The sequence below is a fragment of the Micromonospora sp. KC723 genome (genome assembly GCF_004348595.1).
GTDB lineage: Bacteria > Actinomycetota > Actinomycetes > Mycobacteriales > Micromonosporaceae > Micromonospora.
The window spans coordinates 1-45,992 of record NZ_SMKD01000032.1 but is presented as its reverse complement, the minus strand read 5'-3'; the positions used below and the strand labels follow the sequence as shown (position 1 = coordinate 45,992).

Genomic DNA, 45,992 nt, shown 5'->3' with positions numbered 1-45,992 from the left:
CGGCCGGGGTGGTGACGCTGACGGTGGGCGAGGCGGCCGACCGGTTGCCGGCGCCGTCGCGGGCGACCACGCTGAACTGGTACGTCCGCTCCGGCGTCAGCCCGGTCACGGTGAGCGAGTTGGTGGCGGCGGCCACCACGACCGGGTCGCTGCCGGCAGCCGTCCGGGTGACGTCGTACCCGGCCAGCCCGCTGCCGCCGGCGTCGGTGGAGGCGGGCCAGGCGAGGGTCAGCCCGGTGGCGGTGACCGCCGAGGCGACCGGCTGGCCGGGGGCGGTCGGCGCGGTGGTGTCGGGCGTGACCGGTCCGGGTTCCTCGCCCCACACCCGCACCCCGCCGGAGTAGAGCGAGACTTTCCGGTTCGGTCCGGCGCTGGTCTGGTACGACGGGTCGTTGGTCGGGTCCCAGGTGCCGCCCTCCGGTACACCGATCTTGAACTGGACCTCCATCCGGTGCGGCGACTGTCCGGTGGGGGCGATGCTGTGCCCGGTGCAGTCGACCTCGACGTACCAGATGTCGCCGCTGTGCTGCCTGGCGGTCGACGGCGACGGGCAGCCCTGGGTGTAGCCGGGGGTGACCTGCACCGGCCCGGTGCCGTCGGGGCGGAAGTAGTAGCGGAACCGGCCGGTGGTCAGCGCGCGGGCCGGGAACGCGGACTTGTTGTAGACGATGGCCTTGAGTCCGGTGGCCCGGGGCTCGGCCTGCGTCACCGTGGTCTCCACGGTCAGCTCGTCGATGTCCGGCGTCTCCGGCGTGGGGAAGCCGGCGAGCGGGCTGCCGCCGTACTGGCTGGTGAGCCGGGCGAGGGCGGAGGTGAAGCCGGCGTTGTAGTCGGTGGCGACCTCGTTCATCACGTAGTCGTCGCGGTTGTCGGTGTACGCGTCGTCCGGCGACGACGGGCCGCCGACGAGCGCGCCGTAAAGCACGTGCCGGGTCTCCGCCGGCACCTTGCTGCTGTCCCACCAGGAGCCGTGCGCGGTGCGGTGGTGCGGGTTCTTCGGCGGGTTGGCCCCGAACCCGACGACGTAGCTGGATCTGCGCGGGTTGTCGCCGAGGGCGTAGTCGATCTGCCGGACGGCGAAGTCGTGGTAGCGCGCCTTTCTGGTGGCGTCCGTGGTCCGGTCGCTGTAGACCAGCGCGGCGAAGGCGGTGTTCGCGGCGTACCGCAGCGCGCCCCAGGTGTCGAGCACGGCCATGCCGCCGGGCGAGTACCGGATCTTCTCCCCGTTGACGCCGACCGTCCAGTAGTCCAGCCACCGGTTGGCGTCGTCGACGTACTTCTGCCTGCCGGTCAGGTTGGCCAGCAGCACGTACGCGCCGAACTGCTTGTTGTCCCAGGCGATCGTCCACTTGTAGGAGCGGGTCGTGCTCTGGTTCTCGGTGTTGAGCCGGTCGTACTCGCTCTCCGCCTTAACCAGGTAGGCCGCCTCGCCGGTGGCCCGGTGCAGCCAGATCGCGCCCCAGACCAGTTCGTCCTGCCAGCCGCTCCACGACCGGTAGAAGTTGGTCGCGTCGGTGATGCAATCGTGGTAGCTCTTGCGCACCGTGTCGGCGAAGGTGTAGAGCTGCCGCGCGTGGGTCAGCAGCTTGTCGGCGTAGGCGGCGTCGGTGGGCCGGAAGACCATCGACGAGGCGGCCATCGCGGCGGCCGTCTCCCCCGCCAGGTCCGCGCCGCCGCAGCTCGCGTCGATCTTGTAGGCGGGCCGCGCCATCGGCATCACCTCGGCCGGGCCCCACCACTTGTGGTCGTCGTCGCCCTTGCCGACCTGCCCGTAGAGGACGTTCGGCGCGGGGTGCGCCTTGATGAAGTAGTCGTTGACGAAGCGCAGGTTGTTGAGCAGGTGCGGCAGTTGGCCGGCGGCCACGTAACCGTCGCGGTACTCGACCGCGCCCCAGGCGAGCATGGTGGCGCTGAACGCCATCGGGAAGCCGAACTTGACGTGGTCGCCGGCGTCGTACCACCCGCCGGTGAGGTCGAGGCCGACGTCGGCGCCGTCGGTGAGCGCGGAGTCACCACGCCAGGAGACCCGGTTCCACGCCGGTTTCTTGCCGGACTGCTGCGCCTCGTAGAAGAACAACGACTTCTGTAGCGCCTCGGCGTAGTTGAAGGCGGGCGCGGCGGCGACGCTGCCGGTGGCGGGGCGGCTGGCGGCCGGGACGGCAGCCGCCGGGCCGGCGGCGCCGACGGCGAGGGCCAGGGCAGCGGTGAGCGCGGCTCCGGCGGCGAGGACACGGTGCGGCCAGGGTCTGCCGCGCAGCGGCGGCCGGATGGGGTGGCGCATGGCGAACTCCTGTCGCGGGCGACTCCGGCGGCGGCCGACGGAACGGGTGTCGGATGGTGCCGCCGCCGGAGGCTGTGGTGGCGGATGGGGCCAGGGGGCCGGGAGCGCTCCCATGGATGTTCGACAATGTAATCTGGCGGTAGCCGTTTTGTGAAGCGCCACTGACGACGCAGCGTCAGACCTGGTGGCCACGTCACACCAACACGCCGCCCAAGGGCGACAATCAACCGGTTTCCCGACTCTTCGCCGACATGTCCGGCCAACCGGGGACGGACGTCCGATGGCGGACGGTGAGGGCGCGAAGGGAACATGAGCCGCCCTCTCCCCCCATTCCCGGAGGATTCTCATGCCCCAGCGTCGGCGCGTGGTGCGCACGGCCGTCACCGCGACCGCTGCCACGGCCCTCCTCGCCTTCGCCACCCCGGCGTGGGCGTCGAGCACCATCCCGCTGCACCCGGCCCACAAGGGGTCGACCGCGGCGAACTCATGCGGTGACGAGAAGTTCGAGAAGCTGCCCGCCGACCACGACGGCTGGCACTTCGTCCTGCCCGGCAACAAGCAGGCCGCCGGCAACTTCGAGAGCCTGACCCTGACCTTCGCCAACGGCGCCCAGACCGTCACGGTGAAGGTGCCGGACGACTCGGACGCCTACCCGGACTTCCTCTCCGCCACCGGCAACGGCCAGGTCAAGCACGCCTACGTCTTCACGCCGGCCGGCTGGAAGCTGGTGGACGGCACCGCGACGATCAGCGGCATGGACACCAAGTTCAACCTGAGCCACAGCTGCGCCGGCACCATCCCCTCGAACTCCCCGAGCCCGTCGCCGTCGGCCACCGGGTCCCCGTCGCCGTCGACCTCACCGTCGGCGTCGACCTCACCGTCGGCGTCGACCTCACCGTCGACCTCGGTGTCCCCGTCGACGTCGGCGTCCCCGTCCGAGTCGACCTCGGAGTCGGCCTCCCCGAGCGGGTCGCCCTCGCCCTCACAGAGCACCGGCGGTGGCGGCGGACAGGACGACGGCGGCCTGCCGCTGACCGGTGTGGCGGCGACGAGCGTCGCGCTGTTCGGCCTCGCGCTGATCGGCGGCGGCGTCGCCCTGACCGTACTGCGGCGTCGTCGGGACCGGATCACCTTCACCAGCTGACAGCAGCGGAACACAACCGGCCGTCGGGCGACCCGCCCGGCGGCCGGTCACGTCCGCGCCGGACGCCTGCGCGATGTCACGACGCCAGGGGATCTCGACCGCGAGCGGGCCGGCGGCGCGTCCACACCGCGTACTTGGTCGTGAGTGGCTACGGGCAGGGCGGCATCCGGAAGGGCACGCCGTCGGGGAGGCTGCCGATCGCGGGTTGCCACCCGCAGCCGACACGGAGTGAAAGGGCGTTACAGACCTCGGCGCATGCAGAGGCGGGGCCACCGGTCCAGGCCGTGCGCGGCCTCGCGTTGGCGGACAGCCCGTAGTCCTGGGGTGAGGTCGCTGTCGTCGAGGGCGACAAACCCACACCGGGTGTAGTAGGGGCCGTTCCAGGGCACGTCAGCGAACGTGGTGAGGGTCAGTGCCGGCACGCCGGTGGCCCTCGCGTGGCCCGCGAGATGGTCGATCAGTCGTCGTCCCACCCCGCGGCGGGCGCAGCGGGGATGGACCGACACCTGTTCGATGTGCAGGTTGCCGTCGACGATGTCAGCGATCAGGTAGCCGACGGGCACATCGGTGGAGTCGGCGGCGACCCAGGCGTGGCCTGTCCGCTGGTAGCCGGCGAGTACGGCGAGGGGTAGCGGTTCGTCGTCGGCTATCCGCGACATGCCGACATCGCGGAAGCATTCCCCGGCGGCACGCTCGATGTCCTGCAGGACAGGTAGCTCAGCCCGACGAACGGCTCGGATACGCACCGCGACATTGTGCCCGACACAGCGAGAACACCGCGATGTTCATGCCGGGGGCAGTAACGGGCAGGGCCCCCGAACCGGGGGCCCTGCCGTCGTACCGTCCTCCGCACCGGAGGTCGGCCGGTGGCACCGGGTGACCCGTCACCCGACGCCGGTGTGGTCGCGTACCGTCGTCGCCCCCGTCCCGTCGCACCGACAGGACGCGTCCGGTCGTGACCGTCGTCCTCAGACCGTCCGTTCCGCCCGGGCGGGCGCCGTGACGGACCGCGCGACCGCCCGGTCCGCCGGCGCGACGCGGGAGGCCAGCGGCACGGTCACCGTCAACAGGGCACCGTCGCGCTCCACCGGGGCCGGCCGGCCCAGCCGGCGTACGGCCCGCAGCATCGCGACGTTCTCCGCCTGGACGTGCAGCAGCACGGCGGCGTACCCGGCCCGCTCGGCGTGACCGAACAGGCGGCGCAACAGGGCCGTACCGAGGCCGCGCCGCTGCCAGTCGTCCCGCACCAGCAGGGCCACCTCGGCCTCGTCGCCCTCGCCGAGCAGGTTGGCCATGGCGACGATCGACTCCGCCGCCCCGCCGGAGCCGGTCGTCGCCAACAGGGTGGTCCCCCGGGCCGGATCCAGCAGCCGGCGCAACCGGCCCGGCGACGGCATCGTCGCGCCGGTGAGGTAGCGCCGCTGCCGGGTCCGCACCGAGCACGCCTCGTGCAACTCGACCACGCCCGCCAGGTCGTCCGGACCCGCCGGCCGGACGACCACCTCGGCGGAGTCGGGCAGCACCAGGGTCACCCGGTCGGCGTCCCGCCGGGCGATTGCGGCTGCCAGCTCGACCAACGCCTGCGCCCGCGCGTACTCGGCGGGGGTGAAGCTCGGCTCCCGCCGGCGCAGCTCGTACGAACCGCCGGTCGGGTCAGCGAGCAGCATGGTTGACGCGCCGGCTCCGCCGTGCGGGTTGGCCCGTGCGGGTCGCCAGGTCACCTCGTCCGCGCCGAGCAGCATCCGCAGCGCCTCGCCGGTGCTCTCCGGATCCCGCGCCAGCCGGGTCGCCAGGCCCAGCACCCGGGTCGGCTGGTCCACCAGGCCACGCGCCTCGCTGCGCGCCACCCAGCAGTCCCGCCCCCGGCCCCGCTCCACGGCGGCGAGCAGATCCGCCTCGGCGAGCATGTCGGGCGCGTCGACGAGAAAGTCGTCGACCGCCCCGGCCTCCGTGGTGTGCACCTGCACGCTGAGGATGTTGACGCCCCGCAACGCGAGGCTCGCCGTGAGCACCGACAGGTAGCCCGGCCGGTCGTCCACCGTCGCTCGGATCCGCCACAACGCCATGTCCACTCCCTTCCCCACCACGACACTGCCGGGCCGCTGTTGCCGGGTCGTTGCCCGACGGTGACGCCACGGGAACTGTCTGCCCAGCTCAGGTGTGGCTGGTCACCGGCGGCGGACCGACCAGGTCCAGCCGGTCGCCGAGGATCACCGCGCTGGCCCGGACCAGTTGGGCCAGCCGGTCCACCTCGGTGGCGTGGAACCCGGCGGCGGTCAGCGGCTCGGTGTGGTCCCGCGCGACGACCAGCACCAGCCCGGCCCGGCCGAACGGGGCGACCGCGAAGTGGTTGCCGTCGGCACCGGTAAGCGCCCGGGCGCGCAGCGGGGTGATCTCGGGCAGGCGCGGTGGCTGAGGGGCCCGCCAGCTGGCCTGGCCCACGGTGGCCGCCGTGCCCCCGGCACGCGACGCCCAGTCCACCGGCACCACCGCGGCCACCGCCCAGTCGGCGGCGAGCAGCCCGGGCACCGCGTCGACCAGGGTGGCCACCCCGTCGGCCGGGTTCGCGGCGATCTGGGCGAGCAGTTCGGCGTCCTGACCGGTGGTGGTGGGGGCGCCGATGGCCTGCCACACGCCGTCGACGCGTACCCCGGGGATGGCGGCCAGGCCGGCCAGCAGCCGTTCCACCCGGGCGGCGCCCGGCCACACCACGGTGAAGTCGTCCACGGCCCGTCCGCCGAGCCGTTCCAGGACCACGACCTGGACGATGTCGGCGCCGGACACGCCGAGCGTCCGGGCCACCTGGCCGAGCGTGCCGGGTCGGTCCGGCAGGGTCACCCGAACTCTCAGCAGCATGTCAGTCCCTCCGCTCGGCGGGCCGGCCGTGACGGCCGGCGGGCTGGGCACCAGCCTGCCGGTTGACCATTTCGCCCCTGTTTCCCGGCCGTGTCCCGGGCGGAAATCCCGCCTTGACCCGACGAGGTGCACCGGGGCTCCCTGGCCGGACGGGAACCGCGCCCCTGGTCCGCCCCCGCCTGGTCGGCCCGGCGCCGCCGAGGTCGCCGCGACGGCGTCGGCGGCGGGGCGGCGAGGTGCCGGGGTCAGGCCGAGGCGCGGTGGATGAGCTGGGTGTCCAGAAGGAGGTGCGGGGTGGGGACCTCGTCGCCCCGGATCCGGGCCACTAGCAGCCGCGCCATCTGCCGGCCCATCTCCTCCACCGGCTGGAAGACCGTGGTCAGCGGCGGGTCGGCCTGCCGGGCGACCGGCGCGTCGTCGAACCCGATCACCGCCACGTCGTCGGGAACCCGGCGGCCGGCCTCCCGTAGGGTCCGCAACGCGCCGAACGCCATCAGGTCGGAGGCGACGAAGACCGCGTCCAGGTCGGGGCAGACCTCCAACAGCCGGCGCATGCCGGCCGCGCCGCTGCCCTCGCTGAAGTCCCCGTACACCACCATCCGGGGGTCGACCTCCGACCCGGTGGCCCGCACGGCGTCCCGGTAGCCGGCGAGGCGGGCCAGCCCGGCGCCCATGTCCTGCGGGCCGGCGATGGTCGCGATCCGCTGCCGGCCCCGCCGGGCCAGGTGCTCCACCGCCTGCCGCGCGCCGCCGACGTTGTCCACGTCGACGAACCAGGGAGGTCGCGCGCCCGGCTGGAGCATGCGGGCCGGCCGACCGCCGAGCACGGTCGGCAGGTCGCGCTCCTCCAGCAGGGTCGGCAGCGGGTCGGCGTCGTGCAGCGACAGCAGCAGGACGCCGTCGACGTGCTGGTTGGTCAGGTGGTGCTCGACGCGTTCCCGCTCGATCGGGGACTGCACCATGGCGAGCCAGAGCTGTAACGGCGTGTCCAGCAGCCCGGAGCTGACGCCCCGGACGATGCCGGCGAAGAACGGCTCGGTGAAGACCCGCTCCCCCGACTCGGAGACCACCAGGGCGACCGAGTCGGTGCGTTGGGTGACCAGGGCGCGAGCCGCGCGGTTCGGCACGTACCCCAGCTCGGCGATGGCCTGTTGGACGGCGGCCCGGGCCTCCGGGCTGACCTGGGGTGAGCCGTTGACCACCCGGGAGACTGTGCCGCGGCCGACACCCGCGCGGGCGGCGACCGCGTCGAGTGTCGGGCGCCCGAGTGACCGGGTGCGCTGCGTTGTCATTGTTTGCTCCTCCGACGTCGGGCGGCCCGCCACACCCCGGGGAGGGGGTACGGGGCGGGGCCGCCCGGAAAGCTGCTGGCCTTCGCTATTGTCCGGCCAGACCGTTGCGTCGGATCACCTCGGCGTACCACCTGGCACTGGACTTTGGGATACGAAGCTGGGTGTCGTAGTCGATCCAGACCATGCCGAACCGCTTCGTGTAACCCCATGCCCACTCGAAATTATCCATCAGAGACCAGGCGAAGTACCCGTGCAGGGGCACTCCCGCCGCGATGGCCTCGTGCGCGGCCCGCAGGTGGGCGTCGAAGTAGGCGAGCCGGTCGATGTCGTCGACCTTCCCGTCGACCACCTCGTCGACGAAGGCGGAACCGTTCTCGGTGACGTACAGCGGAAGGTTGGTGTACTCCTCGTGGACCCGGCGCAACGTCTCCACCAAGCCCGGAGCGTCGATCTCCCAGTCCATGTCGGTCACCGGCACGCCACGAGTGACGAACCGTACGTCCTCGCTGCCCGGCCAGCACGACGGCGCCCGCCAGTACGGCTCCCGCTCCACCCCCTCGGCCGGGGCGGCGACCACGTGCCGGCTGTAGTAGTTGACGCCGACCAGGTCCAGCGGGGTGGCGATGGTGGCGAGGTCGCCGTCCCGGACGTGCCCGAAGTCGGTCACCTCCGTCAGGTCGGCGACCAGGTCGGCCGGGTACGACCCGCGCAGCAGCGGGTCGAGGAAGAACCGGTTGGCCAGCCCGTCGATCCGGCGGGCGGCGTCGGCGTCGGCCGGGTCGTCGCTGGCCGGGGTGACCGGGTAGAGGTTCACCGTGACGCCGAGCTGCGCCCGCGGCCGGGAGGCGCGTAGGGCCTGTACGGCCAGACCGTGCCCGAGCATCAGATGGTGCCCGGCGCGGACGGCGTCCGCTCCGTCGGAACGGCCGGGCGCGTGTGCCCCGGACCCGTAGCCGAGGAACGCCGAGCACCACGGCTCGTTGAGGGTGGTCCAGTAGGTCACCCGGTCGCCGAGGGCGTCGGCGACGAGCTGGGCGTAGTCGGCGAACCGGCTGGCCGTGTCCCGGGCCGGCCAGCCGCCGGCGTCCTCCAGTTGCTGGGGCAGATCCCAGTGGTAGAGGGTCAGCCACGGCTCGATGCCGTGGGTGAGCAGCTCGTCCACGAGCCGCCGGTAGAAGTCGAGGCCCTCGGCGTTGGCCGGGCCCGAACCGCCCGGTTGCACCCGGGGCCAGGCCACCGAGAACCGGTACGACTTCAGGCCGAGGTCGGCCATCAGCCGGACGTCGTCGGGCATCCGGTGGTAGTGGTCGCAGGCCACGTCGCCGGTGTGCCCGTTGACCACCCGCCCTTCGGTGTGGCTGAACGTGTCCCAGATCGACGGGGTACGCCCACCCTCGGTGGCCGCTCCCTCGATCTGGTAGGCGGCGGTCGCCGCGCCCCACAGGAAGCCGGGCGGGAAGATCAGTTCCGGCCCCTGGTCGAGTACGCCGACGGCGGGCGGATGGCTGGGGTTGCTCACGATTTGACGGCACCTTCCATGATCCCGCCGATGATCTGGCGGCCGAACAGGACGAACACGACAAACAGCGGAAGGGTCGCGATCAGCGTACCCGCGAAGATCTGAGAGTTGTCCGCGAAGTAGGCCGTGTTGAGGCTGCGCAACGAGATCTGGACGGTCGGGTTGGCCGGGTCGGCCAGCACCACGAAGGGCCAGAAGAACTGGTTCCACTGCTCCATGAAGGTGAGCAGTCCGAGCACCGCGGCGGCGGGGCGCAGCGCCGGCACCACCACGTGCCAGTAGATCCGCCAGGTGGAGCAGCCGTCCACCCGGGCCGCCTCGATCAGTTCGTTCGGCACCGCCTGCTCGGCGTACTGGCGCATCATGAAGATCCCGAAGCCGCCGATGAGGAACGGCACGGTGACCGACGGCATGGTGTTCAGCCACTCGAGCTTGGCCATCAGGATGTACAGCGGCAGCACGCCGAGTTGGATGGGGATCATCATCGAGGCGAGGATGATCAGCAACAGCGCGTTCTTGCCCCGGAACCGCAGCTTGGCGAACGCGAACCCGGCGAGGGAGCCGAAGAAGACCGTGGCCACGGTGATCGTCCCGGACACCAGGAAGGAGTTCGCCAGGCCGGTGATGATGTTCGCGTCGCCGTTGTCGAGGACCCGCTGGATGTTCTCGCCCAGCTTCCCACCGGGCAGGAAGGGCGGCGGCCAGGAGTTGGCCGCGTCGTTGGTCCGCGAGGCGATGACGATCATCCAGTAGAACGGGAACAGGGACAGAAACACCCCGATGACGAGCCCGATCCAGGTCAGCGGACTGGCCGTCCAGAGTCGCTCCGCCCGGTGACGGAGGCCGGGGCGACCGGCCGCCGGGGGCCGGACCGCGGGTGGTCGCAGCATCGTACTGGTCATGGCGCAACCCTCACTTGTCCGAGCTGATCCGGCGGGCCAGCAGGTAGTTGACGAAGGAGACGGAGGCGATCAGCAGGAAGAGCACCAGCGCGACGGCACCCGCGTAGCCCCAGCGGAACCGGGTGTTCATCACCTCGAGCAGGTACATGGTGATGGTCTGGAACTGCCCCTCCGAACCGCCGGAGAGCGCGCCGGAGCCACTGGTGAACATCAGCGGCTCCGTGAAGAGCTGCAGGCCACCGATGGTCGAGATGATCAGCGTGAAGATGATGGTCGGCCGCAGCTGGGGGATGGTGATCGACCAGAACTGCCGGCGGCGGGAGGCGCCGTCGAGGGCCGCCGCCTCGTACATGTCCTTGCTGATCGACTGCATCGCCGCCAGGTAGATCAGGGCGTTGTAGCCCACCCAGCGCCAGTCGACCATGGTGGAGATGGCGAACCACGAGGCGAAGCGGTTGGCCCGCCAGTCGATGGGATCGACGCCGACGAGGTCGAGCAGCCAGTTCGCCAGGCCGAAGTCCCGGGCGTAGATCATCGAGAAGATGAGCGCCACCACGGCGGTGGAGGTGATGATCGGCATCGCGATCGCCAGCCGGAAGAACATCTGCCCGCGGATGCGGCGGTTCAGCGCGTTGGCCAGCATCAGGGCGAGGAGCAGTTGCGGCACGGTGGACAGGACGAACATCCCGAAGGTGTTCCACACCGCGTTCCAGAACTGCGGGTCGTTGGTCAGCAACTCGACGAAGTTGTCCAGGCCGACGAAGCTGATCGTGGCGTTGAGCGGCGACCGGTCGGTCAGCGCGATCCAGACCGTGTAGAAAATCGGGTACACGCCGAAGATCGCGAAGATCACGAAGAACGGCAGGACGAACAGGTACGGCGAGAGGCGGAGGTCCAGACGGGTCAGCCAGGGGAAACCCGAGGGCGTACGGCGCGCGGTACGGCGTGACCGTGACGGGTCCAGACCCGGCGGGGCGGTGGTTTCCAGAGAACTCATGGGCGGTCCTTAGGGTCGGCGGCGCCGTCAGGGGGCACCGCGGACGGCGTCCGACGCGGGTTCACGGGTGGCGCCGGGGACCGGCACCACCCGTGAGCGCAGCCACTGCCGGTTACTTGCCGGCGGCCTCGCCGTTCTTCACCGCGTCCTGCCATGCCGCGTCAGCGGCCTTGCCCTGCTCGACGCTGCGCAGCGCGTTCTCGACCGCGTCCCGGACCGCCTGGTTCTTCGGGCCGAGGTAGACCGGCTTCAGCTCGCTCGCCCCGGCGGCGAAGATCTTGCCGACCGGCGCGTTGCTGAAGTAGTCGTTGGTCGCCTCCGCCACCGCCGGGTCGCTGAGCGCCTGCGGCGAGGACGGCAGGTTGCCGACCTTCTTGAACGCCTCGGCCTGCGACTTGGCGCTGGTCAGGAACTTGACCAGCTCGGCGGCCTCCTTCGGGTGCTTGCTGGACTTGGGCACGCCGAGGAAGGCGCCGCCCCAGTTGCCGCCGGTGCCGGGGGCCTTGGCCACGTCCCACTTGCCGGCGAACGCGTCACCGGCCTGGCCCTTGATCACACCGGTCATCCAGGCCGGGCAGCCGATGGCGGCGAAGGTGCCGTTCTTGAAACCGGCGTTCCACTCGTTGGAGAAGCTCTTGAGGTGGTTCGACAAGCCGGCGCTGATCATCTTGGTGGTCAGGTCGAACGCCGACTTGACGTCCGGGTTGCTGCCGACGACCAACTGGTTGTTCTTGTCGAAGTAGGTGTGTCCGCTGCCGGCGCCGGCGGTCTGCATGAGCACCACGTTGTAGAAGTTCGTCGCGGAGTCGACGAACTTGTGCTTCTTGTCGGCGGCGACGAACTTCTGTCCCGTGGCGATGAAGTCGTCCCAGGTCGGCCAGAGCGCACCGACCTGCTCGCGGTCGGCCGGCAGGTTGGCGGCCTTGAACAGGTCGCTGCGGTAGCAGATCGCCATCGAGCCGATGTCGGTGCCGAGGCCCAGGACCTTGCCGTCGGGCGTCAGCCCCTGCTCCCACTTCCAGGGCAGGAAGTTGCTCTTGAGGTCGTTGGCGCCGTGGTCGGCCAGGTTCACGAACTTGTCGGCCTGGGCGTAGAACTGGACGATCGTGCCCTCTTCGAGGGCGACGACGTCACCGGCGCCCGCGCCTGCGGTGATCTGCTGCGTCAACCGGGTGTTGTAGTCACCCAGGCCCAGGCCCTTGCCCCGCTCCTGGATCTTGACGTTCGGGTGCTCCGACTCGTACTGCTTGTAGAGCTCCTCGTACCCGAAGCCCTGGTCGCCGAAGACGTCGACGACCAGGGTGATCGGCCCGTCGCCCGATTCCGAGTCGTTGCCGCAGGCCGTGCCGGTCGCGAGCACGGCGACCGACGCAAGCGCGATCGCCGCGAAGCGGCGGCGTGAGGTGACGCTCATCCTGACCCCTCTTTCAGTGGTGAGGCGGGTTTTAGGTGTGGTGGGGAGTGCCGTTCGCGCTCCCGTCGCACCGCGGATAACCGTTGGCGCGACGCCCGTGGAGTGATCCGCGACACGTCCGTGGGAACGCTCCCATGAGACTGCCGGGGCATGACATGGGTGTCAATAGACCGATGGGAGCGTTCCCAGATCGTTACCGCCGATCCCCCGGGCGGCGTCCGTGTGCGTCGGGAAGAGTCAGCAGAAGCGGCGCAGCAGCGTGCTCACCCGGCCTGGGTCGAAGGCGTCGGGATCGAACCCGGGGCCGACCCAGGCGGTCAGCACGGCGTGCTCCGGATGGGTGGGATCGGCGAGCGCGGCGCGCAGCGCCGCGTACCCCGGCGGCCCGCCGACGCCCTCCGGCGGCCCGGCCCGCTCCCCGTCCGGGCAGACCGGGTACCGCCGGGCGGGATCGGCGGGGAGCACGTCCTCCACCAGCAGCTCGTGCTCCCACCAGTCCTCGAAGTCGTAGACGTACCGCACCCCCGTGCCCCGGCCCGCCACCACGTTCGTACATCTACCACGCGCGGGCCCCGTGCCCCACCGTCCGGCGGGCGGACCCGGTACGGCCCCACCGGCAGTCCGACCGTCTCCGGGCCGCGTCCGGCCGGCGGGCACTAGGCTGCCGACATGATCTGCCGAGCGTGCCGGGAGCGGCGGCACGACGACTGCCCCGGCCGGACGTGGTGCGACTGCCAGCACCGCACCCCCGAGCCGACCCCGCCGGTCACCGGCCCGGCTGGCGAATGAGCGCCGGCACGACGATCCGCCGGATCTGGCCGCCACCCCCGTCCGGCCCACTCGACGACGCGGAGCTGACCCGCCTCTACGGTCGGGCGGACCACCCCCACCTGAGGGTGAACTTCGTGACCAGCCCCGACGGCGCGGTGAGCCTCGACGGCTACTCCGCCGGCCTCTCCGGCGTACCGGACAAGCGGGTCTTCGGACTGCTGAGGATGCTCTGCGACGGGCTGGTGGTGGCCGCCGGCACCCTGCGGCACGAGGGCTACCGGGCGGTGCGGCTGGGCGGGCCGCGCCGGGACTGGCGGCGGGCGCACGGCCTGGCCGAGTACCCGACCCTGGTCGTGGTCTCCCGCTCGCTGGCGCTCGACCCCGCGCAGGCCGCGCTCGCCGACGCCCCGGTACGACCCGTCGTGCTGACCACCGAGGCCGCCACGCCCCCGGCCGGGCTCACCGACGTGGTCGACCTCGTCCGTTCCGGCGGTGACGCGGTCGACCTCGCCGCCGGCCTGGCCGAGCTGCGCCACCGGGGGCTGGGCGAGCTGCTCTGCGAGGGCGGGCCGCAGCTGTTCGGCGCGCTCACCGCCGCCGACCTGGTCGACGAGCTCTGCCTGACCGTCTCGCCGCTACTCGCCGGGGCCGGCCCGGGACGGATCACCACCGGCGACCCCAGCGCACCCCGGCCGCTCGAACTGCGCCACGTGCTGGCCGCCGACGACGGGGTGCTGATGCTGCGCTACGTCCGCGCGGGAGGGTCAGCCCCCGACCCGGCCGGGTAGGCCGGCAGACCGGTGGCGTCACCCGTCGCGCATCGACGCGCCCAGCCGTACCCCGGCCCGGATCGTGGATCCCGCCGTCTGTGGTGCCCAACCCCGGCCACCGCCGGCCCGATCGGCTCTACGCTGGGCAGATGGGCTCCACTCAGGCCATCGACGACACCGGCACGGCGCCGGCACGGCCGCCCCTGCTCGCCGGCGGCCTCCTCGTCGTCGGCGGCGGCGTGGACGTGCTGTCGGCCTGGGCGCACACGATCAGCGATCCGTTCGTCACGATGAGCGAGGAGGGTATGCGCCACGTCGACATCACCGGCTGGGCGTGGCTGAACGTCGGGGTCGGCGCGGCGGTCACCCTGGCCGGGCTGCTGGTGCTCACCGGACGCCGGGGTACGGTGCCGGCCGCCGTCGGCTGCGCCGCGCTGGCGATCCTCGTCGGCCTGCTGCTGTTTCCGTACGCCCCGATCCGGACCCTGCTCGTGGTGGGGCTCGACGGCGCGGCCGTCCGGCTGCTGCTGCGCCACCGGTGGGGACTCAGCGTGACTCGCAGATCCGCCCGGTCCGCGCCGGATCCCCCTCCCGCGTCGCCGCCCAGATCGGGTTGAGCGACGCCGCCAGCGAGGGCGCCTGCCAGGCCGCGCCCAGCCTCTGGAGCAGCTCGTACTCCTGCCGGGGGTGGCGCACCGGCACGCCGGCCAGGAAGTCGGTCACCTGGTCGCCGACAACCCGTCCGCCCACCAGCCCGCCGTGGAACGCCGGTTGCTGGTACACCGGGATGCGGCTGTACTCCCCGGGCGGGGCCTCGGCGGCGCTGACGGTGGGCAGGAAGGCGATCATCCGCACGCCGCCGACCGGACAGAGGGTGCGGTTGCGGTAGAAGGGGGCCTCGGCCAGCAGCGAGCGCACGAACGGCGAGTCGGGGGTGTCCCTGTGCTCCTGGGCCAGGTTCGTCAGCCAGAACATCGCGCGCAACTGCCAGCCCGTCGCCACGCCCCAGCCCTCGTGACCCGGCGGTGGATAGTAGGTCCGGCCGGGCTGCACCAGCGGGTCGAACAACACCACGGCCGTCACCGGCCCGGAGGGCAGCCGCTCCAGGTAGGTGCGGGCCACCATGGCGCCCTCACTCTCCCCGACCAACGCGATCGGCCGGCGGGTGCGCTCGTGCAGCTCCTCGACCTGGGCCGCGAGCAGGGCGCTGCTGGAGTCCAGCGACTGGTGGGTGGCGTCCGGCTCGTACGGCAGGGGCCGCCCCTGGGCGTCCAGCCCTCGGTAGGAGAAACGCTCCACCCTGGGGTCGGCGGCCGGGCTGCCGTCCCAACTGGAGTGGTGCCCGCCCAGCACGATCACCGCGTGCGGCACCTGCGCGGGTAGCCGCTGGGACAGGATGGGTGGCCGCCACTGCGTCTGCTCACCGCCGGTGGCGGCGGCGACCAGCGGCGGAACCCACACCGCGCCGGCCATGGCGAGCACGATCGCGACGGGCGCGACCGGCACCCGGGCCCACCGGACCCGGGCGGGCAGCACCGCCGCGGCCACCGTCCGCCGCCAGAGCAGGCCGTTCACCACCCCGGCCAGGGCCGCCATGGGCAGCGTCCAGCCGTCCGGCGCCCAGGACATCAACGCGCCGGCCAGGGTCAGCACCGCGAAGTTGAGCCAGGCCCAGCCGACCAGCTCGATCGTGGGCAGCCCGCGCCACCAGTCCCGCACCACGCCGGCCCGGACCAGGAACGGGGCGAGCAGCAGCAGCGGCCCCAGCGACGCGAACAGGTACCAGCTCAGCGACACCACGGAGAAGGCCACCGAGAGCGCGGCCCATGGCGAGATCACCACCGCGGCCAGCAGCGCGACCTCCAGGTTGCGCCGGATCAGCCAGCCCCGAGCCGGCCGGGGCACCCCGGCCGGCCAGGCCAGCACCGTCAGCGCCACCGAGATCAGCCCTCGGACCAGGGTCACGCCCAGCAGTCCGAGCAGGAAACTGACCCACGAGTCGTGGTAGACCAGCAGCCAGCGCAGGTCGTGGTACGAGTCGTACGGCCAGATGGCGGTGACCTGCGGCGACAGGCCGCGGGCGGCGCGCAGGCCGCTGGCGAGCAGCACCGCCTCCTCCAGCAGCGGGGGCAGCGCAGCGAGCAGCAGCAGCGCGACCAGCCGACCCCTGGACCCCATGGCTCCACCCCGCTCCCCGATCCTCGTCAGGATCTCGCGGAAGGCCGCCGCCCGGGGCGGAAACGGCAACCCTGCGTCACCTTCCGGCGACAACCCGCGAGACGGCCGGGCGAGGTGGGTGGCGTCCGACGCGTCGCGTGGCAACCTGTCGTACACCTCGGGCAGGATGCAGGGCGTGCGCCCTGACCGAGACGAGCAGTTGACCGGAGCCCGCCGATGACCGACGACCCGCTCGACGGCCCGGGCGACGCGGTCGGCCGGGTGCTCGGCACCGCCGACGCCACCCCGTTGACGTTCTGGACCGCCGTCTCGCCCGACAGCTACCTCCAGCTCGACGACGTGGTGGTCACCCGCCGCGAGGTGCCCAACCGCGAGCCGGTGACCATCGCCGGGGTGGTCACCCAGGTCCGGGCCCGGCACGAGGGAGCCCAGTTCGACTCGGACGTCTTCGCGATCGCCGACGGCACCCTTCCCGCCCAGGTGCAGGAGGCGGCCGAGATCACCACCACCCGGGTCGATCCGGAGGTCTACGTGCCGCCCGCGCCGGGCGCGGCGGTGTACCGGGCCGAGGGCGACGCCCGCGCGCGGGCGCTGCACTTCGACCGGATGGAGCGGCGGATCCCGATGGGTATGGGCCGCGACGGCGTCCCGGTCTACCTCAACGCCGACTTCCTCGACGGCACCCGGGGCGCGCACGTCTCGATCTCCGGTATCTCCGGCGTCGCCACCAAGACCAGCTTCGCCACCTTCCTGCTCTACTCGGTCTTCCGGTCCGGGGTGCTCGGCGGCGACGCGGTCAACGCCAAGGCGCTGATCTTCAACGTCAAGGGCGAGGATCTGCTCTTCCTCGACCATCCCAACGCCCGGCTCGACGACGCCACCCGGGCCGGGTACGCCAAGCTCGGGCTGGACGCCGGGGCCTTCCCCGACGTGCGGGTGTACGCCCCGCCGCGGGTCGGCGACCCGGCCGGCACACCCGACGTCAGCAGCCGGCTGACCGGGGTGGACAGCTTCTACTGGACGCTGAGCGAGTTCTGCGCCGACCGGCTCCTGCCGTACGTCTTCGCCGACGCCGACGACGAACGCCAGCAGTACACGATGGTGGTGCACTCGGTCGCCGCCCACCTGGCCCGGTACGCCCAGCCCGCCGACGGCGGGGTGAGCGTCGACGGCACCCGGCTGGGGTCGTACGCCGATCTGGTCGACCACATCGTCGAGCAGCTCAACGACGACGAGACCCGCAGCGACTGGGCGGGCAGCGCGGTCGGCCTGGGCACGGTCAACGCCTTCGCCCGCCGGTTGATCGGCAGCAAGAAGGACCTGGGCCGGCTGATCCGGGGCGACCTGGCCACCCGTCGCCCGCACTCGATCAACACCGCGGAGAGCGCCCAGGTCACCGTGGTCGACCTGCACAACCTGCCGGACCGCGCGCAGCGCTTCGTGGTCGGCGTGACGCTCAAGAGCGAGTTCGAGCGCAAGGAGAAGGCCGGCACCGCCAAGCCGCTGCTCTTCGTCGTCCTCGACGAGCTCAACAAGTACGCCCCCCGCGAGGGCTCCTCCCCGATCAAGGAGGTGCTGCTCGACATCGCCGAGCGGGGCCGCTCGCTGGGGGTGATCCTGGTCGGCGCGCAGCAGACGGCGAGCGAGGTGGAACGCCGGATCGTCACCAACTCGGCGATCCGGGTGGTCGGCCGGCTCGACCCGGCCGAGGCGTCCCGGCCCGAGTACGGTTTCCTCCCGCCGGCCCAGCGCCAGCGGGCGCTGCTGGCCAAGCCGGGCACGATGTTCGTCAACCAGCCCGACATCCCGGTCCCGCTCTGCCTGGAGTTTCCCTTCCCGGCCTGGGCGACCCGGGTCTCCGAGGCGGGCCGGCCGCCGTCACAGACGCTGCGCTCGATCACCCAGTCGGCCGACCCGTTCGCGGTGGTCGGTTCCGGCGGCTCCGACGACGACATCCCGTTCTAGGGGCTGGTCACCATGAGGATCCTGCACACCTCGGACTGGCACGTCGGCAAGGTGCTCAAGGGCCAGTCCCGCGCCGAGGAGCACAAGCAGGTGCTCGCCAACGTCATCGAGATCGCGGTCGCCGAGCGGCCCGACCTGGTCATCGTCGCCGGTGACCTGTACGACACCGCCGCCCCGACGCCGGAGGCGACCCGGCTGGTCACCCGGGCGTTGACGGCGCTGCGGCGCACCGGCGCCGACGTGGTGGCGATCGGCGGCAACCACGACAACGGCGCGGCGTTGGACGCGCTGCGCCCGTGGGCCGAGGCGGCCGGCATCACCCTGCGCGGCAGCGTGCGGGAAAACCCGGCCGAGCACGTGATCGACGGCGTGACCCGCGACGGCGAGCGCTGGCAGCTCGCCGCGCTGCCCTTCCTGTCCCAGCGGTACGCGGTGCGCGCGGTCGAGATGTACGAGCTGACCGCCGCCGAGGCCACCCAGACGTACGCCGACCACCTGGGCCGGGTGCTGACCCGGCTGACCGAGGGATTCACCGAGCCAGACCGGGTGCACCTGGTCACCGCCCACCTGACCGTGGTCGGGGCGTCGACCGGCGGCGGTGAACGGGACGCGCACACCGTGCTCGGCTACGCCGTGCCGGCCTCGGTCTTCCCCGGCACCGCCCACTACGTGGCGTTGGGTCACCTGCACCGCGCCCAGCGGGTGATCGGGCCCTGCCCGGTGCGCTACAGCGGCAGCCCGATCGCGGTGGACTTCGGCGAGCAGGAGAACGTCCCCTCGGTGACGCTGGTCGAGGTCACCGCCCGCACCGCCGCGCAGGTCCGGGAGGTGCCGGTGCCGGCGGCGGTGCCGCTGCGCACGCTCCGGGGCACCCTCGCGCAGCTCGCCGAGGCGACCCCGCCGCCGGGCTGGCTGCGGGTGTACGTACGCGAGCAGCCCCGGGCCGGGTTGCGCGAGGAGGTGCAGGAGCTGCTTCCCGGCGCCCTGGAGATCCGGATCGATCCGGAGCTGCTCCCCGCGCCCGGGTCGGGCGTCCGGAGCGCCCAGCGGGCCGGCCGGTCCCCCCGCGAACTCTTCGCCGACTACCTCGACAGCCGGGGCCACGACGACGAGGGGGTGCGGGAGCTCTTCGACGAGCTCTTCGAGGAGGTGGACCGCTGATGCGACCGATGCGACTGGACATGGCGGGCTTCACCGTCTTCCGCGACGAGACCACCGTCGACTTCACCGACGCGGACTTCTTCGCCTTGGTCGGCCCGACCGGCTCGGGCAAGTCCACCGTGCTGGACGCGATCTGTTTCGCCCTCTACGGCACGGTGCCGCGCTGGGGCGGCGCCCGGGGGCTGGCCAACGCGCTCGCGCCGTCGGCCACCGAGGCGCGGGTCCGGTTGGTCTTCGAGTCCGCCGGGGACCGCTACGTGGCCACCCGGGTGGTCCGTCGGGACGGCCGGGGCAACGTCAAGACCGCCAACGCCGGGTTGCAGCTCATGCCGTCCGGTTTCGACGTCACCAAGCTCGACACCGGGCTGAGCCCGGAGGACCTGGGCGAGGTGGTGGCCGGCACCCCCGCCGAGATGGAGGACGCGGTGCTGGCGGCGGTCGGGCTGCCGTACGAGCAGTTCACCTCCTGTGTGGTGCTGCCGCAGGGGCAGTTCGCCGACTTCCTGCACGCCAAGCCGGCGACCCGGCAGCAGATCCTGGTCAACCTGCTCGGCCTCGGCGTCTACGAGGAGGTGCAGAAGCGCGCCACGGAGCGGGCCGGGCAGGCGGAGGCGAAGTTGGAGGCGGTCGACCGGATGCTCGCCGGGCTGACCGACGTGGACGACGCGACGCTGGCCGCGGCGACCGCCGAGGTGGGACGGATGCGGGAGCTGGCCGGGGCGGTCGCCGCGGCCGTGCCGCAGCGGGAACGGGCGCGGGCGGCGGCGCGGGCGGCGACGACGGCGCTGGCCGACCTGGACGCCGACCTGGCCGGGCTGGCCGGGGTACGGGCGCCGGACGGGGTGACCGAGGTGGCCCGGGCGGTGACCGAGGCGCGGGCGGCGGCCGCAGATGCCGCCGGCGCGGTCGCGCTGGCCGAGGAGCGCGAGGAGAAGCTGCGCGGCGAACTGGCCGCCCTCGGCGACGAGAGCAGCCTCCGGCTGCTGCTACGGGCGTACGCGGACCGGGAGCGGCTGACCGCCGAGGTCGAGACGGTCCGCGCCGCGGTCGGGGCGGCGCGGGCCGAGCACGACGCGGCGGTGGCCGCGCTGACCTCGGCCCGGGAGGCGGCGGCGCGGGCCGACGCCGACCTGGAGGCAGCGTTCCGCGCCCACGAGGAGGCGAAGGCGACCGACCAGGCGGTCGCGCTGCGGGCGCACCTCACCGACGGGGCGAGGTGCCCGGTCTGCGAGCAGACCGTGGCCCGGGTGCCGCCGGTGCCGGCGGGCTCGGCGGTGGCCGCGGCGACCGCCGCCGGCAAGGCCGCCCGGGCCGCCACGAAGGCCGCCCAGGCGCAGGTCGCGGAGCGGGACGCGGCGGCCCGGGAACTCGAACGGGTGCTGGTGCACGCCCGGGCCCGGCAGGACCAGCTCACGACCCGGCTGTCCGAGCTGGACGGCCAGCTCGCCGGGGCCGCCACGCCGGCCGCGTTGCGCGCGGCACTGGACGAGCACGCCCGGCTGCGCCGGGCCCTGGACGAGGCCGCGACGGCGGTCCGCGCCGGGCGCGACGCCGCCCGCCGGGCCCGGGGCGCGCTGGACGCGGCCGACGAGCGGCTGCGCGCCGCCTGGCGGGGCTTCGACGCCACCCGGGACGGGCTGGCCCGGTTCGGTCCGCCGGCCACCGACCGGGACGACGTGGCCGGGGCCTGGACCACCCTGGTCGGGTGGGCCGCCGAGCAGGCACGGCGGCGGGAGGCCGAGCGGCCCGGGCTGGCCGACGCGGTGGCCCACGCGGAGGCGGACGCGGCGGCGGCCGAGGGCCGGATCGTGGCCCTGCTCGCCGACGCCGGGCTGCCCGGCGACGACGACCCGGTCCGGGCCGTCGCGGTGGCGGCGGAACGCGCCGAGGCGGAGCGGCGGCGGCTGGAGGAACGCCGCGAGCAGGCCGCCGAGCTACGCGGGCAGCGGGCCGAACACGAGCGGCGGGCGCGTACCGCCCGGGCCCTCTCCGGGCACCTGCGAGCCAACAACTTCGAGCGGTGGCTGCTCGCCGAGGCCCTCGACCTGCTGGTGGACGGGGCCTCGCGGATCCTGCGTGACCTGTCCCAGGGCCAGTACGACCTGGTCCACGACAAGGGCGAGTTCTTCGTGGTCGACCACCACGACGCGGGGCTGCGTCGGGGGGTGCGCACCCTCTCCGGAGGTGAGACGTTCCAGGCGTCGCTGGCCCTGGCGCTGGCCCTGTCGGAGCAGCTCGCCGGCATGTCGACCACCGCGGCGAGCCTGGAGTCGATCGTGCTGGACGAGGGCTTCGGCACGCTGGACGCGGCCACCCTGGACACCGTCGCGGCGACCCTGGAGGGCTTGGCCGCGCGGGGTGACCGGATGGTCGGCGTGGTCACCCACGTGCCGGCGCTGGCCGAGCGGATCCCGGTGCGCTTCGAGGTCCGCAAGGACGCGCGCACCGCCCGGGTCGAACGGACCGGCCTGTGAGCACGGGCGACGCGGCGGGCCGGAGCCGTACGTCGGGGCGGGCAGTGGCGTGACCGGGCCCCGGCTGTTCGTCGACGCGTGGGATCCGTCGTACGGCGCCTCCTTCGAGGCGGCGCCGGGCGGGCCGGCCACGCCGAGCAGCGCCCAGGTCGACCCGGACGTCGAGCTGCCGGCGGTGGACTGGCGGGCGATCGGCACCCGTCCGGGGCTGCGCGCGCCGGACGTGGTGCTGCTGGTCGACGGGGTGCGCCGGATCGACGCCAGCGTCTGGACGGCCGAGGAGGACGGCGCGTCGTACCCGGGTGTCGCGGCCTCGTACGCCGCCGGGGTGGTTCGTTGCGACCTGGAACGCGGGGCGGCGGAACTGGCCGGGGCGAGGGTCGGCCGGGGCCTGTTCACCGCCAGCCCGTCGGCCGGGGAGGTGGTCTGCGGGCGGGTGCGCTACCCGGTGCACCGGGTGGGCGGCGCGGGCGAGCTGAGCAAGCTGCCCGCCGCCGTGCAGGCGCCGCTGACCGCGCTGGAGGTGGAGGTCTCCGACGCCGCCCGCGTCGACGGCGACCTGTTGGTGGTGGACGGTCCGCTGCGGGCCCGCCGCCAGTTGCCGCGCACCCTCGGGTACATCAAGACCCAGCACAGCCAGTACCTCGACGCCCGGCTGACCTCGGTGGTGACCGGGCTGCGCCCGGGCGAGCGGTCGCCGGTGTTCCGGCTGGGCACCGCCTGGGGCGGCTGGTCCTGGTACCTCCGTCTCCCGGTGTCGCTGGGGGCGCCGTGGGCCGGCATCGTCCGGATGGAGTGCTCGGCCGAGCTGCCGCCCGAGGAGGCGGTCGCGCTGGCCGACCTGTCGCTGGTCACCCTGCCCCGGTTCGCCTCCTCGCCGTACAAGGACCCCCGGGCCCCGCAGAACCTGGTGCCGATCGCGGGCCTGGAGCGGCGGCTCCGCGCGCTGCTCGGTGACGCCCGGCTGCTGCACCGGGCGTTGACCATGGCCACCCGCGCCCCCGGGCCGCGCCGCTGATGGGCCGCCGTCGAGGCGACGACCGGGTCGTCGCGCCGGTCGACACCGGCCGGGCCGAGCTGGTGCCGGACGGCGACCGCCCCCGCTCCTGGACGCTGCTGCTGGACGGCGCCCCGCAGTCGCACGTGGACCTCGCCGACCCGACCCACCTGGAGTTCGAGTACGTGCGCCGGCTCGGCGCGGCGCTGGACCTGCTCGCCCCGCCCGGCACGCCGCTGCGGGTGCTGCACCTGGGCGGCGGCGCGTTGACGCTGCCCCGGTACGTGCAGGCCACCCGCCCCGGTTCGACGCAGCGGGTGTCCGAGGTGGACGGCGCGCTGGTCGAGCTGGTCCGCCGGATGCTGCCCTGGCCTGCCGACCCCCGGCTGAAGGTGCGGGTCGCCGACGCCCGCGCCACCCTCACCGCCACCCGGGACGGCGCGTACGACGTGGTGGTCGCCGACGTGTTCGCCGGTGCCCGCACCCCCGCCCACCTGACCAGCGTCGAGTACGCCGCCGAGGTGGCCCGGGTGCTGACCCCGTCGGGCTGGTACCTGGCGAACATCGCCGACGGGCCACCGCTGCGGCACGCCCGCGCCCAGGTCGCCACGGTCCGCGCGGTGCTGCCGCAGGCCTGTGTGGTGGGTGACGCGGCGGTGCTGCGCGGGCGGCGCTACGGCAACCTGGTGCTGGTGGCCGGCCGGATGCCGCCGCCGGTGCCGGAGCTGACCCGGCGGGCCGCCGGGGACTGGTTCCCCGGACGGGTGCTGTCCGGCACGGAGCTGGACCGGTTCGCCGGTGGGGCCGCGGTCGTCCGTGACGCCACCGCCACCGACTCCACGCCGCCCCCACCCGGAATTTTTTCGGTGCCCCGTTGATCCGCCGGCTCCTGCGGCCCGTATCTTGGGTCGGCCCTCCCCGTGGGCCCGCTGATGTCATAGGACAGCAGGAGGTCTGCATGAGTGCGGTCGCGGTCGGTCTGCACGGCGAGATGGCCAGGCCTGGGTGGATGTTCGCCCAGGCCCAACCCCAGTCCCGTGCCTCGCGGTCGACCCGGGGGGTGGACGCGGGCCCCACCGGTCGCCAGCACGGGCCGGTGACGCCGCGACCGGCACCCGGACGCCACCAGGCGATGTCCCCCGAAGCCAGTCACTCGGACCAGCTCATCCGGCTGCTGTACGCCGAACACGCCGGGCCGCTGCTGATGTTCGTCATGCGGCTGACCGGCGGTGACCGGCAACGCGCCGAGGACATCGTGCAGGAGACCCTGTTGCGTGCCTGGCGCAACGCGCACCGGCTGGGCGCCCAGGGCCAGGGTTCGCTGCGCCCGTGGCTGGTGACGGTGGCCCGGCGGATCGCGATCGACGAGCACCGCAGTGAGCAGGCCCGGCCGGCCGAGACGTACGACCGGGACCTCACCGCGTTCGCCGAGGCGGACAGCACCGACCGGGTGCTGCGGACGATGACGGTGGCCGACGCGCTGCGTACGCTGAGCCAGTCGCACCGGGAGATCCTGGTGGCGACGTACTTCCGGGGCCGGACGGTGCCGGAGGCCGCGGAGGAGTTGGGCCTGCCCCTCGGCACCGCCAAGTCACGGGTCTACTACGCGCTGCGCGCGCTGCGCACGGCCCTGCAGGAGAGGGGGGTGACGGAATGAGCCGGGCTGACCACATGGACGTCGCCGCGTACGCGCTCGGCGTGCTGGACCCGCAGGACACCGAACGGTTCGAGGAACACCTGGCGACCTGCTGGGCCTGCGCCGCCGAACTGGAGACCATGGTGCCCGTGGTGGGCCTGCTCTCCGACATCGACGGCGAGACGATGATGGCGATGGAGCACACCGCGACGGATCCGGCGCTGCTGGACCGTACGCTGGTCGCGGTGCGCACCCACCGGCGGCGCGCACGGTTGCGTCAGGTGCTGTCGATGGCCGCCGCGGTGGTGGCGGTGGGCGCGCTCAGCGGCGTCGGCGTGAGTGTTCTCGACGGCGACAAGGGCAAAGAGGTGGTCGCCGGCCCGTCGCAGTCCGCGCCCTCGGTGCCCGGGCCGCAGAGCCCGCAGCCGACCCGCTCCGCCCCCGGTCCGGGGGTGGGTGGGCCCAACGACATTCCGGGTGAGCAGTACGACGCGGTCGACAGCGGCACCGGTGTGCGGGCCACGATGTGGCTGGCCAACAAGGAGTACGGCACCTGGATCGGGTTCAACCTGACCAAGCTGCCCGGTCCGCGTACCTGCCGGCTGGTGGTGATCCGCAAGAACGACACCACCGAGGTGGTCTCCACCTGGGCGGTGCCGGGCACCGGGTACGGCACGAACACCAACCCGCAGGACCTCCAGTTGGAGGCGTCCACCGCGGCGTCGAAGAACGACATCGCGAAGTTGCAGGTGCAGTCGGTGGACGCGAACGGGGTGGCGAGCCCGCTGGTGACCGTCGTTCCCTGACGTTCCCGCTCGCCGAAACGGCGTCGGCCCGCCCGGGTCGACGCCGTTTCGGCGTTTCCGCCGCTCAGGGCGGTGGTTGTGGCGGTACACGCACGGACGCCCGGATTGGTTCAACGAGTTTTTGTGAAATGGACCACGGTCATTCGTTCAACCTTGACACCAGACCCTCCGTACTACTCGGTGAACTGCCAAGAATGAGGAGGGCACGTGGCACAGATGAAGCGATCCGTCATCGTCGCGAGCGCGATGGTCGCACTTACGGCCTGCGCTCCGGCGGGCTACGACGGGGCGAACACCAGCGCCGCCGAGCCGGTCGCCGTCGCCGCGGCCGAGCCCACCGCGGCGGTCGAGCCGGCGGCCTCCGCCGTGCCTGAGGCGTCCGGCGCCCCGGGGGTGTCCGCCTCGCCCGGCGCGCCCGGTGAACAACCTCCGCTCCCCGCCGACGTGCAGTTGACCGACGCGCTGGTCGGCAAGAGCGTGGCCCGGATGGGCAAGGTCGTCACCGACCAGGAGGGCTTCATCCTCTACCGGTTCGACAAGGACTCCGACAACCCGCCGTCGTCGAACTGCGTCGACAAGTGCGCCGCGGTGTGGCCGCCCGCGCTGACCGACGGCAACCCGCAGCTGGAGGGCGTCTCCGACGACAAGGTCGGCACCGTAACCCGCCAGGACGGCACCCGCCAGATCACCATCGGCGGCTGGCCGGTCTACAAGTACATCGGTGACAAGAAGCCCGGCCAGTGGAAGGGCCAGGGCGTCGGTGGCACCTGGTTCGTGATCCAGCCGAACGGCAAGAAGAACCTCGAGTGCATGCCGAAGGGCACCCCGAAGGCGGTCGAGCCGCCGGCCGGCAGCTACTGACCGACCGCCGACCGAGACGCGGTGGCCGGCCGCAGCCGGGGAGGGCGCGGCCGGCCACCGTCACGGATCCGGACGCCGGCGTACCGGCAGCGTCGAGCGTCCCGGCCGTGGCGCCGGCCCACTTCGGGCCGGCGCCACGGATCCTCTCCGCCGGACCCCTCCCCCACGGTTCCCCGGGCGGCGAACGAGGGCGACGCGCGCGTCGATGCCAGCAGGCGCGCCGTCAGGTCCCCCCAACCCCGCGCCCACGGCCGCCACGCGGCCGGTCCGCCCCCGGGATGGAGACACCGCCGACGCGCAGGGCGTCGGCGGTGTCGTCCGTCACGGCACCCCGCCGTGGCAGAGTGTGCGGGTGACCTGGACCGAGCCCACCGCGCGCCGGTCGCTGCGCCCACCGGCGGATCACCGGCTCGCGGCCACCGTCCGGGCGCTCACCTTCAGCCCGTACGACCCCTGCGCGCGGCTCGTCGGGGGCGTCTTCTGGTACGCCACCCGGACTCCTGCCGGCCCGGCCACCCTGGCGCTGCGCGCGGACGGGGACCAGTTGCTCGCCGAGGCGTACGGCCCGGGTGCCGACTGGATCGTCGACCGGGCCGACGCGATCGCCGGGCTCCGCGACGACCTCACCGGGTTCGCCGAGCTGGCCGCCGCCCATCCCCTGGTGGCCCGGCTCGCCGACCGGCACCGGGGGCTGCGGATGCCGGCCACCGGGCAGCTCTTCCCCCGGGTGCTGCGGGCGGTCCTGGAGCAGAAGGTGACCGGCAAGGAGGCGTACCGGGCGTACGCGGCGACGGTTCGGCACTTCGGCGAACCGGCGCCCGGGCCGATGCGGCTGCTGCTGCCACCCACGCCGGAGGCGGTCGCCGCCGCGCCGTACTGGGTCTTCCACCCGTTCGGGGTGGAGCAGCGCCGCGCCGACACGCTGCGCCGCGCGGCCGCCCTCGCCGATCGACTGGAACGCTGCGCGGACAGCGCCGAGGCGACCCGCCGGTTGACCGCGGTCCCGGGCATCGGTCCGTGGACCGCCGCCGAGGTGGTCCGGGTGACGTACGGCGACCCGGACGCGGTCAGCGTCGGCGACTACCACGTGCCGAACACGGTCGCCTGGGCGCTGGCCGGCGAGGCGCGGGGCGACGACGCCCGGATGCTGGCCCTGCTGGAGCCGTTCCGGGGGCACCGGGGCCGGGTCTGCCTGCTGCTGGCCGCGGCCGGGATCCAGGCGCCGAGGTTCGGGCCGAGGATGCCGATCCGCTCCTTCGCCCGCTTCTGACCCGGCTCGCGGCGGTCAGCGGCGGGCGCAGAGCCGGCGCAGGGTGCGGGCGAGCCAGTGGGCGTACCCGTGTTGGACGGCCCGGCCGAGGGGTCCGGCGGCGCGCATGAACCAGACCGCCGGCCGGCTGAACGCGGCCACCTCGAACCAGACCGCGCCGTTGTCGTCCCGGGTGACCAGGAAGGCCTCTTCGCCGTGTTCGGGATGGCCGGGCAGGGTGCCGTAGCCGAAGCCGGCCCGGCGCTCGCCGGACTCGACCCAGACCACCTCGCACGGCCCCCAGATCCGCAGCGGCCCCACCCCGAGCCCGGGGGTGACCCGGACCCCTGGCGCGGCGCGGGGCGCGTCGGTGCGCATCCGCACCCCGGCGGTCCGGTGCAGCCGCCAGGTCAGCACCGCCTCGGCGGCGGTGGTGAAGCAGCCGTCGGGCAGCCGGTACCGGTGCCGCAGGTGGTGCCACCCCGCCGGCAGCGTGGCTGCCCGGGTCGCGCCCACCTGCGGGTACGTCAGCTCGGACACCCGTCCAGCCTAGGCCCTGGCTCACTGGTGCGCTTGAGCGCACACGTGACTCAGAACCGGTGCCGGGCAGGGACGCGTACGCGGCGGGTCGCGCCGGTCCGCGGACACCAGGCGCGCGCCTTCCGCCACGGGCCACCGTCGCCACGAGCCAGGCACGTCACGCGGTAACCACGGTCGAGGGCCTGCCGGGAGACGTCACGCCCCAGCCAGGCCGTACCGCCGAGGACCAGGATCTCCATACGCTCCGCACGGCCCGAGCACGCCGAGAGGCGCGTGGGGGCGGGGGTTCAGCCGGCCTCGCGTAGGTCGGCCAGGTCGATCGTGGTGAACCGGCGCAGCAGGTCCGCCAGCTCGGCGACGGTGCCCACCTCGCCGAGGACGTTCTTGCCGCCGCCGAAGCGGGCCGGGTAGCGGTGCACCAGACGGTAGCGGTGCCGGCCACGGACCAGCTCGACGGTCACCTCGAACCGCCCGCAGCAGCCGCACCTCCACACCACCCGGCGACGGTAGCTCTGAGCTGCGGAAACGTGATCCGCGCGGCGGTGACGGGCGGGCACGGACGAGGACACGCCGGGCGAGCGCCGGAGGTGATCCGCCTCACCACTGTCGGTGCGGTCTGGTTGACTGGTCGCCGTGGACCTGCCGATCAATCCGCCGGTCGAGCCGATGTTGGCCAAGAGCGTGGCCCGGCTGCCCACCGACCCGGGGCTGACGTACGAGCCGAAGTGGGACGGCTTCCGGTGCATCGTGTTCCGCGACGGCGACGAGGTCGAGCTGGCCAGCCGGGGCGGCAAGTCGATGACCCGTTACTTCCCGGAGGTGGTCGAGCAGGCCCGCCGGCAGCTGCCCGCGCGGTGCGCCGTCGACGGCGAGCTGATCGTGATCCGCCGGGACGGGCCGGGCGGCCAGCCCCGGCTCGACTTCGAGCTGCTCGCCCAGCGCGTCCACCCGGCCGCCTCCCGGGTCAAGTTGCTCGCCGAGACGACCCCGGCCGACTTCGTCGCCTTCGACCTGCTGGCGATCGACGACGAGCTGCTCACCGGCGAGCCCTATCCGGTACGCCGGGCCCGGTTGGAGCAGGCCCTCGCGCGGGTCCACCCGCCGGTGCACGTCACCCAGGTGACCACCGACGCGGAGACGGCCCGCCGGTGGTTCGAGGTGTTCGAGGGCGCCGGGCTGGACGGGTTGATCGTCAAGCCGGCCGACCTGCCGTACGAGCCCGGCAAGCGGTTGATGAGCAAGGTCAAGCACGCCCGCACCGCCGACGTGGTGGTGGCCGGTTTCCGCTGGCACAAGTCGGGGCCGGTGGTCGGCTCGCTGCTGCTCGGCCTCTACGACGACGCCGGGGTGCTGCACCACGTCGGGGTGAGCGCCTCGTTCACCATGGCCCGCCGGAAGGAGCTGCTGACGGAGCTGGCCCCCTACCGGGACGCGGGGGACGACCACCCGTGGGTGCACGGTGACCACGAGCGTGGCCAGCGGATCCCGGGCGGGGTGAGCCGGTGGACCGGCACGAAGAACCTGGAGTGGGAGCCGCTGCGCCCGGAGCTGGTGGTCGAGGTGGCCTACGACGCGATGGAGGGCGACCGGTTCCGGCACACCGCCCGGTTCGTCCGCTGGCGCCCCGACCGTGACCCGCGCTCGTGCCGGTACGACCAGCTCGACCGGCCGGTCCGCTTCGACGTCGACCAGGTGCTGCGGGGTGACCCGGCGGCCACCGTCGCACCGGCGGTAACCGGGCCGGCGTAGCCTGGCCGGAAAACGATCATGGAGGCTCGCTGGTGACCCGCACTTCCCACCGGCTCCGTCGGGTCCGGCCCACCCTGGCCGGGCTCGTCGCGGGCGCGCTGCTCGCCGCCGGCTGCACGCTGCCGGCGTTCGTCCCCGGCGCGAAGGACCGGGCGGCGGCACCGGGCGCCGCGCCGACCTGGCGGGACTGCCCGGAGGTGGCGCGGGAGCTGGTCGGTCGCGGCGCGCGCGACATGCGGTACGAGTGCGCGCGGATCACCGTCCCCCGCAACTGGGGGGCCGGCTCCGGCGCGACCGCCGGGCCGGGCAGCGGGGAGACCTTCGAGATCGCGTTGCTGCGGGCCCGTTCGACCCGCCAGCGGGACCGGATCGGTTCCCTGGTGGTCAACCCGGGCGGGCCGGGCGGCTCCGGGGTGGACACCGCGGTCTACCTCTCCTTCGGGCCGGCCTTCGGCGGGCTGCCCGCCTCGATCACCGAGCGGTTCGACATCGTCGGTTTCGACCCGCGCGGGGTGGCCCGCTCCAGCCCGGTCAAGTGCATCTCCGACACCGATCTGGACACCAGCTTCGGTTTCGACCCGGATCCGGCGAGCCAGGAGTCCTTCGACGCCTACCGGTCCTTGCAGCAGCGGATCGGGCGCGGCTGCGGCGACAGGTACGGCGACCAGCTCCCGCTCTACGGCACGGCGCAGGCCGCCCGGGACATGGACGCCGTCCGGGCGGCGGTCGGCGACGACCGGCTCACCTATCTCGGCTACTCCTACGGCACCCTGCTCGGCGCCACCTACGCCCATCTCTACCCCCGCAACGTGCGGGCGATGGTGCTCGACGGCGCGGTGGACCCGAGACAGCAGCTGGTCGCCGGTTCGGAGAGCCAGGCCAGGGGCTTCGAGCGGGCCTTCGGCAACTTCGTCCGGTGGTGCGCGGCCAACGCCGGCCGCTGCCCGCTCGCCCCGGACGCCCGGGCGGCGGTGACCACGGCGATCGACAAGGCGAAGGTCTCCCCGGTGCGGGGCGCGGACGGCCGGGAGGCGACCTCGGGCTGGGTCTTCTACGCGGTCATCTCGTCGCTCTACACCGAGTCGGGCTGGGAGAAGCTGGCCACGGCCGTCGACGGGTTGGAGGCCGGCGACCCGACCGAGGTGTTCGCGCTCGCCGACGCGTACACGGGCCGGCGCGAGGACGGCCACTACTCCAACCTCTTCGACGCCAACCTGACCATCAACTGCGCGGACGAGGCGGAGAAGCCCAGCATCGACCAGATCCGCGCGTTGCAGTCGCGGTGGCGCCAGCAGTACCCGTTGTTCGGTCCGGCCCTGGCGGTGGGGATGCTCGGTTGCGTCGAGTGGCCGGGCCGGCCGGACCCGTACCCGACGGGCGGAGCCGACGGGGCCCCGCCGATCGTGGTGGTGGGCACCACGGGGGACCCGGCCACCCCGTACGAGCAGACCGCGCGGCTGGCCGCGATGCTCGGGGTGGGGCGGGTCCTGACCTGGGAGGGCGAGGGGCACACCGCGTACCCGCAGACCACCTGCGTCACCGACGCGGTGGACGCCTACCTGATCTCGCTGACGGCGCCCCGGGAGGGGCTGCGCTGCCCGGCCCGGTGACCCGCCGGCCCGCCGGCGGCGCCGGCGGGCCGGGTCCGCTCACCGGGTCGGCGGCGCGGTCCAGTCGGCCGGGATGCGACCGACGCGGACCCGCTGCGGGTGGTCGCCGACGGGCACGCTGGCCACCTTCTGGCCGGTGGCGAAGTTGATCGCGGTGACCCGGTCGGCGCCGGCCTCGGAGATCACGCAGTCCCGGCCGTCGGAGCTGACGGTGGCCCAGTACGGCTTGCTCGCGGTCACCAGCGGCCCCTCGCGCAGGGTGGCGCGGTCCACGATGGTGGCGTAGTCGTCCATGGTGCCGGCCACGCAGAGCTTGGCCCCGTCGGGGCTGATCGACATGCCGTGGTGCCGGGAGTCGTTCACCCAGGTGGTCCGGTCCTCGCTGGTGGCCGGGTTCTTCGGCAGTTCCCTGACCCGGGTGATCCGGTCGCCGGCCACGTCGTACTCGACGACGCCGTGGAAGAAGGAGACCTGGAAGTAGAGGGTTCGCTCGTCGGGGGTGAGGACGGCGGGGCGGACGGCGTCGGAGAGGTCGTTGCGACCCGCCGCGTCGAGGCGCTGCCGCATGTCGATCACCTTCACCACCTGGAAGGTGCGGGTGTCGGCGATGGTGATGCGCCGGTCACCCTTGGTCCAGTCGAGCCAGGGCGCGTCCAGTGCGGTGTTCACCTCGCCGATGGACATGTTCCACAGGTAGCGCCCGCCGCCGGCGAAGATGTTCTCGTGCGGCTTGTCGCCGGTGGCGAAGGAGCCGACTTGCCGGCCGGTGACGATGTCCAGCACGTGCACGGTGTTCCCGGTGGAGGCGGAGACGGCGACCCGGGTGCCGTCCGGTGACACCGCCATGTGGTCGGAGCGGAAGCCGGAGACCGGGAACCGCCAGTTGATCGTCCCGGTGGCCAGGTCGACCGAGACCACGTCGGCGAAGCTGGGTCGGGACACCACCAGGGCTTCGCCGTCGGGGGTGGTGTACATGTCGTCGACCAACTGGTCGTTGCCCTCGCCGGGGCCCTGCCGGATGCCGAGGAAGAACGCCAGCCTGATCGGGTTGAGGTAGATCTCCCGGAGCCGTTCCGCCCGGTCGGGGACCACGTTGATCCGCCCCAGCCGGGCGTAGTCGCCACGGGAGCGGATGACGTCGGCGGTGCCCTCCCAGTTGTTGCCGACGAACATCACCTCCTGCAACACGGCGCCCGGCGCGGCCAGCACCGGGGCGGAGGCGGCGGCGGTGGGCGCACCCACCACGGCGGAGGGGACGGCGGTGACGGCGAGCGCGGTGAGCGCGCCGAGGACCGCGCGGCGGCGACGCGGGGACGGCGGTGCGGGGACGGGCGGTACGGGTGCCATGGGCCCCTCCTGGAAGACCGGGTGCGACATCGACGCGGATCGGTGTTACCTTGCGGTAACAAAAAGGAGACCAACCCGCCCGACACCGCGGATAGGCGCCGGACGCCAAAACCACGGGCGGTCCCTTGTGGCCCGACGACAACCGGAGGCGGCGATGACGACGCCGGACACGGAGCACGTCACCACCTTCGGCGCCCTGCTGCGCGGCCTGGTCGCGGACCCGACGGCCATCGAGGAGGTGGTGGGCGCGGCCCGGGCGTACTCCCCCGAGGTGGCCCGGCTCCCGCCGGCGGAGGTCCGCCGCCAGGTCACCATCCTGCTCATTTGCGGACTCACCGCCCTGGAGGACCGGGTCGACCCGGGCGAGCGGGACTTCGCCGAGGCCCGCCGCCTGGGTGCCGACCGGGCCGCCCAGGGGATCTCCGTCGCCGGCTTGCTGCGCGGCGTGCAGGCCGGCCGGGACCGGGCGGTGGAACTGGTGATCCGGCACGGCCGGACCGCCGGCATCCCCGACGAGGTGCTGTTGGACGGGCTGGTCACCATCGGCCGGTACGCCGCCGCGCTGGAACGCGCCCTGGTCGACGGCCACCGCCATGCCGAACGGGACCTGGCCCGAGCCGGGCAGGAACCACGGACCCGGCTGGTGCGGCGGTTGCTGCTCGGCGGACCGGTGCCGCCGACGACGGAGGAGCTGACCCGGTTCGGGCTGCGCGCCGAGGGGTCGTACCACTGCCTGGTGGCCGACGGCGGCGACCCGGTCCGGACCCACGCGTTGGCCCGCCGGCTCGCCCGACACGGCGCTGTCGTCGGCACGGTCGAGGACCGGCTGGCCGGACTGGCCCCCCGGCTGCCGCCCGCCGATCGGCTCGATCCGGCGGTCCTGCTGGTCACCGCGCCCGCCGGCCCGCTGGATCGGATGCCGCAGATGTACGGCCTCTGCCTGGCCGCCCTGCGGGTGGCGGCCCGCCACGGGCGACGCGGGCTGCGCGACGTGACGGACCTGGCCACAGAGACCGCCCTGGCCGCCCAGCCGGCGCTGGCGGCACTGCTCGGCACCACCCTGCTGGCGGCTCTGGACCCGGCGGACGGGTTTCACCGGGAGCTGGCCTCGACCGCGCTGACCTGGCTGGACCACGGGCAGCGGCTGGACCAGGCCGCCACCGTGCTGCACGTGCACCCGAACACCGTCCGTTACCGGCTGCGCCGGCTGCGGGAACTCACCGGGTTCCCGGCGTCCTCGACCGGGGAGGGCGCCGGCGGCTGGCCGGCGCTGGAGGTCCTGCGCTGGTGGTGGGCGCTGCGTAGCTGGCGGGACCGGCGGTGACGGCGGGCCCGCCGCCGGTGGGCGCCGTCGGCTCCTCCTGCGCCATGTGGCAGGCTCCGGCAATGACCGAATTGATCTTCCGGGAGGCGGTCCGGGCGGACCTGCCGGCGATCCTCGCCCTGCTCGCCGACGACGTGCTCGGCGTCACCCGCGACACCCCCGACGTGGACGAGGCGTACGAGCGGGCGTTCGCGGACATCACCGCCGACCCACGCAACCAGCAGATCGTCGCCGAACGGGCCGGCGAACTCATCGGCTGCCTACAGCTCACCTACATTCCCGGGCTGGGCCGGCACGGCGCCGAGCGGGCCCTGATCGAGTCGGTCCGGGTCCGCTCCGACCTGCGCGGGCAGGGGCTGGGCCGGCGGCTCATGGAGTGGGCGGTCGACCAGGCCCGCCAGCGGGGCTGCGGCCTGGTGCAGCTCACCAGCGACAAGTCCCGCGCCGACGCCCACCGCTTCTACCGCGCCCTCGGCTTCGCTCCCACCCACGACGGCTTCAAACTCTCCCTGTAGCCCCTTCCCGACAGCCCCGTCGTTCAGCATCGGGTGGGCACGCTCCGGACGGACGAACCGGCCGACGTCGTGACCGACGCCGGAGGGGCGGGGTCAGTCGGGGAGGAGGTGGCCGTCGCGGAGGGTGAGGGTACGGTCGGCCAGCTCGATCAGGGCCGGATCGTGCGTGGCGACGAGCGCGGTCATGCCCCGTGCGTGCACCACCGCGCGCAGCAGGTCCATGATGGAACGCCCGGTCTCCGAGTCGAGCTGACCGGTCGGCTCGTCGGCGATCAGCAGGTCCGGCTCGTTCGCCAGCGCCCGGGCCACCGCCACGCGCTGCTGCTGCCCGCCGGAGAGCTCGTACGGCCGCTGCGCCGCGTGCCCGCCCAGCCCGACCAGTTCCAGCAACATCGCGACCCGCTCCTCCCGCCGCGCCGCCGGCACCCGGGCCAGGCGCAGCGGCACCCCGACGTTCTCCGCCGCCGACAGGATCGGCACCAGCCCGAACGTCTGGAACACGAACCCCACCGTGCCCCGTCGCAACCGCAGTAGCTCGGCCTCGCTGGCGGCGGTCACGTCGTGCCCCGCCACCCGCACCCGGCCGCTGTCCGGCCGGTCCAGCCCGCCGACGAGGTTCAGCAGGGTGGTCTTGCCGGCGCCGGAGCGGCCCCGCACCGCCACCAACTCTCCCCGAACAGCCCGGAACGACACGTCCCGCACCGCCCGCACCGCCCGCGCGCCCCGGCCGAAGGTCCGGCTCACCCCCTGCACGCAGACCACCTCGTCAACGGCCGGACCGGCCGTGATCCGCTCGCTCATGAGTCACTCCGTTCGCCGGGGCGGACCCGCACGTGGTCCGGTTCCAGGGTGAGGCGGACCCGGTCGCGCAGCGACAGGGCGTCCACGAAGGCCGCCGGCAGCTGCATGCGACCGGCCCGGTCGAGTACCGCGTACTCCTCGCTGACCAGCTCGGCGCTGCCGTCCGCGCCGATCCGCGCGGTCCGGCGTACCTCTGAGCTGGTTCGGCCGTCGCGGATCGCGACGGTCCGGCGGACCTGCGTGGCCACGGCCTGGTCGTGGGTGACCACCACGACGGTCACGCCCAGCTCGGCGTTGATGGCGCGCAGCGCCGCGAACACCTCCGCCCCGGTGGCCTCGTCCAGCTCGCCGGTTGGCTCGTCGGCGAAGAGCACCTCCGGATCGTTCGCCACCGCCACGGCGATCGCGCACCGCTGCTGCTCACCACCGCTGAGCTGGCCGGGCCGGCGGTCCGCGCAGTGCCCCACCCCGACCGTCTCCAGCAGTTCCCCGGCCCGCGTCCGCCGGGCCCGACGCCCACCGGCGCGGCCGGCCAACCGCATCGGCAGCTCGACGTTCTCCCGCGCCGTCAGGTACGGCAGCAGGTTCCGGCCGGTCTGCTGCCAGACGAAGCCGACCACCTTCCGCCGGTAGCTCAACCGCCGCCGGTGCGACAGGGTGAGCAGGTCGTAGTCGGCCACCCGGGCGATCCCGGCGGTCGGGGTGTCCAGCCCGGAGAGGATGTTCAGCAGCGTCGACTTCCCCGAGCCGGACGCCCCGACGATCGCCACCAACTCTCCCCGGTCGATGACCAGGTCCAACCCCTGGAGGGCGACCACCTCGACGCCCTCGCTCTTGAAGATGCGGACCAGGCCGTCACAGACGATGTGGCCGCGCAGGCGGTCCCGCCCACCGGCCCGCTCGGCGGCGCGCCGCGCGGCCCGCCGTTGCAGCTCGGCCAGGTCCGGCACGCCCTCGCTCTCGGCGGTCGCGGTCATCTCAGCTCTCCTCTCCGAGCCGGAGCACCTCACCGAGGCGCATCCGGCGGTTGTTCACGGCCTCGACCGCGAGGGCGAAGGCGAGGGCCAGCACCGCCAGCCCGAGCGCCCCGGCCACCAGGCCGGGCGCGAAGTGGACGGTCACCGGCACGCCGCCGGTGAACGCGGACAACCCCAGCACCGGGTTGAGCAGCACCGGCAGCAGGGCGCCGACCACCGCCCCGGTCAGCACCGACACCAGCACCAGCGGGACCAGTTCCACCAGCAGCAGGCCCCGCCACTGCCGGCGGGACAGCCCCATGGTGCGCAGCCGGGACAGCACCTGGGCGCGTCCCCGCGCCCCGGCCAGCACGGCGAAGGCCAGCGCCAGCAGGCCCAGCACGCCGCCACCCGACGCGCCGGTCACGAACCCGAAGACCAGCAGGCCGTTGACGCCGCTGCCACCGAGCCGGTCCCGCTCCGCCGTCCAGGTGGTCACCGTCGGCGGCACCGGACGCCGCCCCGCGCTCACCACACCGCTGCGCTGGTACCGGTCCTGCCCCTCCTCGGCGACCCGGGCCACCGCTGCCGGGTCGACCTGCCCGCCGGAGGCGAGCAGGAAGCCGGTCGGTGCCAGCGGATGCGGGCCGTCGGCCGGCAACGCCGGCCAGGGCAGCACCAGGAACCGGCCGGTGTCGGCCGGCACCAACGGGAAGTGCGGCACCGTAGCGGCGATCCGGAACGGCAACCGGTTGCCCTGCACGTCCACCCAGCCGGGCCGGCGACCCGCGCGGTCGGCCAGCGCCGCCTCGCCGAGGGCGGCCGCGACCTCCGGCGACGCCAGCGCCGGCAGGGAGGCCGCCGGGTCGCCGCGCAGCGCCTCCGGCACGGCCACGTCGAGCCCCGAGCGTCGCGCCACCTCCGCGAACCCCGCCGGCTCCACCAGCAGCACGTACGCCTCGCCGGCCCCGCCGGGACGACCGTCGGCGTCGGCGTACGGCCGCTGGCCCGGCTCGGCCAGCACCGAACTGACCGCCCGGACCCCGGGCAGGGCCGCCAGCGCCGCCGCCGTGTCCGGAGCGAACCGCTCCCCGGCGACCACCGCCTCGGCCGGCACCGCGCGGGTCACGGCCCGGTCCCGGCCGTGCTCGATGCCGCCGGCCACCACCGCGCAGAACGCCGCGGTGGCGATCGCCAGCACGACCACCACCAGCGGCGCGACCGCCCCGGCCCGAGCCGCCCGGGCCGTGCCGAGGAACGCCACCGCACCCCGCGCCCGTGAGGCCCACCGGCTGGCCAACCGCAACGGCCACGGGTACGCGCGCAGCGCCAGCACCGCGGCGGCGACCGCCACCAGCACCGGCACCGACACCAGCAGCGGATCCACCGCTCCGCCGAGGACCAGCCCTCGCCGGCGCAACAGGAACGCGCCGAGCCCGGCCAGCCCGACCAGGGTGACGTCGACGGTCAGCCGGCCGGCGCCACCGGCGAGCCGGGACAGGTCCCCCCGACCGCTGCCGCCGTGCCGGTCGGCCAGCACCATCGCCGGCAACGCCACCGTGGCCAGCACCGCGGCGACCACGGCCGGCCCGACGGCCGCCGCGGGCGTGCCACCCGCGGACCGCTCGGCGGGGAAGAGGCCGCCGAGCAGCCAGCCCGCCCCGGCGGCAGCCGGCACCACCAGGACCGACTCGGCCAGCCCGCGCCGCAGCAGGGTGGTGACCGAGCCGCCACGGGCGCGCAGCAGCAGGTACTCGTCGCGGCGGCGACGTACCGCCAGTCGGGCGGCCAGCACGGTCAGCCCGGCGAGCGTGGCGAGCACCCCGGCCGTGATGACGGCGAGCAGGGTACGGGCGGCGGCGAGCGCGGCGGCGTACTGCCGCAACGGAACGTCGACGCCCTGGGTGAACTCCAGCCCGGCCGGTGTCCGGCGCTCCACCTCGGCGAGACCGGCCACCAGTTCGTCGAGCCGCCCGGGGGCGAGCCGTCCCGGGTCCAGCCGGTACCGGTACGCGGCCACGACCGGCCAGCCGGCCGCCGCCCGGTCGTCGAGGCTCGCCGGGTCGGTCAGTCCGACCAGCTGGAACGGCTCACCCTCACCCACGGGTGGGGTGAGCCGCAGCGCCGAGGGAAGCGCGTCCCAGATCCCGCCCGCCGGGTCGGTCGGGCGGAACACGCCGACCACCGCCACTCCGGCGGCGGCGAACTCGTCGCCGCCGGGTGTGCGCAGGGCTGCGCGCAGCCGGCTGCCGGCACGTACGCCGAGCGCGCGGGCCACCGGCTCGGCCAGCACGACCTCCACGGTCGCCGCCCGCTCGGCCGCCTGCCCGGGCCACCGGCCCTCGACCAGGGTGGCCGCCTCGGTCAGCCCGGTGGTGGTCCGCAGGCTCAGGTCGAACAGCCCCTTGTCGCCGGTGAGTTCGGGACCGGTGAGCCGGCTGAAGGCGGTGTCGGCGGTGTACCACCGTTCGTCGAGCGCCTTCCGCACCGCGTCGGGCATCGCCGCCGCCAGCGCGTCCAGCTCACGCCGGTGCGGGTCGGTGAAACTCCCCGGCCCGTAGGACCGACCGTCGGCCGTACTCGTGTAGCGCAGGTCCCGCTGGACGCCGGGCAGGTCGGCCAGTTGCGCCCGCAGGCCCTGCCCGGCCAGCCGTTCCGCCACCCGGGGCACCCCGGTGACCAGCACCGCGGTCACCAGCGCCAGCACCGCCAGGAGCAGGAAGTGGCCGCCGTGGGCGCGGACCCGCCGCGCCACCGCCAGCACGCTCATCGTTCTCCCCCGATCCGGAGCTGAACCGCCGCGACCCGTTGCCGCAGGCCGGTGGTGAGCACCGCGCTGCACGCGAGGGCGGCCATCAGCAGCCCCACCGCGGTGAGCCCGATCGGCGTCCACGGCACGGTGAAGGCGGCCTCCGGCACGGGCCGCCCGGCGGCCGGCGTGAGGATCACCAGCGGTGCCATGGTGGCGCCGACGCCGGCCCCGACGAGCAGGCCGACCGCGACGCCGATCCCGGCCAGGAAGGTCTGTTCGGCGAGCAACGCACGGGCCAGCAGCGGCGGCCCGGCCCCCAGGGTGTGCAGCACGGCCAGTTCACCGATGCGGCGGCGGCCGGTGGCCCAGACGTCCACCGCGAGGCCGACCAGGGCGAGCAGCACCGACCCGAGGGCGGCGGCGAGCAGTCCGGTTCGCGCCCCCCGCCAGTACGGGTCCCGGGCCGCCGCCTCGGCGGTGGCCCGCCGGTCCAGCACGGTCACGTCGGGCAGGGCGCCCACCGCGGTCGCGGCGGCCGGGTGCCGGTCCGGGTCGGTCCGCAGCCACCACTCCGCCACGGGCCGGACGGTGCCCCGTTGCCGCACCAGCCACTCCACGGCGGTGGGCAGGTCGATCAGCATCGCTCCCCCGGTGTCGCTGGCGCCCGGCACCCCGCGCAGTTCCCCGACCACCCGCACGGGCAGGGACGCGCCGGACAGGGAGAGCGGCACCACGTCCCCGACGCGGGCGTCGAGCGCGGCCAGCACCGCCGGGGTGACCAGTGCCGGCACCGCGTCGATCCGGCCGGCCGGGACGACCGCGAAGCGGACGGTGGGCTGACTGGCGAACCGCCCGCCCTCGACGATCGCCACCGGTTCGTCGATGTCGACACCGCCGGCCGTGACGCCCCGCGTCGCGGCCGGTTCGTCCCGCCGGGTGTCCACCAGGGACCACCCACCGGTCAACGCCACCGGGTGGGCGGCACCGGCCGCGTCCTCGACACGCAGGTCGTCCACCTGGAGCCGGTATCCGCGGGCCGCCGCGTCTCCGGCGTCGAGTTCGAAGCCGGCCAGCCGCAACGGCGACCCGGCGGGCAGCGCCACGGCGAACCGGACCGCCCGGGGTTCGACGGAGTCGGTGGTGGCCAGCGGCAGCCGCAGGGCCAGCCCGTCGGAACGGGTCAGCAGGGCTGCGACCTGGATGGCCTGGGCGGAGACCGGGTTCCGGACCGGCGTGCGGACGGTGCCGGTGAGCCGCCGGGCGCCGGCCGGGAGGGCGACCCCGCCGGGGGTGGGTCGGTCCCGCACCATCCGGTCGAGCAGCTCCCGCGGTGGTTCGTCACCCAGCCGGTCGGCGATCCGGGCCACGTCGGCGGTGGCCGCCGCGTCCAGCGCCAGCACGGTGGTGGGCAGGGTGGTGCGGCCCAGCCGCACCTCGTCCCGCCACGCCGGCAGCACCTGCGCCACCCCCGGTACGCCGGTCAGTTGGCCGGCGCGGTCGGCCGGCGCGTCGCCGCTGCGTTCGATCACCCGCAGGTCCGCGCCGACCCAGTGGTCGGCCTGGTCGGTGTGTGACCGTTCCCAGGTGCTCACCAGCGACCAGGCCAGGGTGCTGGCGCCCACCGCGAGCGCCAGCAGCAACACCGGTCCGGCGTGCGGGCGCCGCCCGGCCTGCCACATGCCGAACATGGTGGCCGTCCAGGGCCGGCGGTCGACGAGCCGCTCGGCGACCCGGGTGGCGGGCGGCAGCAGCCGCAGCGCGAGCACCGCCCCGGCCAGCACGCCGAGGGTGGGGGCGACGGCGAGCAGCGGGTCGATGCCCAGCCGCCCGCCCGCCCCGGCCAGCGGCGACGCGTGCTGGCGCAACTGGGTCCAGGCGAGCAGGGCGAGCAGCACCAGGGCCAGGTCTACGCCGGCCCGCTGTACGGTGGCGGCCCGGGTCGGGCGGGACCGGGCCGCCATGTCCGCGACGTAACTGCCCGCCCGGCGCAGGGCCGGCATCACCATGGCGACCAGGCAACCGACGGTGGCGGCGAGCGCGACCGTCCAGACCGCACCGGCACCGCCGCCGGCCAGCCGCAGGTCGGCCAGCCCGTCTGTGCCGCCGACGCGACGTAACGCCAGGTCGGCCAGGGGCGGCGCGAGCAGCGCGGCCGGCAGCACCACCAGGCCCGCCTCCCGTACGGCGAGACCGGCGAGCTGCCCTCGGGCGGCGCCCCGGGCGCGCAGCAGGGCGGTCTGCCCGCGACGGTCCTCGTTGAGCAGCGCGGCCACCAGCAGCAGCGCGTAGCCGCCGAGGACCACGATCAGCAGCAGCGGGGTGAGCAGCGCGGAGCGTCCCACCAGGTCGGCCCGGCCCAGCCGGTCGATCAGCCGGTCCAGCCCGGTCACGCTCTGCGCGGACGAGCCGAGGCCCGCCTCCTCGGGCACCCGCGTCACGGCGGCGGCCACCGCCTGCTCGACGGCCGGGAGCCGGCTCGGCGCGACGCCGGCGAGGTCCGGCTCGACCAACCAGGATACCGAGGTGGAGCCGGGGAAGGCGCGGGTGAAGTCGGCCGGGTCGAGGGCGAACGGCCCGTAGGAGCTGCCGTCGCCCTCCTCGGTGCCGACCGCGCCGGGGGCGAGCTGCCAGTACGCCGCGCCCGGGTCGCGGGGCCGGAACACCCCGGCGACCACCACCTCGGCGGGCTGACCGGAGCGGCGGTCGGTCATCGGCACCCGGGTGCCGGTGGTGAGCCGCAGCGTTCCGGCCACCCGTTCGGGGACGGCGACCTGGACGGGGTCGGCGCCGGCGGTCGGCCAGCCGCCGGCGACGAGGTCGGCGTGGGTGGACAGGCCGTCGAGGGTGGCCAGGTCGGCGAAGACCGGATCGTCGTCGGTCCGGGCCGCGCCGAGGTCGCCGGTCAGTTCCCGGCCGGTGCCGTGGCGGGCGGTCGACACGGTGACCGCCGCCCCGCCCAGCCCGTCGGCGAACCACCGGCGCACCGTCGCGTCCCGGGCCGCGGACTCGGCCGAGTCCCGGCCGCCGGAGCCGCTGATCAGCAGGCTCCGCTCGGCGGCCGGCGCGGCGGCCAACATGGCCCGCTGGCCGGCTTCGATCGCCTGCCGGCTGTAGTCGGAGAGCCCGGTGACCAGCACGACGGCTACCAGCGCGGCGGTCGCCGCGGCCAGCAGCAACCCCCGCGCCGCGCGGGCCCGCCTCCACACCAGCTTCATCCGACGCCTCCCCCGTGGCCCCCGTCGGGCCGACGACGAGACAGAGGGGGTGCGCGCGGGAAAAGGTTCGCAGCGTTTATGTGATCGTTATCAGCCGCCCGTGTGGCAGCCGCTTCCCACCCAACCCATGATCGTTGGCAGCCCCCAGCGGTAGTAGCTCGCCGTTCAGCGCGGGCGGTCGCGGTCCTTGGAGGGCTGGACCCGCTTCGGTTCGCCGGGCATCTTCGGGTGGTCCGGCGGGTACGGCAGGTCACCCTGGCCGTCGGCGGCGTCCCGGTCGGCCCACTCCAGCAGCGGGGTGACGTCGTACGGGGTGTCGTCGATGCCGGCGTGCGGGTCGCCCCGCTCGGCCAGCCGCGCCGGCACGGTACGCAGGTCGAAGTCGTCCGGGTCGACGTCCGGCAGCTCGTCCCAGGTGACCGGGGCGGAGACGGTGGCCCGGGCGTTGGCCCGCAGCGAGTACGCGCAGGCGATGGTGCGGTCGCGGGCCATCTGGTTGTAGTCGACGAAGACCCGCTGCCCGCGTTCCTCCTTCCACCACGCGGTGGTGACCAGCTCGGGGCGGCGGCGTTCCAACTCGCGGGCCAGCGCGATGGTGGCCCGGCGCGCCTCGGTGAACGTCCATTGGGGCGCGATGCGCAGGTAGACGTGCACGCCCCGGCCACCCGAGGTCTTCGGCCAGCCGACCGCGCCCAGCTCGGCCAGGAGGGCCCGCAGTTCGCCGGCGGCGGCCACCGCGTCGGCGAAGTCGGTGCCGGGCTGCGGGTCGAGGTCGATTCGCAGCTCGTCGGGGCGGTCGACGTCGGCGGCGCGCACCGGCCACGGATGGAACACGATGGTGCCCATCTGGGCGGCCCAGGCGACGTGGGCCAGATCCGCCGGGCAGAGCTCGTCGGCGCTGCGCCCGCTGGGGAAGCTGATCTTCGCGGTACGCAACCAGGGCGGCACGCCCCGGGTGGGCACCCGCTTCTGGAAGAACATCTCCCCCTCGACGCCCTCCGGGAAGCGCTGGAGCGTGGTGGGGCGGTCGCGCAGGGCACGCAGGATGCCGTCGCCCACGGCCAGGTAGTAGCCGAGGACGTCGGCCTTGGTGAAGCCGCGCTGCGGGAAGATGACCCGGTCGGGGCTCGTCAGCCGGACGGTGCGCCCGGCCACCTCGAACTCCGTCACCGATGCCTTCGTGCTGCCCATTCCGCGACCATATGCGACACCTGCGACATGCGGCGTACCGTTGACGGGTGAGTCCTGACGACAACGAGTTGCCCCACACCGAGGACGAGTGGCGGGTCCGGTTGAGCCCCGAGGAGTTCCGGGTGCTGCGCGAGGCCGGCACCGAGCCCCCGTGGACGGGCGAGTACGTGGACACCAAGACCCCCGGCGTCTACCACTGCCGGGCCTGCGGGGCGGCGCTGTTCCGCAGCGACGACAAGTTCGACTCGCACTGCGGGTGGCCGAGCTTCGACGACGCCATCCCGGGTGCGGTGAAGGAGATTCCCGACCGCACCCTGGGCATGACCCGCACCGAGATCCGCTGCGCCCGCTGCGACAGTCACCTCGGGCACGTCTTCGAGGGCGAGGGCTTCACCCCGAAGGACACCCGGCACTGCGTCAACTCGGTGTCGATCCGGCTGGCGCCCGCGCAGGGCTGATCCGGCCCCGCCACGGCACAGTCAGAGCAGCAGCAGGCTGCCGTCGGCGTCCACCTGGTCGGCGGACTCGTCGTCGAGCCAGACCCCTCCGCTGGCCAGGTAACGGAATCGGTGCCGGCCCGGGCCGAGCTTCACCGTCACCGTACGGGTGCCGTCGCGGCGGGCGACCAGCTCGTGCCGCCCGGGTTCCCAGCCGTTGAACGAGCCCACCACGCTGACGGCGCCGGGCGGCACGTCCCGGGGCAGGCAGAAGGTGACCCGGGTCTGGTTGCCGAAGAGTCTGTTCCGCTTGATCACGAGTCCTCCCGGGGTAGAGGCGTTCCACCAGGCCCAACGCGCGACACGCGGGGGGCGAAACGCCGACCGGCCGCATCGGCTCACGGCATTTCGCCCCGGGCTGCCTCGCCCCTGCCGCACGCTGATGGCAGATGTCCTGATTCGGGGGGTTCGACGTGGCTACCTGCGCGGTCTGCGGCAACGACTACTGGATGGCGTTCGAGGTGCGCACGGTCAGCGGGGAGGTGCACACCTTCGACTGCTTCGAGTGCGCGGCGCACAAGCTGGCGCCGATCTGCGAGCACTGCCAGGTCAAGATCCTGGGCCACGGGGTCGAGGTCGACGGCCGGTTCTTCTGCTGCGCGCACTGCGCCCGCAGCGAGGACGAGCGGGGCGCCGAGATCCGCGACGCGGTGGGCGCCCGCCCCGCCTGACGGACCGCTCCGGGGTTGCGCGCCCGCCGACGCTGTGGCCCGCCTCGTCCACCAGGCCGATTCCGCCCGCCACCGATCCACCCGGCCGGTCACCCCACACGCCAAGGCCCAGCCGGTCGCCTCGACCAGGGCCGCCGCGTCGCCGTCCGGCGCGGCGGCAACCGGTGCGGAGAGCCGCTCGGCCGGCGGCTGCGCGGCCCCGGTCCCGGTCCCGGACGCCTACGATCGCGGCATGCCGCAGCCGACCCCGCAGGTCGCCAGCTTCGCCGACCTGGACGCCCGCACCCTGTACGACCTGCTCCGACTGCGGGTCGACGTGTTCGTGGTGGAGCAGGCGTGCCCGTACCCGGAACTGGACGGCCGGGACGTCGAGGACGGCACCCGGCACCTCTGGCTAGCCGCCGACGGCGCTGTGCTGGCGTACCTGAGGATCCTGGCCGACCCGGACGGCTCGGCACGGATCGGCCGCGTGGTGGTCGCGGCGACCGCGCGCGGCGCGGGGTACGCCAGCCGGCTGATGACCGAGGCGCTGCGGCTGGTCGGCGATCGGCCGTGCGCGCTGGAGGCCCAGTCCCACCTGGCCGACTTCTACACCCGGTACGGCTTCACCCCCGTCGGGCCGGAGTACGTCGAGGACGGCATCCCGCACGTGCCGATGCGCCGCGACGGCCGACGTCCGACCCAACCCCCCACACATTGACGGATACCACTTTTTTGTGGAAACCTGCGGAGCAGAGCCGTCGCGGGAGCCACCCAACAGGACTCGGGAGGGGCAACTCCCGACCGTCCGGGCGTCGTCGAACGATCCGAAACCCCCGGAGGCTTCATTGTCCACGCTCCTCCGCAGACGACCCCTGCCGATGATGGCGGCGTTGCTCGCCGTCGGCGCGGTCGTCGCGATGCTGCTCGCCACCGCCCTGGCCCGGCCCGCGTCCGCGCACGGTTCGGTGGTCGACCCCGCGTCCCGCAACTACGGCTGCTGGCAACGCTGGGGCAGCGACCACCTGAACCCGCGGATGGCCACCGAGGACCCCATGTGCTGGCAGGCCTGGCAGGCCGAGCCGGCCGCGATGTGGAACTGGAACGGCCTGTTCCGCGAGGGCGTCGCCGGCAACCACCAGGGCGCCATCCCCGACGGTCAACTGTGCAGCGCCGGGCGCAGCAACAGCGGACGCTACAACGCGCTGGACGCCGTCGGCGCGTGGAAGACCACGTCGGTGTCGAACAACTTCCGGGTCAGGCTCTTCGACCAGGCCAGCCACGGCGCCGACTACATCCGCGTGTACGTGACCAGGCAGGGCTTCGACGCCCTGTCCAAGCCACTGGCCTGGAGCGACCTGGAACTGGTCGGCCAGATCGGCAACACGCCGGCGTCCCAGTGGACCCGGGAGAGCGGAGGCGTGTCCATCCAGATCCCGGCCAACGCGCCGGGCCGCACCGGCCGGCACATCGTCTACACCATCTGGCAGGCCAGCCACCTGGACCAGTCGTACTACCTGTGCAGCGACGTCGAGTTCGGCGGCGGGCCCAGCACCCCGCCCACCACGACGC

Annotated in this window: 39 protein-coding genes and 1 pseudogene; 20 read left to right on the top strand and 20 right to left on the bottom strand. The window is 74.0% G+C overall.

Translation table 11 applies throughout. The annotated features are described in order from the left end of the window. Nucleotides 1-2,281, bottom strand: a 2,281-nt coding sequence (locus E1165_RS10385; protein ID WP_132390145.1) for a glycoside hydrolase family 9 protein, incomplete at its 3' end; no start/stop codon positions are given. A 364-nt stretch (nucleotides 2,282-2,645) separates the two neighbouring features. On the opposite strand from E1165_RS10385, the gene E1165_RS10380 reads away from it, so the two are divergent. Continuing rightward, nucleotides 2,646-3,425 carry an LPXTG cell wall anchor domain-containing protein gene (locus E1165_RS10380; RefSeq protein ID WP_165945182.1) on the top strand — a complete coding sequence of 260 codons (780 nt, stop codon included), beginning with the start codon at nucleotides 2,646-2,648 and terminating at the stop codon, nucleotides 3,423-3,425. A 239-nt stretch (nucleotides 3,426-3,664) separates the two neighbouring features. Here E1165_RS10380 and E1165_RS10375 read toward each other — a convergent pair whose 3' ends face one another. From E1165_RS10375 to E1165_RS29840, 9 genes and pseudogenes are all read right to left on the bottom strand, one after another. Continuing rightward, complete coding sequence (locus E1165_RS10375; protein ID WP_132390139.1) at nucleotides 3,665-4,171, bottom strand: GNAT family N-acetyltransferase; 507 nt, start codon at nucleotides 4,169-4,171, stop codon at nucleotides 3,665-3,667. 222 nt (nucleotides 4,172-4,393) lie between these two features. Continuing rightward, nucleotides 4,394-5,491: a GNAT family N-acetyltransferase gene (locus tag E1165_RS10370; protein ID WP_132390136.1), complete on the bottom strand. Its 1,098-nt coding sequence runs from the start codon at nucleotides 5,489-5,491 to the stop codon at nucleotides 4,394-4,396. Nucleotides 5,492-5,579: 88 nt separating this feature from the next. Further along, complete coding sequence (locus E1165_RS10365; RefSeq protein WP_132390134.1) at nucleotides 5,580-6,281, bottom strand: amino acid-binding protein; 702 nt, start codon at nucleotides 6,279-6,281, stop codon at nucleotides 5,580-5,582. A 245-nt stretch (nucleotides 6,282-6,526) separates the two neighbouring features. After that, nucleotides 6,527-7,573 (bottom strand): LacI family DNA-binding transcriptional regulator, encoded by a 1,047-nt coding sequence (locus tag E1165_RS10360; RefSeq protein ID WP_132390132.1) that lies wholly within the window; start codon nucleotides 7,571-7,573, stop codon nucleotides 6,527-6,529. A gap of 85 nt (nucleotides 7,574-7,658) precedes the next feature. Next, nucleotides 7,659-9,092, bottom strand: a complete 1,434-nt coding sequence (locus tag E1165_RS10355) for a GH1 family beta-glucosidase (protein WP_132390130.1) — start codon at nucleotides 9,090-9,092, stop codon at nucleotides 7,659-7,661. After that, on the bottom strand, nucleotides 9,089-9,982 hold the full coding sequence (locus E1165_RS10350) for a carbohydrate ABC transporter permease (protein ID WP_371687322.1): 894 nt from the start codon (nucleotides 9,980-9,982) through the stop codon (nucleotides 9,089-9,091). The genes E1165_RS10355 and E1165_RS10350 overlap by 4 nt, the downstream gene beginning before the upstream one ends. A 22-nt stretch (nucleotides 9,983-10,004) precedes the next feature. Then, nucleotides 10,005-10,991, bottom strand: a complete 987-nt coding sequence (locus tag E1165_RS10345) for a carbohydrate ABC transporter permease (RefSeq protein WP_132390126.1) — start codon at nucleotides 10,989-10,991, stop codon at nucleotides 10,005-10,007. 112 nt (nucleotides 10,992-11,103) lie between these two features. Beyond that, nucleotides 11,104-12,405: an ABC transporter substrate-binding protein gene (locus tag E1165_RS10340; RefSeq protein WP_132390124.1), complete on the bottom strand. Its 1,302-nt coding sequence runs from the start codon at nucleotides 12,403-12,405 to the stop codon at nucleotides 11,104-11,106. Nucleotides 12,406-12,642: 237 nt separating this feature from the next. Next, nucleotides 12,643-12,954: pseudogene (locus E1165_RS29840) on the bottom strand (plasmid pRiA4b ORF-3 family protein); the annotation flags it as partial. A gap of 236 nt (nucleotides 12,955-13,190) precedes the next feature. On the opposite strand from E1165_RS29840, the gene E1165_RS10330 reads away from it, so the two are divergent. Both E1165_RS10330 and E1165_RS10325 read left to right on the top strand, forming a co-directional pair. Beyond that, nucleotides 13,191-13,964, top strand: a complete 774-nt coding sequence (locus E1165_RS10330; RefSeq protein ID WP_132390120.1) for a pyrimidine reductase family protein — start codon at nucleotides 13,191-13,193, stop codon at nucleotides 13,962-13,964. Nucleotides 13,965-14,095: 131 nt separating this feature from the next. Then, nucleotides 14,096-14,563, top strand: coding sequence for a hypothetical protein (locus tag E1165_RS10325; RefSeq protein ID WP_132390118.1), 468 nt, complete (start codon nucleotides 14,096-14,098; stop codon nucleotides 14,561-14,563). Here the strand turns inward: E1165_RS10325 and E1165_RS10320 are convergent. Next, on the bottom strand, nucleotides 14,493-16,124 hold the full coding sequence (locus tag E1165_RS10320; protein ID WP_132390116.1) for a hypothetical protein: 1,632 nt from the start codon (nucleotides 16,122-16,124) through the stop codon (nucleotides 14,493-14,495). The two genes, E1165_RS10325 and E1165_RS10320, sit on opposite strands and share 71 nt — an antisense overlap. A gap of 216 nt (nucleotides 16,125-16,340) precedes the next feature. On the opposite strand from E1165_RS10320, the gene E1165_RS10315 reads away from it, so the two are divergent. The 9 genes from E1165_RS10315 (at nucleotide 16,341) to E1165_RS10275 (ending at nucleotide 27,294) form a co-directional block, all read left to right on the top strand. Then, complete coding sequence (locus E1165_RS10315) at nucleotides 16,341-18,089, top strand: ATP-binding protein (RefSeq protein WP_132390114.1); 1,749 nt, start codon at nucleotides 16,341-16,343, stop codon at nucleotides 18,087-18,089. 12 nt (nucleotides 18,090-18,101) lie between these two features. Next, entirely contained in the window at nucleotides 18,102-19,250 is a 1,149-nt protein-coding gene (locus E1165_RS10310; RefSeq protein ID WP_132390112.1) for an exonuclease SbcCD subunit D, read from the top strand. Beyond that, nucleotides 19,250-21,724 (top strand): AAA family ATPase, encoded by a 2,475-nt coding sequence (locus E1165_RS10305; protein WP_132390109.1) that lies wholly within the window; start codon nucleotides 19,250-19,252, stop codon nucleotides 21,722-21,724. The genes E1165_RS10310 and E1165_RS10305 overlap by 1 nt, the downstream gene beginning before the upstream one ends. 49 nt (nucleotides 21,725-21,773) lie before the next feature. Next, on the top strand, nucleotides 21,774-22,742 hold the full coding sequence (locus E1165_RS10300) for a hypothetical protein (RefSeq protein WP_132390106.1): 969 nt from the start codon (nucleotides 21,774-21,776) through the stop codon (nucleotides 22,740-22,742). Then, the gene (locus tag E1165_RS10295; protein ID WP_132390104.1) at nucleotides 22,742-23,599 is read left to right on the top strand and encodes a spermidine synthase; all 858 of its coding nucleotides are present in this window, start codon (nucleotides 22,742-22,744) and stop codon (nucleotides 23,597-23,599) included. Before E1165_RS10300 ends, E1165_RS10295 begins: the two co-directional genes overlap by 1 nt. Nucleotides 23,600-23,679: 80 nt before the next feature. After that, the gene (locus tag E1165_RS10290) at nucleotides 23,680-24,378 is read left to right on the top strand and encodes a sigma-70 family RNA polymerase sigma factor (RefSeq protein WP_132390102.1); all 699 of its coding nucleotides are present in this window, start codon (nucleotides 23,680-23,682) and stop codon (nucleotides 24,376-24,378) included. Further along, on the top strand, nucleotides 24,375-25,163 hold the full coding sequence (locus E1165_RS10285; RefSeq protein ID WP_132390099.1) for an anti-sigma factor: 789 nt from the start codon (nucleotides 24,375-24,377) through the stop codon (nucleotides 25,161-25,163). The genes E1165_RS10290 and E1165_RS10285 overlap by 4 nt, the downstream gene beginning before the upstream one ends. A gap of 216 nt (nucleotides 25,164-25,379) precedes the next feature. Then, the gene (locus tag E1165_RS10280; RefSeq protein WP_243704692.1) at nucleotides 25,380-26,024 is read left to right on the top strand and encodes a hypothetical protein; all 645 of its coding nucleotides are present in this window, start codon (nucleotides 25,380-25,382) and stop codon (nucleotides 26,022-26,024) included. Nucleotides 26,025-26,376: 352 nt separating this feature from the next. Then, nucleotides 26,377-27,294, top strand: coding sequence for a DNA-3-methyladenine glycosylase (locus E1165_RS10275; RefSeq protein ID WP_132390094.1), 918 nt, complete (start codon nucleotides 26,377-26,379; stop codon nucleotides 27,292-27,294). Between the two features lie 15 nt (nucleotides 27,295-27,309). On the opposite strand, the gene E1165_RS10270 is transcribed toward E1165_RS10275, so the two are convergent. Further along, nucleotides 27,310-27,813, bottom strand: coding sequence for a DUF1990 family protein (locus tag E1165_RS10270; protein WP_132390092.1), 504 nt, complete (start codon nucleotides 27,811-27,813; stop codon nucleotides 27,310-27,312). Nucleotides 27,814-28,100: 287 nt separating this feature from the next. After that, a complete protein-coding gene (locus tag E1165_RS10260; protein ID WP_132390090.1) occupies nucleotides 28,101-28,310 on the bottom strand; it encodes a hypothetical protein in 210 nt (69 codons plus the stop codon). Between the two features lie 136 nt (nucleotides 28,311-28,446). Here E1165_RS10260 and E1165_RS10255 point away from each other — a divergent pair, with 136 nt between their 5' ends. Further along, nucleotides 28,447-29,562 (top strand): ATP-dependent DNA ligase, encoded by a 1,116-nt coding sequence (locus E1165_RS10255; protein ID WP_132390088.1) that lies wholly within the window; start codon nucleotides 28,447-28,449, stop codon nucleotides 29,560-29,562. Between the two features lie 32 nt (nucleotides 29,563-29,594). Beyond that, nucleotides 29,595-31,172 (top strand): alpha/beta hydrolase, encoded by a 1,578-nt coding sequence (locus tag E1165_RS10250; protein ID WP_132390085.1) that lies wholly within the window; start codon nucleotides 29,595-29,597, stop codon nucleotides 31,170-31,172. A gap of 39 nt (nucleotides 31,173-31,211) precedes the next feature. Here E1165_RS10250 and E1165_RS10245 read toward each other — a convergent pair whose 3' ends face one another. Beyond that, nucleotides 31,212-32,519 carry a YncE family protein gene (locus E1165_RS10245; RefSeq protein ID WP_132390083.1) on the bottom strand — a complete coding sequence of 436 codons (1,308 nt, stop codon included), beginning with the start codon at nucleotides 32,517-32,519 and terminating at the stop codon, nucleotides 31,212-31,214. A gap of 154 nt (nucleotides 32,520-32,673) precedes the next feature. Between E1165_RS10245 and E1165_RS10240 the strand changes: the two genes are divergently transcribed. Continuing rightward, nucleotides 32,674-33,843, top strand: a complete 1,170-nt coding sequence (locus E1165_RS10240) for a helix-turn-helix domain-containing protein (protein ID WP_132390081.1) — start codon at nucleotides 32,674-32,676, stop codon at nucleotides 33,841-33,843. A gap of 62 nt (nucleotides 33,844-33,905) precedes the next feature. Next, nucleotides 33,906-34,358 carry a GNAT family N-acetyltransferase gene (locus E1165_RS10235; RefSeq protein ID WP_132390079.1) on the top strand — a complete coding sequence of 151 codons (453 nt, stop codon included), beginning with the start codon at nucleotides 33,906-33,908 and terminating at the stop codon, nucleotides 34,356-34,358. Between the two features lie 93 nt (nucleotides 34,359-34,451). Here E1165_RS10235 and E1165_RS10230 read toward each other — a convergent pair whose 3' ends face one another. The 5 genes from E1165_RS10230 to ligD all read right to left on the bottom strand — a co-directional run bounded on the left by E1165_RS10230 (nucleotide 34,452) and on the right by ligD (nucleotide 43,273). Beyond that, nucleotides 34,452-35,159, bottom strand: coding sequence for an ABC transporter ATP-binding protein (locus E1165_RS10230; RefSeq protein ID WP_132390076.1), 708 nt, complete (start codon nucleotides 35,157-35,159; stop codon nucleotides 34,452-34,454). Continuing rightward, a complete protein-coding gene (locus E1165_RS10225; protein WP_132390073.1) occupies nucleotides 35,156-36,136 on the bottom strand; it encodes an ABC transporter ATP-binding protein in 981 nt (326 codons plus the stop codon). Before E1165_RS10225 ends, E1165_RS10230 begins: the two co-directional genes overlap by 4 nt. A 1-nt stretch (nucleotide 36,137) precedes the next feature. Continuing rightward, a complete protein-coding gene (locus E1165_RS10220) occupies nucleotides 36,138-38,885 on the bottom strand; it encodes an FtsX-like permease family protein (protein ID WP_132390071.1) in 2,748 nt (915 codons plus the stop codon). Then, complete coding sequence (locus E1165_RS10215; RefSeq protein ID WP_132390068.1) at nucleotides 38,882-42,082, bottom strand: FtsX-like permease family protein; 3,201 nt, start codon at nucleotides 42,080-42,082, stop codon at nucleotides 38,882-38,884. Before E1165_RS10215 ends, E1165_RS10220 begins: the two co-directional genes overlap by 4 nt. Nucleotides 42,083-42,247: 165 nt before the next feature. Next, complete coding sequence (ligD, locus tag E1165_RS10210) at nucleotides 42,248-43,273, bottom strand: non-homologous end-joining DNA ligase (protein WP_132390066.1); 1,026 nt, start codon at nucleotides 43,271-43,273, stop codon at nucleotides 42,248-42,250. A 47-nt stretch (nucleotides 43,274-43,320) separates the two neighbouring features. Here ligD and msrB point away from each other — a divergent pair, with 47 nt between their 5' ends. Further along, nucleotides 43,321-43,731 carry a peptide-methionine (R)-S-oxide reductase MsrB gene (gene msrB / locus E1165_RS10205; protein WP_132390064.1) on the top strand — a complete coding sequence of 137 codons (411 nt, stop codon included), beginning with the start codon at nucleotides 43,321-43,323 and terminating at the stop codon, nucleotides 43,729-43,731. A 21-nt stretch (nucleotides 43,732-43,752) separates the two neighbouring features. Here the strand turns inward: msrB and E1165_RS10200 are convergent, their stop codons facing one another. After that, nucleotides 43,753-44,028, bottom strand: coding sequence for an isoamylase early set domain-containing protein (locus E1165_RS10200; protein ID WP_132390062.1), 276 nt, complete (start codon nucleotides 44,026-44,028; stop codon nucleotides 43,753-43,755). A 155-nt stretch (nucleotides 44,029-44,183) separates the two neighbouring features. On the opposite strand from E1165_RS10200, the gene E1165_RS10195 reads away from it, so the two are divergent. The 3 genes from E1165_RS10195 to E1165_RS10185 all read left to right on the top strand — a co-directional run. Beyond that, the gene (locus E1165_RS10195; protein ID WP_132390059.1) at nucleotides 44,184-44,441 is read left to right on the top strand and encodes a Prokaryotic metallothionein; all 258 of its coding nucleotides are present in this window, start codon (nucleotides 44,184-44,186) and stop codon (nucleotides 44,439-44,441) included. A gap of 232 nt (nucleotides 44,442-44,673) precedes the next feature. Beyond that, nucleotides 44,674-45,141 carry a GNAT family N-acetyltransferase gene (locus E1165_RS10190; RefSeq protein ID WP_132390056.1) on the top strand — a complete coding sequence of 156 codons (468 nt, stop codon included), beginning with the start codon at nucleotides 44,674-44,676 and terminating at the stop codon, nucleotides 45,139-45,141. Nucleotides 45,142-45,301: 160 nt separating this feature from the next. Next, on the top strand, nucleotides 45,302-45,992 hold a 691-nt coding region (locus E1165_RS10185; protein ID WP_165945183.1), incomplete at its 3' end, for a lytic polysaccharide monooxygenase.

Coding starts and splice junctions, on each gene's coding strand:
- E1165_RS10240 (WP_132390081.1), top strand. CDS start 32,674: ATGACGACGCCGGACACGGAGCACGTCACCACCTTCGGCGCCCTGCTG.
- E1165_RS10325 (WP_132390118.1), top strand. CDS start 14,096: ATGGGCTCCACTCAGGCCATCGACGACACCGGCACGGCGCCGGCACGG.
- E1165_RS10290 (WP_132390102.1), top strand. CDS start 23,680: ATGAGTGCGGTCGCGGTCGGTCTGCACGGCGAGATGGCCAGGCCTGGG.
- E1165_RS10345 (WP_132390126.1), bottom strand. CDS start 10,991: ATGAGTTCTCTGGAAACCACCGCCCCGCCGGGTCTGGACCCGTCACGG.
- E1165_RS10190 (WP_132390056.1), top strand. CDS start 44,674: ATGCCGCAGCCGACCCCGCAGGTCGCCAGCTTCGCCGACCTGGACGCC.
- E1165_RS10280 (WP_243704692.1), top strand. CDS start 25,380: ATGAAGCGATCCGTCATCGTCGCGAGCGCGATGGTCGCACTTACGGCC.
- E1165_RS10365 (WP_132390134.1), bottom strand. CDS start 6,281: ATGCTGCTGAGAGTTCGGGTGACCCTGCCGGACCGACCCGGCACGCTC.
- E1165_RS10370 (WP_132390136.1), bottom strand. CDS start 5,491: ATGGCGTTGTGGCGGATCCGAGCGACGGTGGACGACCGGCCGGGCTAC.
- E1165_RS10310 (WP_132390112.1), top strand. CDS start 18,102: ATGAGGATCCTGCACACCTCGGACTGGCACGTCGGCAAGGTGCTCAAG.
- E1165_RS10230 (WP_132390076.1), bottom strand. CDS start 35,159: ATGAGCGAGCGGATCACGGCCGGTCCGGCCGTTGACGAGGTGGTCTGC.
- E1165_RS10330 (WP_132390120.1), top strand. CDS start 13,191: ATGAGCGCCGGCACGACGATCCGCCGGATCTGGCCGCCACCCCCGTCC.
- E1165_RS10315 (WP_132390114.1), top strand. CDS start 16,341: ATGACCGACGACCCGCTCGACGGCCCGGGCGACGCGGTCGGCCGGGTG.
- E1165_RS10320 (WP_132390116.1), bottom strand. CDS start 16,124: ATGGGGTCCAGGGGTCGGCTGGTCGCGCTGCTGCTGCTCGCTGCGCTG.
- E1165_RS10360 (WP_132390132.1), bottom strand. CDS start 7,573: ATGACAACGCAGCGCACCCGGTCACTCGGGCGCCCGACACTCGACGCG.
- E1165_RS10235 (WP_132390079.1), top strand. CDS start 33,906: ATGACCGAATTGATCTTCCGGGAGGCGGTCCGGGCGGACCTGCCGGCG.
- E1165_RS10285 (WP_132390099.1), top strand. CDS start 24,375: ATGAGCCGGGCTGACCACATGGACGTCGCCGCGTACGCGCTCGGCGTG.
- E1165_RS10215 (WP_132390068.1), bottom strand. CDS start 42,082: ATGAAGCTGGTGTGGAGGCGGGCCCGCGCGGCGCGGGGGTTGCTGCTG.
- E1165_RS10245 (WP_132390083.1), bottom strand. CDS start 32,519: ATGGCACCCGTACCGCCCGTCCCCGCACCGCCGTCCCCGCGTCGCCGC.
- E1165_RS10340 (WP_132390124.1), bottom strand. CDS start 12,405: ATGAGCGTCACCTCACGCCGCCGCTTCGCGGCGATCGCGCTTGCGTCG.
- E1165_RS10305 (WP_132390109.1), top strand. CDS start 19,250: ATGCGACCGATGCGACTGGACATGGCGGGCTTCACCGTCTTCCGCGAC.
- ligD (WP_132390066.1), bottom strand. CDS start 43,273: ATGGGCAGCACGAAGGCATCGGTGACGGAGTTCGAGGTGGCCGGGCGC.
- E1165_RS10225 (WP_132390073.1), bottom strand. CDS start 36,136: ATGACCGCGACCGCCGAGAGCGAGGGCGTGCCGGACCTGGCCGAGCTG.
- E1165_RS10350 (WP_371687322.1), bottom strand. CDS start 9,982: ATGCTGCGACCACCCGCGGTCCGGCCCCCGGCGGCCGGTCGCCCCGGC.
- E1165_RS10295 (WP_132390104.1), top strand. CDS start 22,742: ATGGGCCGCCGTCGAGGCGACGACCGGGTCGTCGCGCCGGTCGACACC.
- E1165_RS10220 (WP_132390071.1), bottom strand. CDS start 38,885: ATGAGCGTGCTGGCGGTGGCGCGGCGGGTCCGCGCCCACGGCGGCCAC.